Source organism: Myxococcus sp. SDU36 (assembly GCF_030168875.1).
Classification (GTDB): Bacteria; Myxococcota; Myxococcia; order Myxococcales; family Myxococcaceae; genus Myxococcus; species Myxococcus vastator.
In genome coordinates this window covers 2,403,282-2,460,952 of the sequence record NZ_CP077414.1, presented here as the reverse complement: position 1 = coordinate 2,460,952, position 57,671 = coordinate 2,403,282, and the positions used below count along the sequence as shown (strand labels likewise).

Sequence of the window (57,671 nt, the reverse complement as noted above, 5' to 3'; positions counted from 1 at the left end):
CCGCCCACCCGGTGCGCTCTGGCGGAGGGACACGGTGACTCGGGTGCCATTGAGGTGCAGGGCCTCGAGCTGGGTCGCGGTTCCCAGCGAGACAAGGTGCGCGTTGCCGAAGTCCGTGCCAGACAACTGAAGCGCGACGACACCGGACTCCTGGAGCAGGGCCGCGAGCAGCCCGGGTGCTGGGACGCCGACAGCGCCAAAGGACAATTCGGGCACGCGATGCTCGCGCAGCACGGCGGCGATTTCGCGAGCCTCCGCTTTGGTGCGCACGGGGCGCAATGGTTCTGCGTACCAAGTGCCCATGTCAGGCGGGGTGAAGCCTTCGGGCCCGGGTGGTAACTGCCCGAACTCAGCCCTCTTCCCATCCGGCTCCAGGCGGAACACCGCGAGGAGCGGCCTGGGATCCGTCAGCACGACGGGGCGCGAGGAAAGAGAGGGAATGACGGGCGCGGTATGGGTCGCGCAGGCCGCCATGGCGAGAAACAATCCAGCGAATCTCCGGGGTCCCAAGTTCATGGAGGCAGAACAAGCCCTCCATGTACTCAGGTCAAGGTGCAACCACAGGGGCATGAGCCTTGCGGCAGCGTGGGCCTCGGAAAGGTGCCCTTCGGCTCCCTCTACTGGGGAGTGCCGGTACCGGTCGCGACTCCATAGAGATACTCTCCAGAGGAATTATATCTCCAAAGAGTGACTTCTGAGCTGAAAGGGAACGGCTGGCTGACAGGGATTCTTTCGGAGTCCAATACTCCTCGGAACAGGTGTTGCCCACTCAGGTTCAGAGAGTACGGGGTATAGCCTGTAACGCTCATTCCCATCGTCATGAAGTTGTGGAAGTAGATGAGATCCGAGTCGTTTCGGGTCAACTGGAACCTGGCCGTGTCGCCGTTTAGAGATTTCGCAATGTTCCCATGCAGCAACGTGGAGTAGGGGCCTCCGAACTGGACGACGAGCTCGCCGGTCTCCACCGTGAGTCCATCAAAGTAATCGCGAGTGAGCACAGCGGATTCGAAGCTGATGGTAAACGGCACATCCTGTCCGACCAACTCGGCGTACTCATTGGACGGGTCCTGTGGCCAATACTCAGTGAAGCTCATGGTGCCCGTAATCCAGCCACCCTCGTCGACGGTGATGCCCACGTTCGCGTTGCCGTCAGCAGGGATCTTGAACAGGAATCGAACATCGAGCGTCTCCCGCTCCACGATGGAGAACGCCATCGGATTGGGGGAGATCAGCGTTGCAGGCACGATCTCTGACGGCGTGCCCACTCGTTCGACGTGCCACTCACCCTCGAGCCGGATGGAATAGGCTCCGGCCATCAGTGGCACTGCCAGCGTATCCGGCGATGTATCGGTGATCGTGAGCGACTCCGTCCCCGTGATGACGAAGGTCGCACCCACGAGCCGGTACTGGACGCCATTGGACGTGGTCGAAACCAATGGCAGCCGCATCACGCCGTCGGTGGCGCGAATGGGTGCATACGGCCCGGTTGATGAAGACTCCCCACACGCGGCAGGCCTGATGCGTTCTCGGGTGTCTGCGATTTCGTGAGGAGGCCGCGTGAGAGTGAGGCGCGGTGCGGCAAAGCTTCGCCGTTCGGCCGGGGCGCCGTGCGCATGGAGGAGAGTGGCGGCCAGAAGCGGAGGGAGGGCCGGCGAGCCCTCAGTCCGGTGTGGCCAATGCCGTCTGTCGTCGTCCATGGACGAGGCTGTCGCGCAGCAGCTCGCACGCGCGTGTCCACTCCACGAGGTGACGGCCTTGCGGAGGCAGACGCGTTCTGAAGCAGGCGAGCAGATTGAAGGCCATCGCCCGCAGCCAGGCCACCACCTCCAGGGCCGTGCGCGTTGGGCGGCAGGGCTGGCGCGCGTCCTCGCCCAGCACCACGTCCAGCGTCCAGTTGTGGCGATTCTCAATGCCCCAGTGCACCCGCACCAGCCGCAGCAGTTGGTGGAAGTTGAAGACGGTGGTGTCCAGCGAGGTGACGAAGTAGCGGTAGTCCTCCGCCCGGAGGTTGTCCTCGTCGTCCCAGTGCTGCTGACGCACCAGCAGCAACGTGCGCGCTCCAGGAAGTCCACCTCGTCGGGCGTCAGCGCGTGCGTCCACAACTCGCGCACCACTGTCTGCCCATGCGCCCGCTCCTCGGTGCGCGAGCGGGCTGGGCACTGCTTGGAGGCGATGGCCCGCATGGCGTACTCGTGAAGGGTGGGCTGGTTGGCCTTCAACCCGAAACAGTAGTGCTTGCCCAGCTCTCGCACCAAGGCTGCATTCTGCGCGGCCGTCAGCCCCGCGTCGGCCGTCACCACCCCAAAGTGCTCGCCAAAGGCTTCCACCACCCGCGGAAGCAACTGCCGGAAGGCCGGAGACTCACCCTCCTTGGCTCCGATGAATTCCAAGTCCAGGCAGGGCGCCGCCAGCGCACTGGTGAGCACGGCCCGCAGCGCGCCCAGTCGCCACAGTGCGCGGCCCTCCTCGTCGTTGGCGACGGCCTCCAGCCCCTCCACCTCGCCCTGGTGCGTCGTCCACAGGCTCTTGCCGTCCACGCTCACCACGCCCAAGGGAAATGGCAGGCGGGGGGCGCTCGAATCCTCCAGCACCTCGCACGCCTGGGCCCTCAACGTCTCCCGCAGGCCGTCCGTCTGCTGCTTGCGCAGCAGACGCCAGAGCGTCGAGCCCCTCACCGAATGCGGCAACTCCAGTCGCTTGCGCGTCCGCGCTCCCACATCCCCCGCCAGCTGCGCGGCCTGCTTCAACCCTTTCTTGCCCACCGCGAAGCCAGCCACCACCAGCCCCAACAGGCCCAGGTGCTCATGGCGGGTGCCACGCGCGTCTCGCGGGTCCCTCACCGCGTCATCCCACTGCAGGCGCGCCTGTCGCAGCACGCGCCGCTGTTGTCCTCGAAGTCCACCCATGCTCGACTCCTTCTCGCCCCGGTCCACGCGTCTCGCGGAGCGGGGCATAGGGGGGATGGGGCTCGCCGGCCCCGTCCCTCCGCCTCCGGCTGCCGCGCTCAGTTTCGAGCACAACCCACCCGCCAGGGGGCGATCATCCAGGGCACCCGTCAGGTGGTGCACGAATCCGCTCACCCCTCCCGCGCGCAACCCCGCGACCCGACGACCCTTCTTCAAATCCGACCCCGAGAAAACGCATCAGGCCTGCCACACGCGGCGATCAGCATGGCGATCGCACACACAGCCAGACTCAGCTTTTGCATGATTCCCCCTCGAGACGGACGCGACCCTACGGAGGCGGAGCAACACTGTCAAACAGGGTACAGATGGGTGGAGGCTGACTCCAAGCGCCTCAGCGCTGGTCGCGCCGGATGACGGCCGGAGTCAGTCCGGTGAGCCGGCGGAACACCGTGGTGAAGTGGCTCTGCGAGCTGAAGCCCACCGCGAGCGCGATGTCCCCCAACGGCAGCGACGAATTGCTCAACAAGTCGCGCGCCCGCTCCACGCGTCGTTGCTGCACCCAGGCGTGCGGTGTCAGGCCGGTGGACTGGCGGAAGGCGCGGGTGAAATGAAAGACGCTCAGCCCGGAGCGCTGGGCGAGCGCACCCACGCGGATGGGCTCAGCAAGGTGCGCCTCCGCGTAGAGCTGCACACGGTGAAGTGCGGCGGGGGAGAGCCCGCCTCGCTGGCGCGCCGCCCGTGAGGTCCCTGGCTCCTGGAGCAGTTTCGCCACCCGGGCCGCGTGCCGGTCCTGGATGGCCCTCGCCGCTTTCAGGAACCCCGCGATGATTCGCAGGTGCTCCTCCGGCAGCGCCGCCATGAGCTGGTGCCCATCCGCCTGCAGCGGCCCCCAGAGGGTGTCGATCCACTCCCGAGCATGCGCGGTGAGCACCAGCCGCTGGCCACCTCCGGCGGCTTCCCGCTGGACGTAGCCCGCAAGCTCCAGCCGCGCCACATCGGCTTCGCGGTCGACAGCGCCCAGGGGCGCCGGGCCACCGAAGTGAAGCTGCGCCAGGCACGCGAGGTCTGCGCGCCCGAGCGCCAGGACCTTCCCAACCGTGGCATCGAACTGCGCGGACGCATCCTGGAACTGCACGACGTCCGAGCCAATCTGTTCGAGCAGGGCGGGGCGGGGGCTCATCGGGAACTCCGCAGGAAGGCGAAAAACGACGCAAGGGCACGAAAGACGCTCGCATGCCCAGGACCGCATCCTGGCGACATGATCAACCTGAAGCCTTCCATCGCGGCAACCATCCTGTGGCTCTTCGTCATCGTCCTGGGCATCGCCTTCGGCGCGGGACTCTATGAGCACCGCGTCTCATTGCCCCGATGGCTCGACACCCTGGGAGGACACTGGTCCGCGGACGCCGCGCGGCAGGACAACGTGGGACTCCGCTTCTGGGCCTTCGTCACCACGGGGCCGCTGACGCTGCTCACCCTGGCGAGCCTCTATTTCGCATCCCAGGCCACCGGCCCGCTGCGCTTCTGGTGGCTCGGAGCCGCGTTGGCGGCGCTGGCCGACCGGCTCCTGACCTTCTCGTACTTCATCCCCACGATGGTGCGGTTGCTGCAGTCACCCGACAACGCCGCCTCCGTGGAGACCGCGATGACCTGGGCCCGGGTGAACCACCTGCGTCATGCGCTCGTGGCGGGAGCCTGGTTCTCCGCGCTCCAGTCGCTGTCATGGCTCCGGTGGAAGGGCGGTGCATAGGCTCATCGTCCGATTCCGGGTGGTGCCCCACGCCCGGACAAGCCACGACAGGACAGGGGACCCTGGACGGACGCATCCCAAGCCCGGACCCTGTTAGAACCGTGAGCCGCGCCATGGCCCGCGAACCCTCCCCATCCCCCGGAACGACTCCCCGTCTGATCCGCCGCCTGATCAGCACCTGCGCCGTGCTCCTGCCCGCGGCGGCCGGCGCGGCGGAGTACGTGGACGCGCCGTACGCGGAGCGCCGCGCCTTCTCGCTGATCCTCGGCCCCGGCGCCTCCTATACCGAGTCCATTGATCGCTCAGCGTCCGACGCCGAGAAGGGCGGGGACGCGCACCTGGACCTCGGGGGCAGCCGGACCGTGGGCTACGACGGGGACGAGGTCTTCGTGGTGATCCGCGGCAGCCTGCGCGGCCCGGATCTATCGGTGGCCGGAGGCTTCCGGAGCTTCTACGGCGATGGGTCCTGGCAGACCTTCTATGATCTGGGCCTGCTGATCAGGCCGTTTTCTGGGCCGTGGCTGGGGCCTCGCGTAGCGTTGGGCGTGCGACACACCTTCTCCGAGCGGCTCGCGGTGTTCGGGGGACTCGGGCTTGCGCTCGGGTTTGGCGCGGGCCTGCGCGGAGACGCCGAAGCCTTCACCGGGGTTCAGTGGATCTTCCCGGTCGGATCGAAGTGAATTTCTTGCGATCAGACCGACCTGTGAGAGTGTGTGTGTATCTGTAGGAGGTCGCGCACATGGACATGAATCCCCGCCTTACTTCAGTGGTCTTCCGGCTCAACCGCGAGAAGCTCGACGCCCTCAAGGATCTGTCGCGCACGACGCGCATCCGTCAGAGCGAGTACCTCCGCGAGGCGATCTCCGATCTGCTCGCGAAGTACGAAGAGCGGCTCGTCGACTGAAGACGGCCGTCCGGGCCCCACCGCGCGTCACCCGAGGTGGAAGGGTGGCTCCAGCGGAAGCCCCGGGGGATGGAGACGCTCCCCGGCGCTGAAGGGGTCCACGCCGGGAGGGTAGCGAACCTCCCAGAGGACCAGGCCGTGCGCGGGCGCCTTGAAGCCCTCCATGGCCCGCCCCGTCTCGAGCGCCGCGAGCCACGCCTCTTCCGGCAGCAGCCCCGCGGCCACCTTCAACGCGCTCCCCACCAAATAGCGGATCTGGTAGCGCGCGAAGCCGTCCCCGCGCAGCCGAGCCTCGTACAGCCCACCGCCCAGCGCATGCAGGGTGGCGGACTCCAGCGTGCGAGGCTTGCGTGGACTGGACTTCTCATGGAACGCGATGAAGTCCCGCGTCCCCTCCGCCGCACGCAGCAGCGCCCCCAGCCGCTCCGGCGTCACCGCCGCGGCCTGGAACAGCGGCTCCGCGGACACGTCCAGCGCATAGGGCGCCCACTCGGGCGTCACGGCCCCACCCAACTGGAACCGGTAGCGGTACTCCTTGCCGCAGGCGCTCCACTGCGCATGGAACGACGTGGGCCGGCGTACCCCACACAGGCCCAGGCCCGGTGGCAACCGGGGCGGGAGCCGCTTCTCCAGGGACTCCGCCGAGTCACCCGCTTCCAGCCGGACGCTCACCACCTGCATCCGGGCGTGGACGCCCCGATCCGTCCGCCCTGAAGGCATCAACGTCGCCGGCACCCCCACGGACCGCAGCGCCTCTTCCAGGGCCGACTGGACGGTGGGGCCCTCGGGTTGGCGCTGGAAGCCGCGGAAGATTCCGCCGCGGTACCAGATCCACAGTGCGACGGGAATTCGCTTTGAGGTGGAGGGGAGCACGCCGTTGCTTGGGTGTGGGGAACCACGGGATACTCGCGCGCGAAATGGCGGCTGGACAAGACCTTGCGGCGGACGTGGACGGACTCTGGCTCTTCAAACATGGGGACCTCGTCCTGGGGCCCGTCAGTGGGACCCAAATCGTGGAGAAGCTCACCTCGGGTGAGCTGACGTTGGACACCCTGGTGGCGCCCGCCGGAGAGCGGGACTTCCACCGCATGTCGGAGGTGGACGCCTTCCGCGTGCACGTGGCCCGGGCGGAGGCGCGCGCCCGCGTGGACGCCGCCGTCGTGGTGGAGCGCGCGAAGTCCGCGAAGCGCCTGAAGATTCTCGGCGGCGCCGCGGCGGCGGGCGTGGTGGTGCTGGGCGTCTTCGGCATCCAGGTGGCGCGCAACGCCGCCGTCCACGGCTGGTTCGGCGGCGGCGAGGTCCAGACGGACGACTTCGAGATGGGCGAAATCACCATCCGCGTGGCCCAGGCCCGGGTGGATGAGGAGGAGCTCTTCGAGTACCCCGCGAATGACGCGCGCCGTCCGGGCCCGGGCGGGCCGGGCGTGAAACCCGCCACGGGCAGCAGCAGCCCTGGCAAGGTGGCCATGGCCTCCACCACCCGGGCGCCGGTGGACCGGAAGCCCCGCCCCGGGGGAAGCGTGACCACCGACCCGGACGGCATGGAGATGACGCAGCAGTTCGACCAGTCCGCCATCAACCGGGTGGTGGCGAGCAACAAGTCCACGCTCTTCCGCTGCTTCAAGGAAGAGGCGGAGCGCACCCCGGGCCTCTACGCCAAGGTCCCCATGGAGTTCGTCATCGGGAACGATGGCCGGGTGAGCAGGCTGTGGGTGGACAACCACCAGTTCAAGAAGGGTCCACTCTACGAGTGCCTGCTGGCGGAGATGAAGAAGTGGCCGTTCCGCGCCTACGAGGGCGAGCAGGCCACGGTGGGGCTGTCGTTCACCATCGGCAAGCGGGGGTAGGGTCACTTTCTTGCCGGCACCCCGGGCATGCCCGATACCGTGGGCATGTCCGCCGCATCCGTTGCTGAGACCGAAATTGCGAAGAAGGCGCTGAGCGTCCCGCCGGGAACCTTCCGTCACACCGTGCTGACGGCCGCCAAGCGCTTCAAGTCCACCTGGGCCGAGCTGGGCAAGCTCCTGGTCCAGGTCCGGGACGAGGCCAAATTCGAGGAGTGGGGCTACCCCTCCTTCGAGGCCTATTGCCTCAAGGAACTGCACATCAAGAAGCAGACCGCCTTGAAGCTCACCCGCTCGTTCAGCTTCCTGACCAAGCACGAGCCCGAGGAGGAGCTGACCGCACAGGAGTTCCCCCAGCGCGCACCCGCGTTCGAGGTCATCGAGGTCCTCGCGGACGCGGAGGAGCGGGGCCAGCTGTCGCCCACTGAATACAAGTCCCTGCGCGACAGCATCTGGAGCCCGGAGAAGAACCCGGCCGAGCTGAAGAAGGAGTTCGCCGAGCGCTTCCCCCGCCCCCCGCCGGAGCCGCCGCCGGAGAGCGCCCAGGTGCGGAAACTGGCGCAGATGGCCCGCAAGCTCGCGAGCGAGCTGTCGGGGAGTCGTCGGATTCCGAACGCCGTCGCCGAGCGGGCAGCCGCCCTGGCCGAAGACCTCGAGGACATCGCCTCGGGCGTGACGGACGCCTGAGCCGCTGTTACTGAACGCTGACCCGTGGCCGGGGCTGTACGCTCGGCAACGGGCCTGTACCGCCGGGCTTCCTGCCCGAAGGGGAGGGCCCTATAGTGGTTCAGGGCCGCGTGAAGGTGGGCCTGACGGCTGTTCGAGACGTGGGCAGGCCGTGCGGGTAGGGGAGCGGTGGACGGCGAAGGAGGCTCCGGGTGTCCGGAGCCGGCGAACTCGGAGGCGGCAGTGAAGAAGGAGCACCACGTCAACCTGTCTTGTTCGTTCTGCGGCAAGTCGCAGCGCGAGGTCCGCAAGCTCATCGCGGGCCCGACGGTCTACATCTGCGACGAATGCATCAAGCTGTGTAACGACATCATCGCGGACGAGAACGAGCGCGAGGAGGGCAAGCCCCAGGTCAGCTTGCCGACGCCGGCGGAGATCAAGGCGTTTCTCGACGACTACGTCATCGGACAGGACCAGGCGAAGAAGGTCCTCGCGGTGGCGGTGTACAACCACTACAAGCGCATCTACCAAAAGAAGCCGACCTCTCGGCCGCGTCCGGGCGTCAAGGGCCCCACCGGCGAGGAAGTGGAGCTGAGCAAGAGCAACATCCTGCTCATCGGTCCCACGGGGAGTGGCAAGACGCTGCTGGCCCAGTCGCTGGCGCGCTTCCTCAACGTGCCCTTCACCATCGCCGACGCCACCAGCCTCACCGAGGCCGGCTACGTGGGCGAGGACGTGGAGAACATCATCCAGAACCTCCTCCACAACGCCGACTACGACGTGGAGAAGGCCTCGCGTGGCATCGTCTACATCGACGAGATCGACAAGATCGCCCGCAAGGGTGACATGCCCAGCGCCACCCGCGACGTGGGCGGCGAGGGTGTGCAGCAGGCCCTGCTGAAGATCATCGAAGGCACCCGGGCCAACGTCACGCCGCGCGGCGGGAAGAAGTACAACCAGCAGGAGTACGTACAGGTCGACACGACGAACATCCTGTTCATCTGCGGCGGCGCCTTCCACGGCATCGACGGCGTCATCAAGCGCCGCGTGGGCGAGAAGGGCCTCGGCTTCGGCGCGAAGATCACCCACCGCGAGGAGCGCAGCGTGGGTGAGCTGCTGGCGCTGACCGAGCCGGAAGACCTGATGCGCTTCGGCATGATTCCGGAGTTCATCGGCCGCCTGCCGATGATCGCCACGCTGAACGACCTGAAGGAAGAGGACCTGGTCATCATCCTCTCCCAGCCGAAGAACGCCCTGGTGAAGCAGTACCAGAAGCTCTTCGAGATGGAGAAGGTGAAGCTGACCTTCACGAAGGAGGCGCTGCGCGCCATCGCTCGCGAGGCGATGCGCCGTCACTCCGGAGCGCGCGGCCTTCGCGCCATCCTGGAGGATGCCATGCTGGAGATCATGTACGACGTGCCGTTCCGCGAGGGCGTCAAGGAGTGCAAGATCACCGAGCAGGTCATCACCAAGCACGAGGCGCCCCAGCTCGTCATGGAGAAGGAGAAGAAGACGGCCTAGCGGCGGTCTGCCTTCTCCAGGTGTCCCAAGGCCCTGCTTCCCTCACGGGAGGCGGGGCCTTCGCTTTCAGGGCGCGGGGAGGGTGATGATGAACTCGGCCCCGGCGCCGGGTGTGCTCTCCACGCGGATGTCGCCCTGGTGCTCCTGGACGATGTCGTGGCACAGCGAGAGCCCCAGCCCCGTGCCCACGCCCGCGGGCTTGGTGGTGAAGAAGGGGTGGAAGAGCTTCTCGCGGAGGTCCTCGGGGATGCCCGGCCCGTTGTCGCGGATGCGCAGCTCCACCTTGGCTCCGACGCGGTGGGTGCGCAGGTGCACCTGGGGCGTGAAGCCCGCGCCGGCCTGCGGCTGATGTTGCGCCGCGGCGTAGAACGCGTTGTCGAGGATGTTGGTGAGCATCCGGCTGATGTCGCTGGCCACCAGCTCCACGATGCCCACGGTGGGGTCCAACGTGGTCTCCATCTTCACGCTGGCGCCGCCCGGACGGCTGCGCAGGCCCTGCACGGCCAGATTCACACTGTCGCGCACCAGCAGGTTGAGGTCCGACTTGGAGCGGGTGCCCTCCGACTTGCGCGAGTGCCGGAGCATCGTCTTGATGATGTCCGAGGCGCGTGTGCCGTGGCTGTGGATGCGCTGGGCGTTCTGCTTCAAGTCTTGGAGCGTCTCCAGCACATCCTCGCGGGCGTCGCTGTCGAGCCGGTCCGCCATGCCCTGCAGCGTCTCCTCCAGCTCGCCGGCCAGCCGCGAGGACAGGTTCGAGAAGTTGTTCACGAAGTTGAGCGGATTCTGGAGCTCGTGGGCGATGCCCGCGGTGAGCGCGCCCAGGGACGCGAGCTTCTCCTGCGCCACCAACTGGCGCTGCATCTCCTGCAGCCGGGTGAGCGTCTCCGCCAGCTCGGCGTTCTTGTGCTGGATTTCGGCCGTGCGCTCCTCCACGCGGCGCTCCAGCGTCCGGCTGTACTCCTCCAGGCTGGCGTAGAGGTCGGCGTTCTCCAGGGAGATGGCCGCCTGGAACGACAGCAGGCGCAGGACCTCCAGCCGCTCCGGGGTGAAGGCGCCTCGCGTGGCGTCGTTCTCCAGGTAGAGCACGCCCGTGAGCGCGCCCTGCTTCAAGAGCGGGCTGCACAGCAGGGACTTGGGCTGGGCGCTGCGGACGTAGGGGTCCTCGGAGAAGGGCTCTTCCGCCGAGGCGTCGTGGAGGAGGACCGTCTCTCCGGTGCGCACCACGTAGTGGATGATGGAGGTCGGCAGCGACGCGGAGGCCTCCATGGGGATGGGCGCCTCGAGCACCACGCCATCGCCGTCCACCGAGCCCTCCGCCGCGATGACCAGTCCCTCGGCCCGCTTCAGCAGCAGCAGGCCCCGGCGCGCGCCCGCGTTCTCGATGACCAGCGTCATCAGCTTGCGCAGCAGCTTGCCCAGGACGATTTCGCCGGACAGCGCGCGCGCCGTCTTGATGACGGACGCCAGGTCCAGCGCGGCCAGTGACGTCTCCGTGAGGGCATCCGTGGGCGTGGGGGCGGACGGCAGGAGCCGGGGGTGCTCACGCTCCAGCCGAGCCGCGACGGCGCGGGCGCCCCAGCGCAGGAAGGCGGCGCGGGCTTCCTCCAGGTAGGTGCGGGCCACGCGCTCGCGGGCCTGCGTCAGGTGGAACCGTGCGGCGGCCTCGCAGGCCACGCCCTCGTCGAGCGACAGGCCGTATTGACGCGCCAGCCGGATGGCACGGTCATACGCATCCGCGGCCGAGTCCCCCTGGCCGTCCAGGCGGGCCCGCTCCGCGTCCAGCAGCTCCGCGCGGGCGCCGTAGTTCATGGGGGCGATGCGGGCCCAGCCGCGCATGGACTTGCGGATGGCGTCAATGGCCCGCGACGAGCGAAGCCGGTCCAGCGGCCCCAGCGTGGGGTGGACGGCCATGAGCGCCAGGCCCTGGAAGAACTTGTACCAGGGCAGGTAGATCTGCCCGGCGATGAGCTCTACCTGCGCGTCCACCGCCGCGGCGCTCTCCAGCGCGCCGCGCGCATCGCCCCACAGCCACCGGCGCAGGGTGCGCAGCACGTCACAGGTGGCGATGCCGTTGCCGTAGTCGAGCTGCCGGTACGGCGCGACCAGCTCCTCCTCGCGGGCCTCCACGTTGCCGGTGAACGCGCCCGTGAGCGAGTCGAGCGTGTGTCGCATGTACTCGGTGAAGAGCACGTTCTTGTGCCGGTGCGTGGCCAGCGTGTCCCGGAACCGGTCCATGCGCGGGCCGCCGTCGGCCAGGCCGTCCCGGGCGATGAGGGCGGTGGCGCAGCCCGCGCTGGACGCATAGCCGAAGTACTCGATGTCGCCCGTCTCCTGGCCCTTCTGCGCGGCGGCGAGGAAGTCGTCGACGCACGCGGACAGCGGCTCCTTCCAGTGCCGGATGAAGAGGTTGAAGACGAAGGTCACCATGGCCCGCAGGCTCTCCGCCTGGAAGCGGTCCAGCGTCTTCAGCGCCAGCCGGCCGTAGCGGAAGCCCTCCTCGGGGTTGCCCAGATGCACACTGAGCATCAGCCCGTAGCCCACGTAGCCGAACGCGGCCACGCCGGTGGCGCCGTGGCGGATGGTGAGCTGGAGCACGCGGAGCACCACCAGCGGGAAGAGCAGCGGGCGGGCCATGAAGGCCAGCGAGGACAGCTTCACCAGCAGCCGCAGGGTGGCGAGCAGGAGCGGGTCGGTGCACTCGGGGAGGGCGGCGAGGTCCTCGGGCTTGCGCAGGCCCAGGCGCAGCTTCGTCTTCGCCACCGCGGCCAGGACATGCGGCTGCTTTGGATTCGCGGGCAGGGGCTGGCCCAGCTTGCGCAACACCTCCAGACCCAGGTCCACGCCGCGCGAGTGCTCGCCCCGGTGTGCGAGGCATTGGAGGCGGACCTCCTGCACCCGGACCTCCTCCGCGCCATCCACCGTGTGGGCCAGCGCCGCCGCCGCCAGCCGCTCCATCAGGTCGAAGTCCGCGGCGAGGTACGCCGCTTCGGCCGCGTCGACGTGCAGGTCGAAGGTGAGCCGCCGGTCCTTCCGCCAGCCGTCCTCGCCGAGCAGGGACAGGCCCGTGCTCAGCAGGCGCAGGGCCGCGGACCAGGCGCCTCGGGACTTGGCGCTGCGGCCGGCGCGCAAGTCCAACTCCGCCACGCGGTGGCGCTCCTGCTCGTCGTGGAGCACGGGCAGCGCCAGGTGGAAGTGGCTGACGAGCTCGGGGAGCCCTTCGTCGAGCCGCTCCGGAGGGGTGTGCCGCAGGAGCAGCCGGCCGATGCGGGCATGGATCTCCGGATGCACGTCCGCCGGAATCAGCTCCAGCGCGGCCTGCTGCACGCGGTCATGGGTGAACTGATACGTGCCCCCACTGTCCATGTCGGCGTCGTCGATGGGCGCCACCAGCCCCGCCTGGAGCACTTCGACGAGCCCCTTCTCGGCCTCCTCATCCGTCCGCTCCAGGACGATGGCCAGACTGTGCAGGTCGAACGTATGGCCCAGCGCAGCCGCGATGGGCAGCAGCGCCTGCGCGGCGGAGCTCAGCTCGCGGATGCGGGAGGTGAGCAGGGCCACCACGCCGTCACTGAAGTCCTGTCCACGCAGCGCGCTGGCATCCCACCGGAAGCCGCCGCCGTCCGCGTCGAAGCGCACCAGCCCCCGCTCGTAGAAGGTGCGCAGCAGTTGCACCGCGTGGAACGGGTTGCCCTCCGTCAGCGACAGCACCAGGTCGTCGAGCTGCGCGTCGGGTTGGCCCTCGGCGGGAGGGAACACGTCCGCGACCAGCTTCGTCATGTCCTCGGGCGACAACGGTGCCAGGTCGATGCGATGGACTGGCGTGCCGTGGTCCTGCAGCGCGCGAGCAAGGGACTCCACGGGATGGTCGGGGCCCAGCGCTTCCGAGCGGCAACCCGCGACCACGAGCAGGTGCTCGATGTCCCGGTCCGTCAGGAGCAGTCGCAACAGTTGGAGGCTGGCGCTGTCCGCCCACTGGAGGTCGTCCAGGATGAGGACCAGGGGATGCTCCCGCGTGGAGAGCGCGGCCACCAGCTTGCGGAGGACGAGCTGGAAGCGCAGCTCCGACTCCGCGGGCCCCAATTCGGGCACGGGAGGCTGGTCCCCGAGCACCAGGGCCATGCGAGGCACCGCGTCCACCACGAGCCGGCCCATGCCGCCCACGGCTCCGAGGAGGCGGTGCTGCCAGGTCGCCAGCTCCTGCTCCTGTCCGCCCAGGAGTCCGCGGGCCACTTCGCGGAAGGATTCGAAGATGCCGCTGTAGGGCGTGTCCCGGATGAGCTGGTCGTACTTGCCGCGCGCGAAGTGGCCCTGGCGCTCCGCGACGGGGCGCTTGAGCATTCCCGTGAGGGCCGACTTGCCCATGCCCGCCGCGCCGGAGACGAGGACGAAGGCGGAGCGGCCCGAGGCGGCGCGCTCGAAGGCGTCGCGCAGGGCGGCCTGCTGGGGCTCGCGGCCGTAGAGCTTCTCGGGGACGGCGAAGCGCTCGGGGACGTCCTTGGCGCCCAGCATGAAGGCGGGGACGGGGCCCGGGCCCTCCAGGGCGCTCAGGCAGCGCTGGAGGTCCGCTACGAGCCCGTAGGCGCTCTGGTAGCGGTCCTCGGGGGACTTGGCGAGCAGCTTGAGCGCGATGTCGGACAGGGGCTGGGGGAGCTCGGGTTCGATGCTGACGGGCGGCGGCGGGGGCAGGGCGACGTGGGCGTGGATGAGGCCCAGCGCATCCGTGTCCGCGAAGGGGCGGCGCCCGGTGAGCAGCTCGTAGAGCACCACGCCCATGGAATAGAAGTCCGCCCGCGAGTCGACGCTGCGGTGGGTGCGTCCGGTGCCCTCGGGGGAGAGGTACTCGAGGGTGCCTTCGAGGCGCTCGGGGGCGAGCGGCGCGACCTCGGCGCGAGGCCTGCGCGTGGCGAGGGTGAAGCTGGTGAGCTTCACGGACTCGCCATCCGAGCTCACGAGGATGTTGCTGGGGTTCAGGTCCCGGTGGAGGATGCCCTGCTCGTGGATGGCGCCCAGGGCGCGCGCCAACGACAGCGCGATGCGACATGCGGCGCGTGGCTCCACGCGGCCATGGGACAGGCGTTGGGCCAGCGTCGCGTCACCGAAGCCCTCCAGGACGAGCACGGGGGCGCCGTCTCGCGCCTCGGCCCAGGCCAGGGGCTGGAGGACGCCGTCGAGGTTCAGCGCGTTCGTCAGCTCCCACTCATGGCGAAGCCGCGTGGTGGCGGAGGGGCTCCGCGCCGCGTCGGGGACCTTGAGGATGACCGAGGCGCCGTCTTCCTCGCGTGTCGCGCGCAAGAGCTGGAAGGCGCCCGCGGTGGTGACGTCTCTGCTGCTGATGCGGTAGCCGGGTACATCCGTCATTGCTTCACCCGTGCGCGCAGGAGCGCACTCCCCGTTGAAGCGAGGGAGGGTAGCCCTGGCACTGGGGGCTCGCAACCGAGCGCGGGTGACGTCAGCACGGATGTCTGGCAGCAGGCTGGAGTGGAGCGGGCCTCGCGGGTGTGCGATGGATCGCGTCACCGTGCTGAGATTCTCTGGGATGGCTGGCCTGGCTGCACGAAGCGGCGGACGACGCGCGCTCGTCATTGGGAGTGGCTTTGGTGGATTGGCCGCGGCCATTCGGCTGGCGGCGCGTGGGTGGCGCGTGACGGTGCTGGAGCGGATGAACGGACCGGGCGGGCGGGCGAACGCCTTCCAGCAGGACGGCTTCACGTTCGATGCGGGCCCCACGGTGATTACGTGTCCGCATCTGCTGGAGGAGCTGTGGGCGCTGGCGGGGCAACGCATGGCGGACCACGTGGAGTTGCGGCCCGTGGCGCCGCTGTACCGGATGCGGTTCCCGGACGGCTCCACGTTCGACTACCACACGGACCGCGAGGCGATGCGCGAGTCCGTGCGGCGGCTGTCGCCTCGGGATGAGGCCGGCTTCCTGTCGCTGTGCGCCCGCGTGGAGCGGATGTACGAGGCGGGCATTGGCACGCTGATGAGCACGCCGGTGCCGGACGTGCTGAGCCTGGCGCCGTTCACCCCCGCGCTGGTGCGAGACGAGGCGTTCCGATCGATGTTCGGGCTGGTGTCGAAGCACATCCGGGACGCGCGGCTCCAGCAGGCGTTGAGCTTCCATCCGCTGCTGATTGGCGGCAGTCCGTTCGCGACCGCGAGCGCGGTGTACACGTCGATTCAATTCGTGGAGCGGCGCTGGGGTGCGTTCTTCCCGGTGGGCGGCACCGGGGCGCTGGTCCGTGGATTGGTGGCCCTGCTGGAGTCCCTGGGCGGCGAGGTTCGTTATGGCAGTGAGGTGACGGAGATTGCGCTGGAAGGGCGGAAGGCCACGGGTGTGAGGCTTGGAGATGGCTCCGGCCTGGCGGCGGACGTGGTGGTGTCGAACGCGGACGCGGCGTGGACGTACCGGTACCTGCTGCCGGGGCATGTCCGGAAGCACTGGACGGACGAGCGCATCAACCGGGCGAGGTACTCGATGAGCGCGTTCCTCTGGTACTTCGGGACACGGCGCCAGTATCCGGAGGTCGCGCACCACACGCTGCTGTTCGGGAAGGACTTCCGGGGGATGTTTTCAGGGCTGGAGGGGCCTGGGGCGCCGTCGGCGGACCCGTTGCTGTATCTGCACAGGCCCACGGCGACGGATACGGCGCTGGCTCCGGCTGGGAATGATGCCTTCTATGTGTTGGCGCCGGTGCCACACTTGGGGGCGGGCTTGGAGTGGAAGCAACGGGCCGAGGCGTTCCGACGCGAGTTGGAGGAGCGCCTGTCGCGGACCGTGTTGCCGGGTCTGGGGGAGGCGTTGGTGACGTCGCGGATGGCAACGCCGGAGTATTTCCGTGACGAGCTGCGGTCATTCCGTGGGGCCGCGTTCAGCTTCGCGCCCACGTTGATGCAGACGACGTTCCTCAGGGCGCAGGCCCGGAGTGAGGACGTGGACCGTCTCTACATGGTTGGAGCGGGGACGCACCCTGGAGCGGGGCTTCCCGCCGTGCTGTGTTCCGCCAAGATCGTGGACACCGTGATTCCACTGGCGTAGCAGATTTTTCGCGCAGCACGGAACACTGTGATGCATGAGCCGGGAGCGATAGACCTATCCGGGGTTGAATCCTTCCACGCGACATCGAATTTGATGCTTGCGGCCGCTACCGACGCTGCTAGCCGGCGGAGTGCTGCTTTCCTGCTTTCAAGCGCCTTCACGTATTTGCCACTCGTTGCGACAACAGGGCGACCTGCTACTTTGTCGTCCTGTTGTCGCATTAATGCTTCTCAGTCTAGTTGATCGGCGACAGCCCTGGCCTGACCTCCTGAAGTCATGATAAAGCCCAGAGTTGATGCCTATTGGGCTTTCGGGCGATGCGCGGACTGTCCGCCGGCTCCTAGACCAGTAGGAGGCAGCAGAGCTCGGAGAGGTGAGCGTCCCTCCCAGCGAGTTTGCCGCTCGCCGAGCACTTCCCATTGCTTGACTTGGATAGAGCTGTCATTGCCCTTGTCAATAAACTCAATGACGCGCATCCTTCTGCCTGCAGGAGGTCTTAGTAAAGGTACGATGCGATTTGTCAGGTGATCATTGTGATTGGTGAGAATGAGTTGGCGGCGTCCATATTTGCCTGTGCCGGTTTCACCATAGGCCAACAGTCGGAGCATTGCTGCGTCTGCTGCGAGGTTGTCAAGATCAAATGCATCGGAGACGTCATCGAGGCATAGAAATTCGGTAGGAAGCTTGGGCTGGCCAAGGTTGGCCGCGATGGCAAGCCCGAAAGCAAGAGAGGTTAGTTGCGAACGGGAAAGGCTAGCGATGCCTGTCGATCTGCCCTCTTTAGGTCCAATCCGAATTTGGAGTGGTCCATGTCGATGGAATTCGATCCGGGCGTGCTCGATTACGTCGCGACGGTGCGCATACCAACGCAAAATCTGCTTCATTGATTTGTTGAGGTCGATTTCGTAGCGTTGTTCGACAATGTTGGTCCGAAAAACATCCCTAAAGCACCCGCGTTTGTTGCTTTCGATGTGCTCGATTATTTTCTGAGCTTGGTCCAAGCGTATGCGAGCGTCCTCAAGGTGCTGCTGTTTGGCTGTTTGCTGTGTGGCGTGATTCACCTTGGCGCGAATCTTTGCCCATTCGGAGAACGCATCCGCTATCGCCACCCACTGGTTTTCCTCCTGGGGTGGCGTCAAGACCTTTTCTGTGTGTGCTAGCGCGACGGCTATTTCTTTTCGGATCTCCGAGACATTAATGGCTCCGTCGCTGGTTCGAGGTGCGTGGTCTGCCGAACCAGTCTCGGCCCAACATTTGTCGACTCCTTGAATCAATTCTGCGATATTTTCAATGCTGGACAGTGTTGCTATGTTGTGGCTTATGTCGGCCAGTTCATTGCTTATTGAAGCATGCTCGGCTTGGAGCGTTTTGAGTCGGTTTGATTCCAAGAGAAGGAGTGAATTGAAGAGATCTTGATTTGGTTTCGGAAGTCCGGAGGTCTCCCAATAGGATGGGAGATCAGTATCGCCAGCTAGTTTTGCGAGCGATGCTAGGATAGGAATCGTCCCAGTTGCCATATGCCAAGAGCCATCGGGTAGGCGCAGTTCTTGGCCTGGCTGCCATATAGTTGAGATTCTGCGGGCTATAGAAGTTTGCTCTCTTTCCTTGCTGGAGAGACGCTCTCGTAAGTTTTCTGCTGTACCAATTTGTGTCTTTTTGACTTCAAGTGCCTTGAGTGAGAGGGCAAAGAAATCGTTTGATTGGCCAAGGCTTCTTTCAAGTGCCTGTAGGGCGCTTTGGACTCCAATCCACTTGGTCGCTTCCGGAGAAGCCGACGCAATTTGTGCAGGTGCTTCTGAGGGCTCGGAAATTCGTGCTACTGCTGCCGCATGGATACGGTTTAGGGTTTTTTGGTAGTCGTCGTCTATGGTTTGTTCGATGCCGAGGTGGGAGCAGACTTTTCTGAGTGCAATCTTTATGTTTCCGTGGTCCGCAAGTTCGCGATTGGCTTTTACGAATTTGACAATCTTGGGTGCGGCAAGAGGTTGCCAGGCCTTCTGTGCTGCCATTGCGCAATGCGATTCCTGCGAGTTTAGGATTTGAGTGTCTGGAAGGCTGGACTTAATGCGTGAGATGTGCCCTGAAATGGCCGCAGATAGCGTTGGTGCCTCGATTTCTGCAAGGGCATCGAGTTCAGGGAAGTTTGGAACGAAGAAGTCGATCACCTTTCGGCGAGAGTCGAGGTCGAGTCCGGCCAAGCTGCCGAGCGAATCAGAATAAAGGAATGTGCATGCGCGAACGAGATCAAGTTCCGACTGAGTTGCTAGCTCATTCGCGCGCAATGCGGCCCATGGTCCGAATGAAGCAATCGAACCGCGAGACGTTTGATTGATGACTATTTCGTCTGTCCCGCTGCCGTCCGACCAGGTTGCGCGGATCCTTGCTTCCCCTGTCGTAGTGCCAGATTTTCTATTGCAGTGAATGAAATCTCGAAGATCAAATTCCTCTTTGCCTCCGATTCGTCGCCCGATGGTTTCCGTGACAGCTAATTCCAGGGCCTCAATGGTGCTCGTCTTTCCTCTGCCGTTAGGACCGACGAGTAGAACAATTTCGGCGTCAAGGTTCAGATCAAGTCGTTCACTAAAGCCCTTGAAGTTCTCCACTTCAAGCCGCGATATCCGACGCCCAGTCATTGGTTTCCGCCTCGAGAAAATAGCGTTAATTCGATGGCTTCAATTGCCTTGGCTGTTTCTGGCCACGCCTTGGCATCCGGCCAACCACCGACCCGCAGGTAGGCTTGAAGGTCAGATTCAACTGAGGGCCGAAAGGGGTTGCTCTGATATGAGCCCGAGGAGAGAGCGCTCTCTACGTAGTTAGACAATTCAGAACTCTCGACGCGATGAAGAAATGACTTGTCTGGAAATGGAGTGAATAGGCCGAGCTTGTCTCTAAGGTCTGATTCGAATGAAGTGAAATCTTGGTTTAGGTGAGGCAGCAATATGATGCGGAACTGCCCAAGTGCGTACCGTTCGTCGGTGAGTTCTGTTGCGAGTTCTTCCCCTGCACCGATGTTGTTGGGAAGGGCCAGAATTAGCAGGAGTCGGTGCATTCCATAGTCAGAGGCTGCCCGCTGGAGAAGATTGCCCAATAGGCGAATGTCACGTGTCAGGGGGCCGTGTCTGTTGGTCTTTGAGTGTTCTTCTTCGGCCGAAACTGAGATGACTGCGAATAGAAGGTTGCCGTCGTCACCAATAAGCAGGGGAGGGCATCTTATTGTTCTCCCCGACGGCTCCAGGAATCCACCGGAGATGTCCGTGTCTGGTCTCCAGATGTCAATGCTGGGGATCTTTTCGGAGGCGGTAGCGAAAATTGTCTGGATGGCCGTGTCGATCGAGATTTTCATTAGAATGTTTGCCTGCAAATCTTCCGCCATCCCTCGTCCATGTCCAGAAAGAACTCTGGGGTTTTCGAGAGGGATTTGATGTTTGCTTGGGCTTGTACAAGATCCACTGATTGACCTAGTCCTCCGCGAACAGCTGCAAGATCTCCGACTACGTAGAATTCGCGTACGACTCGCGTCTCAGACACGGATGTTGCTGGGGAGGTAGCTTGTTGTGGGTGTGCGCTTCCCGGTAGGTTGCTGTGTGTTGATGGTGTCGGATTAGATCGTACTTTCACCCAAATTTGTTGCCGAAATGCGCCTGTCAGATTTCCGCGGCCTAGTCCGATGACTACAGAGTGGTCAGGGATCGCGCTAGTGTTGTTATTGTCGCCGTAAGAGAGCGCCTCTCTCTCATGGTCGATGAATTTGTCAATGTCTGAAGTTACGAGGACCCTGCGAACACCTTGCAGCCGGTCTTCCGTGATGAGCTGATACGCCGGCGGTACTTTCGTGGATGAACTCTCTCCATTGGCGAGTTCAGGACGACTGCGTCGTGCGAGGTCTACGCTGGATGGCAGTTGCAATATTCCTTTCGCGTCGCGGCTAGCGGACAAGGCAAGGAGGACGATGAACATCGGTTGTTTTATTGGGGAATCCAGGAACGGTCGATAGCCTGCCCGTCCGGGTGCTACATGGCGGAGCGCGAAACATGCTAATGCCCAAGGGCTCGAATCTTGTTCCGTACAAGTGGGGGACTGTAGACTTATCCATCTTGAGAAAAGCGGTGGATTGTCGAGGTTTCCAGTAAATAGTGTGTTGCATATTTCTGCAAGGATCGTACGGGGGTTGCGAAGTGCTCCTTGCAAGTATGAGTGGAGTGGGCTTTCCCGGCCAAACCATCGTTCAGTGGCAAGTCGACAGATGCATCGTGCTGCCAATGTCTCCAGGAATAGATCTGCCGTTAGCCCTTCGGGTGGCTGGGTGTTTTCTGGGATTAAGTGCCTGCTATCGTCGCCAAGGAAAGAGTTTTCGTAGATACTTGCAATGTGGTCTAGTTTCGCTTTGTGGGAGTCGGCGGGTGGTGTTGCATGGGCGTCGCGAAATGCTCTGAGAAGTTGATATTGATGGAAGGAGAGGTCTCGTTCGTAGGCTGCAATGAATGGTGCGTTATTGTGATCTTTCCAGTTGCGACTGCTGAGTTTGAAGTCTTGTTCTTGCGAATTTAGACCAGAACGAGCCGGTGCGTTTTCTTGAAATTCCCTGATTACTTGGACGGAGTGATGACGCACTATGGGATCTGCATTTCCAAAACCGATGAAAAGCAATGTCTGCGAACGAACTCGGTCGTTGAGAAGTTCTCTAGCCCAGTGCTTGTTGCCCCAGTTTTGCAGTTGTTCCTCAGTCAAAATGATCCTGCGCGCAGCCTCCTGATGGTCATTGGATGGCGAATTGGGGCTAAGCAAAGATCTGCTATATGCTGAGGCGCATCCGTTGAGTTTGACAACCTTGGCGAGTGATTCGTGTTCGCGGTCTTTTCGGGGGGTTGCGATGTGAGTCCTATAGCTACCCAGGTCGCTTATGACAGAGGTGGCCGTTGAAGCGATTTTTTCAGCGCCAAAAGTCTCAATGATTGATGCTTCGACGAACTCGTCGTAGTTGGTTTCAAGAATTTCTGTTACAAGTCCTTCTCTCACTAACGCGGCGAGGTAGTGGTGCGCTGCTGTTGGCAGTCTCTGGTTCCATTCTTCAAGACGCAGTACTTCGCAAGTGCCTATTGGCGTGAGGATCGACCAGCAAAGCTCCGCAACTTCGCCAAGCGATGGGGTTTTGGGTGGAAATTTTCCTTTCTTGTCTGGGTTTTTGTCGATGATTTGATTTCCGTTCTCATCCAGCTTTGAGCATTCCAGTCCGAGTCTTCTGAGGTTTTGTTGCCAAATTGATGTAGAAGCAGAGCTGGGAGGGAGTTTTTTGAATAGGGCTTGTGCGAGGTTGGTAGCGATTTCCGTTGCCTTGATCGTTGGCGCTGTAGATTTGTGATCTGACTTTGGTGGCGCATAAAGACTGATGCCCGCCCCTAGGAAGGGAACGCACAGTCCATCCATGATGCGCTGACTTAATCGTTCAAGTCGGTCTTCAAAACTATTGCGCGTGGACGATGCTGGCTGCGGTCCTTCATCCTCGGATTCAATCGAAAGGCCACTTGCTTCGGACATGGGGCGAAGATTACCTGGCTGGTGGGGTGGGCGCTATCCGCAGACTGACTTGGGCGTAGTCTTTATGTGGGGAAGTATGGCCAACCTTTGGCGGTGGCCCGTGTGGGTCAGGATTGCCTCAGCCATCGCACCTGCCTCCGATTGGATGGCCATCGGCCTACTGGATGACGCACTCCCTCTTTCGGACGGGGTCCGCAGGACTGATATGGTAGAACTGGATGCGTTGCGAGGGTATTTGTCCGACCAACGAGGCGCTGAGAGGTGTTGAGGCAACAGTCGCCGCCATGGATGCTGGCGAGGATGTCGAAGTAGGTAGGAGGCCGGCGTGGTTCCAGAACCCGGAGCCTTTCGAGGCCAGCAGACTGCCGCAGGTGTGGTTTTTGCGGCATCTGCTTCAAGCGTCCAGGCTCAACAGATTCTGTTGAACGCGAAAACCCCCTTGATGTGACTGGCGAAGTAGCTCCCTTTGGATGCCGCAGCGAGGAGGCTCGCATGGATAGCCGCCGGGACCTGGTCATACTGGTAGACACTGCGGTCGTGAAACTCGACCTCCAGTGTCTGCGTAGGTGCGTCATATCCAATCGAGGAAATGTTACTGGATTCGACAGGCTCTCTCTTCATTACCCTACCTCCGGAAGCGGACGGGCCGGTTGATGCCGCGTGACGCCGGAAGTCATGCCGTAGGGATGGGGGCGGCGGGAATACCTCTCCAGGGTGATTGCCTGCGGCGTTGGGGCGGCGGAATCCTTCTGGTTCCCCGCAAGGACGCAGGCTTTTCGTGGGGGATAGATGGATGCAAACGCTTTGTCGCGAGCGGGTTGGGTCCAACGCCGCTCGACCAACGGAGAGCACATGCCACTGCCATTCATTCCTGTGGTAATCGGTGTCGCCGCCCTGCTCGGGTATGGCGGAAAGAAGGGATATGACGGCGTCCAGGCCATGAAGGAGGCCAAGGCCATTGGTGAAGAGGCCGCGGAGCGCCATCAGGAGTGGGTTGCTCGTCTTGAAGAGGCGCGCGCCTCGCTCCAGGTGAGGTTGGATGTCTTGGAGGGACAGCGGAAGACGGTGACGGTGACTACTTTTCGGCGCCTCTTCGACTTCCTTGAGCGGCTCGAACAGAAGGCCCGGCTGTCGGCCCTGGAGAGCCTGGGCTCCCTGGGCGTGACGCGCGAGGAGGTCGGCCGGTTCGCAGCCCAGTATCGTGTCCCTTCGGCAAGCGTGCGTGAGCGTGCCGGCGGGGGCCAGTAGAATGGGGGCAGGCGCGGAGCGCTGCTGCGCCTGCGTTGAGGGTCACCCGGACGCGCGGATTTCTGGGCATGGGCGGCCCGGCGTTCGCGACAGGGGCTGGGTGAGTCAGGTCCCGGACGGCGGCGCATCCGCCGCGGCCAGTGCCTGCTGGTAGTTCCAGGGCATCCACTCGTCCGGGGCTTGCGCCAGCGCCTCCGGGTGGCGAAGCAGCGCCACCAGGTAGTTGAAGGGGTTGCCCTCGCACAACTCCACGGTGTGGATGAGACTCATGAAGACGTCTCCCACGTGAGCGCCATTCAGCGTCTGGTAGAAGAGGGCATTCTTGCGGTGAAGAATGACTTTCTTCAGGGCCCGCTCGCATACGTTGTTGTCCAGTGGGGCACCCTCCTCGCGCAGGAAGAGGGTCAGCTCCTCCCAGTGCTTGCGCAGGTAGGCAATGGCCTGGCCCAACCCGGAGTTGGGCTCCACCTTGCGCTGGGTGACTTGCTCCTCCAGCCACGCCTTGAGTGCGTCCAGGACGGGGCGGCTTTCTCGCTGGTGCCTCGCCAGCCGCTGCGCGGGCGTCAGGCCCTCTTTCCGAGCGACGGCGTCCACCCGGTACACCTCCCGGAGGGCCTCCAGCACGCGCGTGCATTCCTCCGTGTCCTTCCGGCAGACGTGCGTGAAGGGCCCTGGTGCCCCCCGGTACCGTCCACGGCCCATTGGAGCGGACCGGGAGAGACACGGTGGCGAGAGGCAGTATAGCAGCGGAAGAGTTGGAGGCGTTGCGCGGGCGGGTGCAGCAGTGGCGGCTGACGCGTAGCCAGCAGGGACGGATGCCAGAGGCGCTGTGGAGGGAGGCGGTTTCGGCGGCGCAGCGCTACGGGGTGTCCCATGTCGCGCGCGCGTTGGGGGTGGGCCACGCCGGGCTGAAGGCCCGGACGTCGGCGGCGCACCCGCCGAAGCGTCAGGCCGGCGCGGCGAGCGGGCCGGACGGCTTCCTGAGGTGAGCGCCGCGCAACTGCTGGGGCCGGCCCCGCCGCCAACCTCGTCATTGAGTACGTGGCTCGGGAGGGCAGCCGACTGACGCTCACCGTGCCCGCCTCGTGCCAGGGCTTCGACGTGCTGGCCCTGGTGGCCGCGCTGCGGGGCCCATGATTCAAATCACTCCTCAAATGAGAGTGCTGGTGGCCATTGAGCCGGTGGACTTCCGCCGGGGCGTTGATGGGCTGGCGCAACAGTGCCGTGCGGCCCTCGCGGAAAACCCTTTCAGCGGAACGGTATTCGTCTTCCGTAACCGGCAGCGGACGGCGGTGAAGTTGCTCGTCTACGACGGGCAGGGCTTCTGGCTGTGTCACAAGCGCCTCTCCCAGGGGCGGTTTCGCTGGTGGCCCACGGCGAGTGAGGCGGCGGCCCCGCTGCGCGCCCACGAGTTGCAGGTGCTGCTGTGCGCGGGCGACGCTTCGGCCACGCAGGCCGCCCCTGAGTGGCGCCAGGTGGGCACGTAGGCCGCGTCGCCCTCCATGGGAGCGAGCCCGGACTCCCACGCCCCAGGCAGGCTTGCGCGCCACAAACCGGTTGTAGCGGGCATGGGCAAGAAGCAGCGCCAGCGGCTGGAGGTGAATCCGGCGGAGTTGGCAGTCATTGTCGAGCGGACGCGCGGGGCACTCAGCCAGGACGACTACGTGAAGCTGAAGGCCGCCATGGACACGCTGGCCTTCGTCACGGCGGAGTTGCAGGCGAAGGGGACGAGTCTCGAGCGGCTGCGCAGGCTTCTCTTCGGCGCGCCCACCGAGAAGACGGACGCGGTGCTGCGCAAGGCGGGACAGCCGGCTGGGCGCGTCCAGCACCAGGAGGAAAAGAAGGCCCCCGCCCCGGGGCACGGACGCACCGCGGCGGCGGCCTACACGGGCGCCAGCCGGGAGAAGGTGGCGCACGCCTCGCTGCACGGTGGGGAGGTGTGCCAGGGCTGCTTGAAGGGCAAGGTGTACCCGCTGCAGGAGCCGTCCAAGCGGGTGCGGGTGAAGGGCATGGCCCCGCTGGTGGCCACCGTGTGGGAGTGCGAGAGGCTGCGCTGCAACCTGTGCGGAGAGGTGTACACCGCCCAGGCGCCCGAGGGCGTGGGCGAGGAGAAGTACGACGAGACGGCCGTGGCCATGACGGGGCTTCTCAAGTACGGCTGCGGGCTGCCCTTCCACCGCATTGAGAAACTCCAAGCAGGCCTGGGGATTCCCCTTCCGGCCGCCACCCAATGGGAGCTCGTCGAGGCCGCCGCCAGCAAGCTTCAGCCCGCCTTCGACGCGCTTGTCAACCAGGCGGCCCAGGCTCCGGTGCTCCACAATGACGACACCGTCATGAAGGTGCTGGCGCTGACGCGGGAGCAGGTGCAGGCGGCCGCCGCGGGGCCCCGCTGAAGCGCACCGGCGTGCACACCTCGGGCCTGCTCGCCGTGGGCCAGGAGCACCCCATTGCCCTCTTCTTCACCGGACGCCAGCACGCCGGAGAAAATCTCGCGGACGTCCTTCAGCAGCGCGCCGCTGAACTCTCAACGCCCATTCAGATGAGCGACGCGCAGACGGCGAATGTGCCCGGGGAGTTCGCCACGCTGTGGGCCAACTGCCTGACGCATGCGCGGCGGGGCTTCGTCGACGTGGCCGCCGACTTCCCGGAGGAATGCACGCGCGTGCTGGAGGCCCTCCGGGAGGTGTACCGGGTGGACGCCGTCGCTCGGAAAGAGGGCCTGACGCCCGCGCAGCGGCTGGCGAGGCACCAGCGAGAAAGCCGCCCCGTCCTGGACGCACTCAAGGCGTGGCTGGAGGAGCAAGTCACCCAGCGCAAGGTGGAGCCCAACTCCGGGTTGGGCCAGGCCATTGCCTACCTGCGCAAGCACTGGGAGGAGCTGACCCTCTTCCTGCGCGAGGAGGGTGCCCCACTGGACAACAACGTATGCGAGCGGGCCCTGAAGAAAGTCATTCTTCACCGCAAGAATGCCCTCTTCTACCAGACGCTGAATGGCGCTCACGTGGGAGACGTCTTCATGAGTCTCATCCACACCGTGGAGTTGTGCGAGGGCAACCCCTTCAACTACCTGGTGGCGCTGCTTCGCCACCCGGAGGCGCTGGCGCAAGCCCCGGACGAGTGGATGCCCTGGAACTACCAGCAGGCACTGGCCGCGGCGGATGCGCCGCCGTCCGGGACCTGACTCACCCAGCCCCTGTCGCGAACGCCGGGCCGCCCATGCCCAGAAATCCGCGCGTCCGGGTGACCCTCAACGCAGGCGCAGCAGCGCTCCGCGCCTGCCCCCATTCTACTGGCCCCCGCCGGCACGCTCACGCACGCTTGCCGAAGGGACACATTCCTCCGGGAAGTCGGCGGCCACGTCGACGAAGCCCCGCCGCGCATGCGTCAGGCAGTTGGCCCACAGCGTGGCGAACTCCCCGGGCACATTCGCCGTCTGCGCGTCGCTCATCTGAATGGGCGTTGAGAGTTCAGCGGCGCGCTGCTGAAGGACGTCCGCGAGATTTTCTCCGGCGTGCTGGCGTCCGGTGAAGAAGAGGGCAATGGGGTGCTCCTGGCCCACGGCGAGCAGGCCCGAGGTGTGCACGCCGGTGCGCTTCAGCGGGGCCCCCGCGGCGGCCGCCTGCACCTGCTCCCGCGTCAGCGCCAGCACCTTCATGACGGTGTCGTCATTGTGGAGCACCGGAGCCTGGGCCGCCTGGTTGACAAGCGCGTCGAAGGCGGGCTGAAGCTTGCTGGCGGCGGCCTCGACGAGCTCCCATTGGGTGGCGGCCGGAAGGGGAATCCCCAGGCCTGCTTGGAGTTTCTCAATGCGGTGGAAGGGCAGCCCGCAGCCGTACTTGAGAAGCCCCGTCATGGCCACGGCCGTCTCGTCGTACTTCTCCTCGCCCACGCCCTCGGGCGCCTGGGCGGTGTACACCTCTCCGCACAGGTTGCAGCGCAGCCTCTCGCACTCCCACACGGTGGCCACCAGCGGGGCCATGCCCTTCACCCGCACCCGCTTGGACGGCTCCTGCAGCGGGTACACCTTGCCCTTCAAGCAGCCCTGGCACACCTCCCCACCGTGCAGCGAGGCGTGCGCCACCTTCTCCCGGCTGGCGCCCGTGTAGGCCGCCGCCGCGGTGCGTCCGTGCCCCGGGGCGGGGGCCTTCTTTTCCTCCTGGTGCTGGACGCGCCCAGCCGGCTGTCCCGCCTTGCGCAGCACCGCGTCCGTCTTCTCGGTGGGCGCGCCGAAGAGAAGCCTGCGCAGCCGCTCGAGACTCGTCCCCTTCGCCTGCAACTCCGCCGTGACGAAGGCCAGCGTGTCCATGGCGGCCTTCAGCTTCACGTAGTCGTCCTGGCTGAGTGCCCCGCGCGTCCGCTCGACAATGACTGCCAACTCCGCCGGATTCACCTCCAGCCGCTGGCGCTGCTTCTTGCCCATGCCCGCTACAACCGGTTTGTGGCGCGCAAGCCTGCCTGGGGCGTGGGAGTCCGGGCTCGCTCCCATGGAGGGCGACGCGGCCTACGTGCCCACCTGGCGCCACTCAGGGGCGGCCTGCGTGGCCGAAGCGTCGCCCGCGCACAGCAGCACCTGCAACTCGTGGGCGCGCAGCGGGCCGCCGCCTCACTCGCCGTGGGCCACCAGCGAAACCGCCCCTGGGAGAGGCGCTTGTGACACAGCCAGAAGCCCTGCCCGTCGTAGACGAGCAACTTCACCGCCGTCCGCTGCCGGTTACGGAAGACGAATACCGTTCCGCTGAAAGGGTTTTCCGCGAGGGCCGCACGGCACTGTTGCGCCAGCCCATCAACGCCCCGGCGGAAGTCCACCGGCTCAATGGCCACCAGCACTCTCATTTGAGGAGTGATTTGAATCATGGGCCCCGCAGCGCGGCCACCAGGGCCAGCACGTCGAAGCCCTGGCACGAGGCGGGCACGGTGAGCGTCAGTCGGCTGCCCTCCCGAGCCACGTACTCAATGACGAGGTTGGCGGCGGGGCCGGCCCCAGCAGTTGCGCGGCGCTCACCTCAAGGAAGCCGTCCGGCCCGCTCGCCGCGCCGGCCTGACGCTTCGGCGGGTGCGCCGCCGACGTCCGGGCCTTCAGCCCGGCGTGGCCCACCCCCAACGCGCGCGCGACATGGGACACCCCGTAGCGCTGCGCCGCCGAAACCGCCTCCCTCCACAGCGCCTCTGGCATCCGTCCCTGCTGGCTACGCGTCAGCCGCCACTGCTGCACCCGCCCGCGCAACGCCTCCAACTCTTCCGCTGCTATACTGCCTCTCGCCACCGTGTCTCTCCCGGTCCGCTCCAATGGGCCGTGGACGGTACCGGGGGGCACCAGGGCCCTTCACGCACGTCTGCCGGAAGGACACCCAGTATCTGGAAGCCGGCGGGACGCTCTCCGGCGCGGTCACGGCAACCCTCACCGGCGCGGGGGCGAGCGCGGTGACCACGAGCCTGGTCACGACCTTCGCGACGGCGGGAACCGGAACCGCCATCTCCGGCCTCACGGGCGCCGCGGCGAAGAGCGCGCTGCTCGCGTGGCTCGGTGGCGGTTCCCTCGCCACCGGTGGCTTCGGTGTCGCGGGCGGCGCCGTCGTCCTGGGCGGCATCGCGGTCGCCCCAGCGGCGGTCGTCGCCGGATTCGTCATCGCCAGGGAAGGGGAGAAGGCGAAGACGAAGGCGGAGGAGGTCGCGGCCGAAGTGGACAAGATGGTGGCGCAACTCGAAGCGGCCATTGCGCTTCTCGGCCGGGCGGGCACCCGCGTCGACGAGCTTCGGCAAGTCACGACAGCGCTCGACGTGCGCGCCAACCGCGCCATTGACGCGCTCTGGGCGCTGGATGGCAGCTTCGACCCGGCAAACGACGAACACCTTCGGAAGTTCGCCTCGGCGATGCAGCTCGCCAAGGCGGAGAGCGAACTGCTCCGCGTGGCCATCTTCACGGCCGAGGGCAACATCAACGAACAGGCAGAGGCGCTGCTTGCCCAGCAGCGACAGTTGCTCCAGGAGTCCTTTGTATGACCGCCGACCGAATGGCCAGGCAGCAGGGCCCTGGCATCTCCGAGGTCCTTGAGGGACTCAAGACGGTGGCCGCGTGTATTCGAGACATCCAGAAGGAGAAGACCGAGCAGGTCCGCATCCAGATGGCCGCGTACGTCGACGTGGAGCGCATTCACGCCAGGCGTGACGTCCTGCTCGATTATCTCGACCGCTCCTTCGACGAGCGAAAAGAGAACTTCCGTCAGCTCTTCGAGCGGCTCGACACCGCCATCGCCACGAACAACCCTCAGCTCACGGGCGCGGTTCTCGAGTCGGTGCTGAAGCTCGCGGATTCATCTCCCTTCAAGGCGCTCGGGGATGTATCCGCGACCCGCGAGGTATTGAGCGAGAAGGGCAAGGAGTGGCAGTTCTGAAGTGAGCCCTCAGTACCAGCCTGACGCTCCGGTCCGGGGTGTGTACACGTTCGCGCTTACGGACCGGACGTCCACGTTGACGCCACCCAGGCTCTCAGCACGGCCCAGGACGAGGTGCCCCGGAGGAGGGTGGCGGCGCCGCAGCGGGCAGGTCCGGGACGCGAGTGGCGGGGCGGTGCTCGATGACCTCCCGCATCCGCAGGGGGACGGCGTGCGTTTCGACCCAGGCCTGGTGCAAACATGACGCAGCGCCCAATAAGTCGAAATCCGTGTTTTAAGCAGTGGGCCTGTTGCAACTCAAATTTAAGCGTGGTAGCAAGATAAAGCGGGAATGTATCTGAAGTCGCGCCTCGCGCTGTTTCGCCTGTATGGGGCTCGATTCGGTCCGGGTATCAAGGAGGTCGCGTGGCAACGGGCAAGGACATCCTCTTCAAGTCCCCTCTCGATCGAATTCCGCGCACTTCGGTCGGTGAATCATCCGCGAGCGCACCTCTCACGCCGGTCGTCGCGAAGCGGGACTGGAAGCCGTCGCGCTTCAATGTCCAGGCGCTCACGGACGATGGTTGGCTGCTGCTGTGGAACACGTATACGGGGTCGCTGAACGCGTTCCGCCCGGCGCAACGCGAGTCGGTGCTCGAGCTGATCAGCCAGAAGGGGCTCAGCTCCAACGGCGATGGTATCGTCGGCTATCTCTCCAAGAGAGGTTTCCTGATCGCGAAGGAGGCCGACGAGGTGCGTCGGGTCCAGTACGCGTTCGGCCAGGCGAATCACCGCAATGACATCCTCGAGCTGATCCTGCTGGCCTCCGAGGATTGTAACTTCCGATGCACGTACTGCTACGAGGACTTCAAGCGCGGCACGATGCGTCCCGATGTGCGCGCGAGCATCAAGAAGCTCGTGGAGAGCCGTGTCCGGACCCTGCGCGAGTTCAACGTCTCCTGGTTCGGGGGCGAGCCGCTGTACGGGATGGAAGCCATTGAAGACCTGGCGCCGTTCTTCGCTGAAACAGCGAAGCGCGAGGGGATTCGGTTCTCCAGCCACATGACCACGAATGGCTACCTGCTGACGGAGGACGTGGCCGGTCGCCTCCTCTCGTGGGGCATCACCGACTTCCAGATCACCCTGGATGGCCTGCCGGAGCACCACAACCAGCACAGGCCGGCGCGCGATGGCGGCGGCACGTACCAGACGATCTACGACAATCTGGTGAAGCTGAGCGAGCGCGCCGACGACTTCTCCGTCGTCATTCGAGTCAACTTCGCCAAGACGAATGTCGAGGGGCTGGAAGAGTTCCTGCAATCCCTCAAGGAGAGGTTCAGCGGCGACGACCGCTTCACTGTTTCCTTCCACGCGGTAGGGCGGTGGGGCGGGAGCAATGACGCCAATCTGGACGTCTGCGGCAAGGACGAATCTCACTCCGCGCACATGCGCCTGAAGGCCGCGGCCCGCTCGTTGGGCCTGCGCGTCACCAGCGGGTGGCGGCCCGGCGCGAGGGTGGGGACGGACGTGTGCTACGCGGTCAGGCCCTACAACTTCATCGTGGGCGCCCACGGCGACCTGATGAAGTGCACGATCGACCTCAACAAGAAGGATCGAAACATCGTCGGGAAGATCCAGCCCGACGGCTCGCTCGACTTGAACACGGACAAGATGGCGCTGTGGACCGAGCCGGCCTTCGAGCGGGATACCGGCTGCCAGAGCTGCCACAACCTGCCGGCTTGCCAGGGCGTGCACTGTCCGCAGATTCGCATGGACTACAACCAGCGTCCTTGTCCGACCATCCGCTTCACCGCCAAACGGGAGATGGTCGACTACTTCAAGGCGACCCAGAACGGCGCGAAGAGCGCCCCTGTCTCCGCGGAGGCCGTGCCTGCTGAGACACTCAACGGGGGCGAGGAGCGGGAGTCGCCGACGCCGTCCAACGCCACGCAGAGCACGCCATGACGCAGCCCCAGGGCGCGGCCCCCGAGAACGCCGCCACCTCCACATCGGCCGGGGTCGATCGGCTCAAGCACCTGCTCGCCCGGAGCGACGCGAGCAAGCAGGAGGTGTTCGACCTGGTCCAGTCGCTCAGCGACGACGAGCTCCTGCCGTTCGGGCTGCGCGCCTACCGTCTCAACCTCTTGTCGCTGTTCGGCCGGGAGTGGCCGCGGGAGCGGATTGCTCGAGCCGCGCGTGCCGCTGCGATCAGCAAGATTCTCGGTGGGTGGGAGTACCACCAACATTACCTGCCGAGGTTGACGCAAGAGCCCGGCAAGCCGGAAGTGAAGGGGGCGCATGTCGAGCAGGTGCGCGCGCTGCTGGAGCGCGGTCGTGGGGTGGTGGGCGTGTCCTTCCACTTCGGTCACATGCGCTTTCTCGCTTCCGATTTCGCGCATGCGGGGATCGCGACGCACCTGCCGCTCGCGAGCGATTCGTACAACGACTATTTCACCGCGCGGGCCAGCAATCCGGACGCGGCGCTCTGGAGGCGCCTCGGTTTTGTCGACGTCGAGGCGCGCGCTGGCGCGATTGGACTGGCCAAGGGGCTCGCCAGGGGCGAGCTGGTCTTCTCCACCATCGATGGAAACACGGGCAATGACGGTACGCGGGGCGACGCGCGGCGCTCGACGGTCGCGCTGCTCGGGCGCGAGTGCCGGGTCAAGAACGGGTTGGTCGCCATGGCGGCACGGTTCGGCTCACCGGTCATCCCGATGGTGGCCCACAATCTTGACGGCCAGCGGGCGTGCAGGATCGGGCCCGTCCACGATCCGGGCGGGCCGCTGCGCGGCGCGGACGCGGAGCGCTTCGTAGAGGAAGCCGTACAGAGCGCCTACACCTTCCTGGGCGAAGCGCTGAACGCGTATGCCGACGAGTGGTGCGGCGGAGACTTGTTCCACCAGTGGCGGCTCCCGCTTCCGTCCACCAAACATCCGGTCGAGGAGGTTGAACGGAGCCTGACCGAACACCTGCGGACGGGCGGCCGGGTGGCGATGGATACGCGGCGCATCGTCGAGCTGCCGGGTGATAACGACATCGTCTGGACCGACGCCATGACCGGGCGCTGCTACAAGTTTCCGTTCGCCAGTGTAGACTTGGCGACGCGCCTCGCGGACGAAAGCCAAGGCGTGGACCTGCAGTGGCTTGATGGGCACCCGAGCGACGAACGCTCGCGGATGTGGAGCTTGATATGCCAGCTCGCGTCGCGGGACGCCGTTCGGTGTCACGGGAGCGCGGAAGCAACGCGCTGAACACGATTTGAATCTGGCCGGAGCGCGGCTTGCCGTGCCTCACCGGCGAACAGGAGTTGCCACCCTCCGATGCACGGGGATTGGTAATGCAGTAACAATGACAGTGCATCACCCCCAGAGGAACATCAAATGAACAACGACAAGAACGCTGTGGCGGTGGAGAAGAACGAGAGCCTGCTGGTCGACGAGTTCGAGATCATCGAGCTTGAGGACCGTCTGGAGCTGGCCGGCCGCTGCAACGGCCGCTGCGACGCGCAGGTCGAGCGCTCGGTGGAGTAAGCAGTACGACTTTCGGCGCATGCCGATAGTCTCCTGGCCGGATCGGGCTTTGGCCCGATCCGGTCGCAGATCGCTCGAAGCGCCCGAAAGGTCTGCCTGGAAGGCGAGTTCAGGAAGCTCGGACCATGACGCAACCCGCCCGGCCGTTGGCCAATCCCCTCCTCGAGGTCTCCGATTTTGACTCGGATGCGTCGAAGCCGATGGTGATGTGCGCCGTCCCTGATGGCAACGACGCGGTGCGCTTCGCGCTGCCGACGGCCTACATGGACCTGGTGCGGGAGTTCGACGGCGTTCGTACCATCGACGAAGCCATTGACGCGTTCCTGCAGCGCGGGCAGGGGACGTTCGAGCGGGATTGGCTCCGACGCCTGGTCGAGAAGTCCCTGCTCCCCAAGGGCATTCTCATTCATCAGGACCAGGACGCTTCTCGTGCGGGCGTCAGCTCGCAGCCCAGGCGCGCGTTCCTGTTCATCAAGCTTCCCATCATCCCTCCGAGTGTCGTCGAACCGATAGCGCGGCGCCTGGGTTTCATGTTCAAGACCCCGGCGCTGGTGCTCGGCTTGATTCTGGCTGTGCTCTCGCACGCCTACGTGTACGGCGTGTTGCTCACGGCTCAGCGTGTCGACTTCAGCCAGCTCGATGCCACCGGCGTCCTGGCCGTGATGCTGCTCTCCACCCTGGGGACCCTCTGTCACGAGTTCGGGCATGCCAGCGCCGCCTCCTATTATGGCTGCCGGCGGATGACCATCGGGTGGGGCGTCTACATCATCTATACGGTCCTCTGGACGAATGTCTCAGACGCCTGGAAGCTCCCACGCCGGCAGCGCGCGGTCGTCGATATCGGCGGGGTCTACTTCGAGTCGCTCTTTCTGCTCTTGATTCTGGCGCTGTTCCTGCGGACCGGAGACATCGTCTTCCTCGTCGCCTTTGTCCTCATCGATCTCTCGATCGCGACGACCTTCAACCCGTTCCTCCGCATGGACGGCTATTGGCTGATGAGCGACTTCTTCGGCATCGTGAACCTGCGCAAGCAGCAGATGCTGTGGGTGCAACACCTGGGTGGAAAGCTCTTCGGAGTCAAGGATTCGGGGCCGAAGATCGACCTGACCCGCAAGGCGAAGTGGGCGCTTGGGATCTATACGGCCCTGGGCACGCTGTTCCTGGCCTACATCCTGAAGGTGATCTTCCAGTTCGTGATTCTGAGCATCGCCAAGGAGTATCCCGCGTTGTTGCGCGCCCTCGTCCAGGCTGTTGGTGACGGAGCGCCGTTGCTGGATCTGCTCAAGGCGTTCCTGGAGGTCTTCTGGCGTTCGTTGATGCTCGCGGGCGCGTGCGTCACGCTGTGGAGCCTGACGACACGCGCCTTCAGTCTGCTCGGCAAGCTCAGGGCGTTCCGGGCCCAGGTCCGGCACAGCGGGGCTTGAGCGGCCTGGGCGAGGGCGAGCATGCGCAACCCGGATTTCCCAGTCGACGCGTCTGTTTCATCCCCGGAGCGGGGCGAGCCGTCCGCGCTCCGGCTGGTGCTGTCTGACGATTGGATCCTGGAGGGCCAGGACGAAACCCACGTCACGGTCGCCAACATTGCCACGGCGGCGCGCATGAAGTTGTCCATCGCCGCCTACCAGTTCCTGAAGGCGTTCGCGAAGCCGCGCAGATTGGATGAGGTCGTTCCGCCCGGGGCCATGGCCGGTGCTCGCGCGCAGGTCGGGAAGCTGCTGGAGAAGCAGCTCCTCCTTGACGCCGACGCTCCGCGCGCGGACCGCGCGCTCCGCCTGCGCACGACGGTGCCCTACCGGTTCTGCAACGCGCCGGCCTTCACCGCGGCCAGCGACTTCGTGGTGCTGGGCGTGCCCTACGATCTGGCGGGCACCGTCGACTGCCGTGGGGCGCCGACGGCGATCCGGCAGAAGTCGCTCGATTATCTCTACCGGATGCGCATCACCGACGGCCGGCCAAACGGCTGGTTCGACGCGAACCGGGAGACCTGGATCCTGCGGGGCGCCACGCTGGCGGACGCCGGCGACGTCTACGTCGAATACGGAGAGGACCAGGCCGAGCTGTTTGGAAGGATCTCCTCGGCCCTCGAAGAGCTTGGCGAGGGAGCGGTGCCGGTCGTCCTCGGCGGGGACAGTTCGGTGACGTACGCCGTTGCCGCGGCGCTGCGTCGCCGCGGTCCGTTGACCGTCGTCCAGTTCTCCGCCGAGCCGGTGATGGGTCCTTCGTCGGCGTCCGAAGTCATCGGGACAGACGAAGTCGCGGCCCGTCTCCTGCAACTCGACGGGATCGAGCGTTTCGTGAGCCTGGGTGCGTCGAAGACGGCCTCCGCGAGCCTGGGCGACCGCGTGATGCTGTACGACGCGCCGACGCTTCGCCGAGCACCCTTGGACACTTTGGCGTGCGACTGGGGCGGGCGGTCCGCCGTCCATCTGTCAATCGACCTCGGGGTCACGAAGGCGGAGTACCTGCGGACGGACGAACACGGCGCCTCGGCCGGGCTGTCCCAGTCCGAGCTCAGGGACGTCATCACCGCGCTGGGCCGGAGGCATCAAATCGTCGGCATCGACCTCGTTGGCCTGGACACGTGGTCAGGGTTCGCGCACCTGTCCGCCGCGGTCGCCTGCGATCTCGCGCTGACCGCGATGGATGCCTCCCGAGGGCGTGATGGGGCCGAGCGATGAGCGGAGCTGGCCCGCGAGCGTCGCTCTTTGATTGGCCGGACCGGAACCTCGCGCAGACCGAGCCGGGGATGCTCTGCGTCGTGGGAGCGCCGACGAACCTCGGCAACCCGATTGTTCGCGGCGCGGCGAAGGGACCCGCGGCGATTCGCGAGGCGAGCCGGCTCCTGGCGCCCCCCCGTGTCGCGGGCTGCGATTGGGGTGACGTGGAGGGGCCGGCGAATCTCTCGCGCTACCTGGAGCGGTTGGCGGAGACGACGAAGGAGGTCCTGGAGCGGGGCCTGCGCCCCTTGTTCCTCGGCGGTGACCACTCCATCAGCTACGCGCCCGTCTCGGTGCTGCAGTCCGCCGGGGACTTGTGCCTGGTCTGGATCGACGCGCACACGGACTTCAGCCCGTGGCAGGGGACGGCGTTCCACGACCACAAGCAGGTGCTCCGCAGGCTGTCCAAGCTGCACGGCGTGCGCAGAATCGTGCAGATTGGCTACCGGGGAATCACGGTGGGGGATGAGCGTTCGCTGGGCGATGGCGCCGTCGTCGTCACGTCGTCGCGCGCGCGCGGCCTGTCCGACGCCGAACTGCTGGCGCTCGTGCCGGAGGACTTGCCCTGCTACGTCTCCATCGACATCGACGCCGTCGACCCGCTCCACGCGCCCGGTACCGGCGCCCCGGTGCCGGACGGCCTGCACCCGCTGCACCTGCGCCGGATACTGCGGACGCTGGTGCGCAGCCGCAGGCTCGCAGGTCTCGACATGGTCGAGGTCAACCCCGTCCTTGACGTCCAGGCGTCGACGAGCGCGGTCGCCGCGGAGCTCATTCGCGACGCCGCGGACCACTGGGGTTTTCAGCTCGCGAGCTAGCTTCACTTCTCATCATCCGCGTCAGGCACAAGGAACCGTCGAATGGAAGCCACACCAATTCCTGCCTATGACCTCGAAGGGTTCCGCCAACTGGTGGAGAAATCGCCGGACGTGCTCACCCGGCAGCCCTGCGTGGTGCGGGGCTTCACTGACAAGTGGCTCGCCAGCAAGCGCTGGGGTGACCTGGACGCGCTCAGCGAGACGTTCGGACACCTGCCGGTGACGGCCGGCGCACCGCAGTTCGTGACGCACAAGCAGGCGAAGATGTGTCAGGTCATGACCGACTTCGGCACCTACCTGGAGTACGTCAAGGCCCCGGAGCGCATCGACGCGCTCTTCGACGGGAAGTGGTCGAAGGGCAGCGCGGAGCTGCTGCGTGAGCTCGGCCTGCCCCTGTATTGCGGAAACCTCCGGCTGGTCCGCCACGCCAAGGAGGAGGTCTTCTCGCAGCTCCAGCCGATCCTCCCGGAGCCGCTGGAGCACTTCAACAACGAGATTCCGTACTACTACCAGTCGGGCAACCACGTCTGGCTGTACGTGAGCCTGAAGGGCGCGCTCACGCCGCTGCACCAGGACAACAACGCGGTCATCGCCTACCTGGCGCAGTTGCGGGGACAGAAGCGGGCGATCCTCTACAGCGCCGAGGACAAGCCCCACTTCTACAACCCGGACGTCGGCTATCTGGATCCCCTGAATCCCAGCGACGAGGAGTTCCCGACCTGGCGCGAAGCCCGCCCGTGGACCGCGTTGCTCAACCCAGGCGAGCTGCTCATCTGGGGACCGAACTGGGCGCATCACGTCGTGACGCTGTCGGACTCGACGACCGTCAGCTTCGACTTCATCAACGACCTCAACCTGCGCGCGTACGCGAAGTCGGTCGACTGGAGAGACGAGCTGGGCCGGTTCGCGAAGAAGAACGCGGAGCTGATTCGCACCCGAATCCCTGACCGCCGCATGCATGACGCGCTGACGGACGCCAGTCACCCGGAGCTCGGGCGCGAGCTGATGATATGTGTCCTGCGCAGCGCGCTGGCCGGTCCGCAGTCGGAGAAGTCGGCGCGGGTCCGGCGTGAGTTGCTGGCGGCGCTCGAGGAAGACGCGCCGTCAGCGCCCAAGATGGCAGCGCCTGGAGCGGTGTGATGGCGGACGCTCTGTCTCCGGCGGTTCCGGGGGAGGCGGCTGGCGTCGCGGACGACGAGCGGCTGGTCGTCTCGCCCGCGATGCAGGTCGAAGCGCTCGACGCCAGGTTCGCTACCATCTATCTGCAGTTGGATGGTACGCGGATCCGCATCCCCATCGCGTTGCACAGGCTCCTCCTCGAGTTCGAGACGCCCCGCAGCGTGAGCGTCGTCCTCGGCGATGGGCGGTACGGCGCCAAGGCGGGTGCCGCGCTCGAGAGCCTGCGCGCGAAGGGATTCCTGGTCCGCGAGGACGCGACCGCGACCGCGACACACCGCAGACTGCTCACGGACGCGCCCGTGCGGATCTTCGACGCGCCCGCGCAGAAGCTGGAGCCCTCGCGTTCGGACTTCGTCGTGCTCGGCGTTGCCTACGATCTCAGCGACCGCTCGGCGGCTGGCGCCCGCGAAGCGCCCGCCGCGCTCCGTGAGTCGTCGCTGCAGATCCTCTACGGCGTGGACCGCCATGACGGCAAGCCGCTGGGCTGGTACGACAGCGACCGTCGGCGCCCGATCCTGCGCGGAGCGACGATCTCCGATTGCGGCGACGTGTTCGTGGCGCGCGGGGAGGAGCAGGCGGCGTTGTTCGCCCGCGTCGAAGAAGTGTTGGGCAAGGTAACGGGCGCCGGCAGCCTGCCCGTGCTGCTCGGTGGCGACGCGTCCATCACCTATCCGGCCATTCGCTGTCTGCAGGGGCGGCAATCGATTGCGGTCATCCGGATCGCGGCCGACGCGCGGAGTCGTGGCGCCGTCCATCCCTCATTTGTCTCACCGGTCACGCTGCCGGCGCACGCGCTGAGCCTTCCCGGCGTGACGCGCTATGTGCATCTGGGCGCCCTCGGCTCGGCGGACCCCAACGTGGCGGGCCTCGCCGTCCTCTCCGCTCCGGAGCTGCGAGAAGCAGGGGGCGAGGAGGCGCTGGCCCGCTGTCTGGCGGACTGTCCTCGGGTGTACGTGAGCATGGACATTCGCGCGCTGGCGCCGCCGGGAGGGCGCGACGACGGCGTCGCGCCGAGCGCGCATTTCGAATACACCGAGCTGCACAGGCTGCTTTGCCAGATTGGCGCCCAATGCCAGATTGTCGGCATGGATCTGGTCGGCTGCACACCGATGGCGCGCTGCTGGGGCGTCACCTCGATGACGGCCCTGCATGTGCTCTTGACCGCCATGAGCGCGGCGAAAGATCGATAATGGAATGGCGGAATGAGGCGACGACGAGCTCCGGCGACGACACGTCCCAATCGCTGTTCGGCTGGCCGCGCGCGGAGGAAGGTTCGCCGCGCGCCCGCATCGAGGTGATCGGCGTCCCGAGCGACTGTGGGAACGGCGGCGCCTCCGGCGCGCGCTTCGGTCCGGAGGCGATCCGGCGCGCCAGTCAGAGCTTCCAACTGGAGGTGGCCGGCGTCGACCGAGGCGACCTGGAGGGAGTGCATGGCCACGACTGGGCCGAGGTCCTGGTCAGCGCGCAGCGTGAGATTGAGCGCATCGTCGAGGGCGACGCGATCCCGATCGTGCTCGGCGGCGACCACTCCATCTCGTACGCGGCGGTCGCCGCGCTGCGGCGTCATCCAACGCTCAATATCGTCTGGTTCGACGCGCATACCGACTTCTGCGCCTGGTCAGGCGGCCGTTGGCACGACCACAAGCAGGTCCTGCGGCGGATCGCGGGCTTGGGCCACGTCGGCCGGATTCTGCAGATCGGCCACCGCGGCATCACCTATTTCGATGAGAGCGCCCGCTCCAACAAGATGACCGTGATGTCGGCGAGCGCCGCACGAAGCGCGCCGCCGGAGAGCGTGCTGGAGCCGTTGCCCGAAGGCGAGCCGGTCTACATCTCGGTCGACGTCGATGCGATCGATCCGCGCCTGGCGCCGGGGACCGGCCATCCGGTGCCGGGTGGGGTGAGCGGCGAATTGATTGAGAAGATGGCCAGCCTCATCGCGTCCCGGCGTCGCGTCGTGGGCCTCGACCTCATGGAGGTCAATCCTCTTCTCGACCATCGGGACACCACCAGCGCGCTTGCCGCGAGGATGCTCGCCGCGGTCGCGCCTCACCTCGCCCCGTTTCCTCCTTCAGAATGAGCTGAGCCATGCAGACCCAGCAGATACCGGTGGTGTCCAGCGAGGAGTTCCGCCGCATGGCGGAGAGCAACCCGAGGTTGCTCCATGACAACCCGTGGATCGTCGAGGACTACATCCAGGCCTGGCCGGGCTACGAAGCCTGGCAGCGCCTGGACTATCTCGAATCCCGCTTCGGGCAGCTCAGCGCCTTCGCCAAAGCGCCGAACTTCATCACCAATCGCAAGTCGAGCCTGGTCAGCGTCGAGACTGAGTTCAGCCGCTACCTGGACTACATCCGCCACCCTGAGCGAGCGCGGGAAATCTACGACGGGCGCTGGATGGAGGGCGACTACGAGCAGTTTCTCGCCCAGAACCTGCCGTTGTATTGCGGCACGCTGAGGATCGTCCACAAGGCCGACGACCCGGTCTTCGCCGAGGTCAATCCGCTGGTCCCGGCGCCGCTGGTGCCCTGGAACCACGCGCTTCCCTACTACTACTCCCTGTTCAACCACTTCTGGCTGCTGGTCAGCCTGCCCGGGGCGCTGACGCCGCTGCACATCGACAACAACGGGACCATCGCGCTGATCGCGCAGCTCAAGGGCCGCAAGCGGGCGACGCTGTATTCGCCGGACGATCTCCGCCACGTCTACAATCCCGACGTCGGCTACATGGACCCCGTGCAGCCGGACGAGGCTGACTTCCCGACGTGGCGCGAGGCGGTCAAATGGAGCGGTGACCTGGAAGTGGGCCAGGTGCTCTTCGTCGGCACGCGCTGGGCCCACCATGTGCAGACGCTGGACACGTCCATCTCGGTCAGCTTCGACTTCATCGACCAGAGCAACCTGCCGGACTACGCCGTGTCGGCGGGGTGGGCGGAGGTGTTCGGCAAGCGAATCAAGTCCAGCCCGGAGGCCGTGCGGCAGAAGCTCTGCGGGGGCGTGCCGCTGGCCGAGTTCGACCGGCTCTCCTCGGTCGAGCTGGGGCGACGCAGCATGGCCGAGGTGCTGCGCGCGGCGGTGAAGGCGCACGACGACTCCGAGGTGGCGCGCATCCGGCGCCTCTACCTCGCCCACCTCGAGCCATGTCTGGAGCGCACCGATTGCGCCGCCGATGGCCCGATTTCCGGCGTCACTCAAGTGAGTGGCAGCGCCCCCCTTCGGCTACGATGACGGGCCTATGAACTCGATCGGCGTCATGCTCGAAGAGGCGCGTCAGTCCTGGCGCGGGTTGCTGCGCCGCCCCGGATATCTTGTCCTCGCGGTCGCGACGCTGGCGCTGGGCGTCGCCACGGTCACCATCGCGTTCTCGCTGTTGCATCAGGCGCTGCTGAAGCCGTTGCCGTTCCCGAATCCGGATCGGCTGGTCACGCTCGGGATCATCGTCGAGCAGAACCAGAACATCGCCGCGCCGCGGTACTACCCGCAGCTCAAGGCGATGCGGAGCGTGGAGTCGGCCGGAATCATGATGGGCTGGACGACCAATACGAACATCGCGTTTGGCGACCAGGCCGAAGTGGTAACCGCGCTGCGGGCAGATCGCGGCTTCGTCGAGACGTTGGGGCTGCCACCCGCGGTCGGGCGCAACTTCAACAGCGAAGAGGATCGGCCCAACGGGCCGGAGGCGGTGATCCTCGGCCACGAGTTCTGGCGCACGCGCTTCGGCGCGGATGCGTCGGTCGTGGGCCGGAGTCTTCAAATTGAAGGCCGGGCCGTCCAGGTCGTCGGCGTGCTCCCCGAAGCGTTCCGTTGGCCGGATCGCTTCGACCTCATCCAGTCACTCCAGCCGGACCCGGTCAGTCGCGACCTCTCCACGAACCAGATCGTGGTGGCGAGGCTCAAGCCGGACGCCACGGTCGCGGGCGCGGCCGCGGAGACGCGCGTCGTGCTGAGCGCCATGTTGCAAGACAGCGGGGGGGCGACGGAGCGTCAGCAGGAGTATCTGCGGAAGAATCCGCCGTCGGCGCTGCCGCTCTCGACGAGCGTGTTCTCGCGCCGCTCCGGAGACACGCTCTGGCTGTTCCTGGGGGCGGCCGCGTGCGTGCTGGTGATCGCGGCGATCAACCTCGCCAGTCTGATGCTGCTGCGCGCCCTGGCGCGGAGTCACGATGGAGCGGTGCGCTCCGCGCTGGGAGCCCCGCTGTGGCGCCTGGGCTTGCCGGCGCTGGCGGAGGGCGCGCTGGTGGGGCTGGTGGGCGCTCTCACAGGCCTGGGACTGGCGTGGGTGGGCCTGCGGCTGCTGGGCGGGCTGGTCCCTTCGGAGTGGCTGCGCGGCGAGGCCGTGTCGCTGGACGGCGCCAGCCTGGCGTTCGCGCTCGCGGCGGGGCTGGCGACGGCGGTGGTCGCGGCGACGCTGGGCATCCTCCGGAGCCGCCACATCGACCTGGCGCGCGAGCTGAGCGGAGGAGGCCGTGGCGGCTTGAGCCGCCAGAGTGGCCGGCTGGGGCGCGTGCTGGTGGTCGCGCAGATCGCGGTGGCCGTGGTGCTGCTGCTGGGCGCGGCGCTGTTCATGCGCAGCCTGCAGGAGCTCGAATCCGTACCGATGGGCTTTCAGAGTCGCGCGGTCACCACGTTCACCTTGGCGCCGGTCAAGGAGCGCTACGTCGTCGCGAACGATGCCATCGAGCAGACCCGCCGCATCCTCGAGCGGCTGCGGGCCTTCCCCGGGGTGGAGAACGTCGGCGCTTCGACGAACCTGCCGACGGGCTCCCAGCTCAACTACAGCATGGTGCTCCCCGACCAGCGCACCATCACTGGTCAATACCGGCTCATCAGCCCGGGCTTCCTGGAGACCTTCAGCATCCCCGTGATTGCCGGGCGCGGCTTCGACGACCGCGACGACGCGGGGAGCGAGCTGGTGTGCCTGGTCAGCGCCGGCTTCGCCCGCGCCTACCTGGACGGAGAGCCCATGGGGAAGACCGTCACGCTGCCCATGGACGAGGGGCCGAACATCTCGATGCGGGTGATTGGCGTGGTCGGTGACATGCGCCAGTTCGGTCCCGGCGAGCCGATGCCGCCGACGCTCTACGCGCCTCTGGCGCAGATTCCGCCGCCGATCTGGGCGCTGTTGCGCGAGTTCGGACCGCTCAGCTATGGGGTCAGGCTGCGCGCCACGACCCAGGGGATGAACGAGCGCGAGCTGCGGGGCGCGATCCAGGAGGTCGCGCCGCTGCAGCCGATCTCCAATCTCCAGCCCATGGAGACCATCGTCGCGACGACCACGAGCGAGCAACGGTTGAATCTGTTGCTCGTGGGACTGTTCGCCGGACTGGCGCTCTTGCTGGCCTCGGTCGGGTTGTACGCGGTGATGGCGGTGGCGGTCGCCTCGCGCCGGCACGAGTTTGGCGTGTGCGCCGCGCTGGGGGCGCCGCAGTCGCGAATCCTGCGGGACGTGCTTCGCGAGGCGGGCTGGCAGATCGGCCTGGGAATGGCGATCGGGCTCGCGCTCGCGATGGCCTTCTCACGGCTCGTGCAGAGCTTCCTCTTCGGCGTCAGCGTGGCCGATCCGCTGGCGATCGTCGCGGTGCTAGCGGTGCTCGCCCTGGCTGGATTCGTGGCCAGCCTGGTGCCGGCGCTCCGGGCGGCGCGCGTGGATCCGATACAGGCGCTGCGGAGCGAATAGGCCGCAGCCTGCCTGAAGGAGGGCTTGCCCGAGCCATCGCCGCCCTCCGGGCCAGCCCAGGTAGGAGCGGCGCTCGGGGGGGGGGCGGCCAGCGTGCGTCGTGCCAGAGTCCCTCCGCCCGAGCGCACCCGGCAGGCAACTTGAAGTCTGGGCGGAGAGCGTGTTGCGAGGGCCGCCAGAGGCTTGTCGTCAGTCGTTGGCGCCTTCGACCTTCGAACGGCTCGACACCGCCATCTCCACGAACAACCCTCAGCTCACGGGCGCGGTCCTCGACTCCGTGCTCAAGCTCGCGGATTCATCCCCGTTCAAGGCGCTCCAGGACGTAGCCGCGACCCGCGAGGCCCTGCGCGAGAAGGGCAAGGCGTGGCAACTCTGAAGTGAGCCCTCAGTCTCGGTCCGACGCACCGGTCCGTGGCATGTACACGTTCGCGCTCACGGAGCGGACGTCCACGTCCACGCCAGTCAGGCTCTCCGCGTGGCCCAGGAAGAGGTACCCCGTGGACGGGAGCCGGTGCAGCATCCCTTGAATCACACGGCCGCGGGCCTCCGCGCCGAAGTAGATGAGGACGTTCCGACAGAAAATCAGGTCGAACGGCCCCGCGGGCCATTCTCCCGGCGCGTTCAGGTTGACGCGGCCAATGCGCATGATGGCGCGCAGCTCCGGGCCCGCCTTCATCAATCCTTCCTGGGTCCGCACGCCCTTGAGCATGAACGCCCGCAGCAGGCGCTGCGGAATCGTGACGGCCCGCTCCAAGCTCCAGAGGCCCTCTTGCGTCCGCTCCACGGCCCACGTGGACAGGTCCGTGGCCAGCACCTCCAGACTCCAGCCCGAGCCCTTCGGAAACGCGTCCAGCAGGCTCATGGCGATGGAGTAGGGCTCCTCACCGGTGGAGCACGCCGCGCTCCAGACGCGGAGGTTCCTCGACCTGCGTCCCGCGTTGGCCTGGGCCACCCACTCCGGGAAGACGCGCTCGCGCAGCAGCTCGAAGTGCTGGGGCTCGCGGAAGAAGGACGTCTCGTGGGTGCAGAGGCTGTCCAGCATCCGCACCTTCTCCGCCTCATGCCCTCGCTCGGTGACGTACGCGTAGTACGCACCGAACGACGTGAGCCCCAGCTCCCGCAGCCGGCGCGAGAGCCGGTTGGCCACCAGCGCGTCCTTGGCCGGAGACAGGTGGATGCCCACCTCCCGCTCCACCAGCGCCTGGAACAGGGCCAACTCCCTGGCCGTCAACACCGGCGGCGCGGTTGGCAGGGGGCCCGTCATCATCCGTCAGCCGTTCCCCGTGGCTTCGTCCGGCGCACTCTCCGTGACGACTTCCACCGCGGCCGCCACGTCAGCCTCGGGCGCCGGAGTCTCTTCGGACGTGGCGGACATCAGGCTGAGCAGCTCGGACACGGACAGGAGCCGGTCCAGGTCCAGCAGCATGATGAACTTGTCCTCATGCCGTCCCATGCCGAGCAGGAAGTCCAGCCGCACGCGGGTGCCAAAGGCGGGCGGCATCTCGATGTCCCCCGGCCCCAGCTCCAGCACTTCGCTCACGGAGTCCGTCAGCAAGCCGATGGCGGTCTGCTGCCCGTCGAGCGTCACCTCGACGATGACGAAGCACGTCCAGCGGCTGATGGGCCGCGCTGGCAGGCCGAACTTCACCGCGAGGTCCACCACGGGCACCACGCTGCCCCGCAGGTTGATGACGCCTTGCACGGCCGCGGGCATGCCCGGCACGCGCGTGATGGGGCGGTGTTCGATGATCTCCCGCACCCGCAGGAGGCCTACCCCGTACTCCTCTCCCGCGAGCATGAAGCTCAGGTAGTTGGAGCGGGCGGCCTTGTCGATGGAGTCTCTCATGGGCATGGAACTCGCCGCCTAGAACCGCTGGAAGTCCTGGTTCGAGCCGGGCGCCGGCGGGACGGGCAGGTGCCCCTGCGCCGCCGCGTACAGCGACTTCGCCGGGGACACAGGCAGACGCGGCGCGGGAGGCATCGGCGTGCCGCGCGTCACGTAGCCATTGCCATCCGCCAGACGGAAGAAGGTCATCATCTGGAGCAGCGACTCGGCCTGCGTCGCCATCTCCTCCGCCGTGGAGGACAGCTCCTCCGCCGCGGACGCGTTGCGCTGGGTGACCTGGTCCACCTGGACCATGGCGCGGCTCATCTGCGACACGCCAATGGCCTGCTCCTTCGACACCGTCGTCACCTGCTGCACCAGCTCCGCCGTGCGGCGGATGGCCGGCACCAGCTCCGTCAGCAGCTGCCCGCTGCGCTCCGCCACGCGGACGCTGGACGTGGCCATCGCGCCAATCTCCTTCGCGGACTTCTGGCTCCGCTCGGCCAGCTTGCGCACCTCGGTGGCGACAACCGAGAAGCCCCGGCCATGCTCTCCGGCGCGGGCGGCCTCCACCGCGGCGTTCAGCGCCAGCAGGTTCGTCTGGTACGCGATCTCCTCGATGATGGAGATGCGCTCCGCGATGGCGTTCATCGCCTCCACGGTCTCCTTCACCGCGCGGCCACTCTCCTCGGCGTCGCGGGCGCCCTTGAGCGCCATCTGCTCCATCTGCCGGCTGTTCTCCGCGTTCTGGGTGATGGTGACGTTGAGCTGCTCCAGGCTCGCGGTGGTCTCCTCCACGGAGGCGGCCTGCGTGCTGGTGCCTTGAGACAGGCCCTGCGAAGCGGCGGCCACCTGCGTGGACGCGGAGGACAGCGAGCCCGCCGCGCCGCGCACCTCGCTGATGACCCCCGACAGGCGGTGAATCATCTCCCGCATGCCCGTCATCATCTGCCCCGTCTCATCCTTGCCGCGCACGGAGATGGTGGCAGTGAGGTCACCGCCCGTCACCTGGTCGGTGACCTGCACGGCCTCGGACAGCGGCCGGACGATGCTGCGTGTGAGGACGAAGGACAGCAGCCCCGCGAGCGCCACGCCCAGGGCCCCGCCAAAGACGAGCGTGTCGTACAGCAGTGCCACCAATCCCATGATCGCTTCCATGCGCTTGGCCTGGAGCGCGGTCTCCTCGGTGGCGATCTCCGTGAAGATCGCGCGCAGCCGATCGGCGCGCTCCTTGCCACCGGCCTCCTTCACCACGTCGAAGAGCGCATTCAGGTCACCCCGGCCCGCGTTGACGTCCCGGCGCTGGGTGATGGAGTTGTCGATGTGCTGGCTCAGCCACTGCTGGAACACGTCGCGGCCTTCCTGGATCCGCTCCTGCTGACGGGGGCTGTCCGCGGTCAACTCCCGGATGTGATTGAGGTTCTGCACGAAGCTGGTGCGGGCCGCCGTGTAGGGCTCCAGGAAGCGCTCGTCACCGGTGATGAGGAACCCACGCTGGCCTGTCTCGACGTCGGCCAGGTCGCCCTCCAGGGTCCGGAGGGTCATGAGCACCTCGGTGCTCCGCTTGTTCTCCAGGTCCGCGTCCGCGGTCCGGTTCAGCGTCGAGTACGTCGCCATCACGATGGTGATGAGGATGGCCACCATGGTGGTGAACGCCAGTAGCAGCTTTCGGGTGATGCTCAGGTTGTCGAACATGGTGACGACTCCGTGCTGCGGGATGACGGACCTCGGGGAGAACCTGCGGGGCTCGCCGCTTCGCTCCATGCGTCATGTCGGGGTTCGTTGGCCTGGCGGATGGCCCTGCGCACCAGCGTGGGGGGGTCGAGGATGAGACCGACGCGGCCATCTCCCAGAATCGTCGACCCGGAGATGCCCGGGGCGTCCTGGAACAGCCGGCCCAGCGGGCGGATGACGCGCTGTGCGTCCCCCTGGAGGTGGTCCACCGCCAGCCCCACGACTCCATCCGGATGGCGGAGCACCACCACGTTCTCTCGACTCGGAGGTTCACCTTCCAAGCCGAAGACGTTGCGAAGCCGCAGGTAGGGCAGGGGCTGCCCTCGCAGTGACAACATGCCGGCCTCCTCGCGGGTGCTCTTCGCCGCAGGCAGCTCCAGACACTCTTGCACCAGCTCGATGGGAACCACGTAGACCTGGTCGCCCACGCCCATGGCGAAGCCCTGGATGACGGCGAGCGTGAGGGGCAGGCGGAGTGTCATCGTCGCGCCATGGCCCTCCTGGCTCCGGACGGCCACCGTGCCTCGCATGGCCTCGATGTCACGGCGGACCACGTCCATGCCTACGCCGCGTCCCGACAGCTCCGTCACCGTCTTCGCGGTGGAGAACCCGGGCTCGAAGATGAGGCGGTCCACTTCCTCGTCCCTCAGCCGCTCCAGTGTGGACGTCAGCCCCCGCTCGCGTGCGCGTTCCTTCACCCGTTCGCGCTGGATGCCCCGCCCGTCGTCCGACAGCTCCACGACGACGCTGCCTGCGTCATGGAAGGCACGCAGGCGGATGCGCCCACAGGCATCCTTGCCCGCGGCCTGGCGTTCCGCTGGCGTCTCGATGCCGTGGTCCAGCGCGTTGCGCAGCAGATGGAGGAGGGGGTCGCGTAGCGCTTCCAGGACGGCAGTGTCCATCGTCACGTCCTCGCCCTCCAGCTCCAGCAGGGCCAGCTTGCCCTGCGCCCGCGCCAGGTCCCTCACCGTGCGAAGGTGCTGCCGGAACAGGGGCCCGACGGGCACCATGCGCACCCGCATCACCTCTTCCTGGAGCTCCTGGAAGAGCGGGTCCATCTCCCGTTGCTGGGTGAGCGCTTCGTCCCAGCTCGCGCCAGAAGCCTCCGCCTCCAGGAGGAACTGCGTCATCCGGCCTCGTGCGATGGACAGCTCCGCGGTGAGGGTGACGATCCGATCCAATCGTTCGACTTCCATCCGGAGGGAACGCCCTCGAGACGCCGCGCGCGTCTCCACCCGCTGGGACCCGTCTTCCAACGGAACGGCCACGGAGGGCGGTGCGCCCGCCCCCTGCGACCTTCCGGTGGCGCCGCCTTCACGCAGCCGCGTGAGCTGTGTCTGGTGCGCGGGACCCAACTGGTCCACACCCGCGAGCGCGGCCCGAGTCAGCTCGCGCAGGTGGTCCACCGCCCCCAGCAACAGGGAAATCCACGGCTCATCCACCGCGAGTCGTTGGTCGAGCAGCGCCTGGATGAGGTCCTCGACGCCGTGGACGTAGTCCGTCAGGGCCTCGAAGCCCAGCGAACTCCCACTGCCCTTGAGGTTGTGGGCCAGCCGGAACAGGGTGCGCAGGCGCTCGTCGTCGGGACGCGCCTCCAGGGCAATGAGCGTCTCCTCCATGGAGGAGAGCAGTTCCTCCGCCTCATCGGCGAAGACAGCCAACACCTGCTGCCACTCCGGCCCCATGCCGGGTGGCGGGCCCCCTGAGGTCGCGCTCATGGCACCGCCTCCTGGAGACGCATACACGGCTCCCAGAGGAAGTGCCCCGGGCCGGGGGCATCCATGAAACAGCACATCATGTCGGAGGTCATGCAGGTACGCGTCGAACGGCAGGAGGACGGGTTGTGCCCACGACGCTCCGGCCGCGCGGAGCCTGCTTCCGCACGGCCGGACCAACCCGCGCGTGGGGAGTGTCACGAACCGGACACGACCCTATCGCGGGTTGAGAAAAGTTTCAACGTGTCAACACAAATCCTGTCAAACCCGAGGAGTGTGTAATTGAGCAGGCATTGAGGGGTGCTTTGGACCTTGGCTGGGGTGTGTTGGACCCATCAATCCCAGACACCGTCACCTGCGCGGGAAGTGCGGAAACACATCCTCCTGGAGCACCTGACGCAGCTTCGGGAAGTTCAACGCCCACCTCACGCCCAGGCGCCACGGCGCGAACAGCACCGGGGGCACGCGGGGGAGCAGCGTCTGGGGCCACTCCAGGTACGCCTGTTCAATGGCGTCCATGTCCAGGTCCTGCCGCACGTCCACGCAGTAGGGGGCCACGTTGCCCGGAGGCTGGCCTTCCAGGAGGTCTGGCAGGCCCGGGGGCAGGAAGGTGGTGTGCAGCGTCATGCCCACGTCGAAGTTGCGGCTGCCCAGCCGGCAGATGGGGCCCTTGGCCAGGTCTTCGGAGTCGAAGACCCAGACCTCGTCGCCCGTGGAGTTCTCAGGCAGGTCCGGCGTCGGGTCCGACACGACGAGCGCCACCACGTAGCCCTTCCAGTGCGGCACCTGGGGGAACCGGGCGCTGGGGACGAACTGCGGCGCGAAGCCGAACCAGCCGGTGGGTAGCACGAAGCCCTCGAAGCGGCCGGAGTCGACGAAGAACTTGAAGAAGCTCGCCGCGCGCCCGTCGCGGATGGGCAGCGCGGACTTGTCCCCGACGACGGGCTTGTAGAGCTGGTAGAGGGCCTCCGGCACCATGTCCGCCGTGAAGCCGTCCGAGTTGAGGTAGAGCGCCAGCTCCTTCGACGGCACCTTGCCATTCATCACGTGGCCCAGCAGCCGCAGGTGGGCCTCCAGTTCGCCATTCACCAGCCCGGTGTTGGAGAAGACCGTCAGGCCCCAGGTGAAGTCGTCATGTGAATACAGATTGGACTGGATGCGCAGCCGCTTCATGTCGATGCGGTGCACCCCCATGGAGCTGCGCGTGACGGGCACCGCCGTAGGCATCCCGGCCTGCCAGTCCTGCACGCGGTTGCCATTGATGAGCAGCTCGCCCGGCTCCAAGGTATGCGACAGGTCCTCGGTGGGCGAGTGCCCCACCACCAGGGTGATGACGTCGTCGGGGTTCTCGTAGATGGCGGCGAAGTGCAGCCCGCCCCCCCCGGCCTGGAAGCGGTGCGCGGACACGAGCGGCGGATTCTCCGGGTCCAGCGTGCCAGGCGACGTCTGGAGGTCCGCGCGACGCACCACCCAGAACACCGCCTGCGGGGCGGCAGGGGACGCCGTCAGCCACTCCACCGCGCGCTGCACCCGCGGCAGGAAGGGCACCGCCGCCTGCGCGGCGATCTGCCAGAAGTTGATGGGGAAGTTGGCGTCCAGCAGCACCACGTAGTCCCGCGTGGCGGCGATCTGATGCAGCGACGACGCCACCACCGGCTCGCCCGTGGCCGCGTCCATCAGCTTCCAGTGGTTCAGCCGGTTCTCTTCCGTGTCCCAGCTCACCAGCTGCGTGAAGCCCGGGCCCAGGGGCCACTTGGGCGCGTGGTTGGTGAAGAAGAGGCGGGGCCGCTTGTCGTCGGTGCGCGGTCCCATGCGCTCGGCGGGGTCGAAGGCCGGGTGGGCCGTGCTCTGCAGCAGCGGGAAGGCCCACGGCGTGGGGAGGGCGCGGTTCCACTCGCGCAGGTAGCCCAGCGGCGTGTACGCCTTCAACGTCTTGGGGTGGATGGCCCACGGGCGGCCCGCGTCCGTCGTCACCAGCAGCATCCGCTCGCCTTCGACCAGGAAGGGCGCCGTGTTGGGCGTCTCCTGCGGGCCCAGCGTGAGTGACACGTCCGCCAGCGTCGTCTCGCGGAAGCGGTTGAGCAGCCGCGTCAGGGGGCCTCGCGCCGTCGCGCCCGCGTCCACCTGCTGGCGTGTGAAATACGACGGCGTGCGCAGGGTGGCGGAGGTGAACCGGGCGCCGCCCACCTGGAAGTCCAGGCGCATCACGAGCCCGTCCGAGGCCAGGGCCGGTGAGCCCGCGTGGACGCTGGGCCCCGCGACATAGACGTGACCCTGCAGGTCCGCTGGCAGCGCGCCGGCGAGCACCTGCAGCGGCTCGTTGACGTACTCCACCGGGCTGGTGGTCATCGCGTTGCGCGGCATGCCGGGCCTGAGCCCCGGTGGGACGTGCAGCCCGGGGAGGGCATGGCCGTCCGGCTCACGCGAGAGGGAAGGGGACGCCTCAGTCGCCGCGGGGGCGGGGGACTTCAGAACGGATTCAGTTTCGGGCATGACGCCTCCGGAGGTTGGGTGAGTGCACGCCGTATCGGGTTGGGGGCGGGGACCGTAGCACGCGCGTTGTGACAGGCCGGTCAAGGCCGCGCGGCTGGCCGCCGTGGGAGAGGGCAGCACGCAGTACCTTGCGAGGGGCCGGTGTGAGACACTTCCCACTTCCCATGGTTGAAGACTCCAACTCCGAGCGACAAGTCATTGGCGACCGTTACGTCCTGGAGCGGCGGCTGGCGGGCGGTGGCATGGGCACCATCTGGGTGGCGTTGGATCCCAAGCTCCAGCGCCGCGTGGCCCTCAAGCTGATGGCGGCCCACTGCGCGCCCGCGCCCCTGGCGCGGCAGCAGTTCGAATGGGAAGCGCAGGCGATTGCCCGCCTCCAGAATCCCCACGTCATCCAGGTCCACGACTGCGACCTCTCCGGCGAGACGCCCTACATCGTCATGGAGTGGCTGGTGGGCGAGGACCTGGAGGCCCTGCTGAACCGCCGCGGCCGGCTGTCCCTGGCCATGGTGGAGCGGCTGGTGACGCAGACGGCCCGCGCGCTCACCGCCGCGCATGCCGCGGGCGTCATCCACCGCGACCTCAAGCCGGCCAACCTCTTCCTCGCGCGCACCGAGCATGGCGAACAGGTGAAGGTGTTGGACTTCGGCCTGGCGCTCCTGATGTCCGGCGGCGCGGCCCGGCCGCACCCCGAGGAGGAGATGGCCGGCACGCCCCGGTACATGAGCCCCGAGCAGCTCCGGGGGCTGGCGCCACGGCTGGACCACCGCTGTGACCTCTGGGCGCTGGCCGTGGTGGCGTACCGCGCGCTGACGGGACAGCACCCGTTCCCCCTGGAGTCGCTGCGGCAGATGCGCCTGGGCAACGTGCCGCCGCCGCCCGCGACGCCGTCCAGCCTGGCGCCGGAGCTGGGCACGGAGGTGGACGCCTTCTTCGCGCGCGCCCTGGACGTGGACCCCGCGCGCCGCTTCCAGTCCGCGCACGAGCTGGCCTCCGCCCTCACCCACGCGGTGGACGCGGGTCGGCCGTCACGCCCGGCGAAGGTCCTGGTCGTGGATGACGAGCCGGACATCGTCGTGCTGATGGAGCAGAGCTTCCGCAAGCAGATCCGTCGCTCCGTCTACCAGTTCCTCTTCGCCGCGGACGGCGAGGAGGCGCTGGAGGAGCTGCGCCAGCACCCCGACATCGAAGTCGTCCTGTGCGACATCAACATGCCGCGCATGGACGGGCTGACGTTCCTGTCGCGCGTGGGGGAGATCAGCGCGCTGACCCGGGTGGTTATCGTCTCCGCGTATGGTGACATGAGCAACATCCGCACGGCGATGAACCGCGGCGCCTTCGACTTCATCACCAAGCCCATCGACTTCCCGGACCTGGAGGCGACGCTCGTCAAGACGCTGAAGCACGTGCGCGACCTGCGCCGCACCGTGCGCTACACGGAGGAGAACGGCCTGCTGCGCATGTTCGTCCCGGGCGCGGTGCTGGAGCGGCTGCCGCCGTTGCTCCAGGGCTCGGACGCCATGGCGGGTGAGTGGGTGGAAGGCACGGTGGTGTTCATCGACGTGGACGCCTTCACGCCGGTGCTGCACCAGGAAGCGCCACCCGAATCCCTGCGCCGCCTCAACGCCAACTTCGAGGCCATTGTCCCGGAGCTGCTCGCGCGCGGAGGCATCGTGGACAAGTTCATGGGCGACGCGGTGATGGCCGTCTTCCGGGGCCCCGGGCACGTGGACCTGGCGCTGGAGGCCTGCCACGCCATCCACCGGCAGCTGGGCACGCTGGCGTCGCGTGGAGGCGAGGGCGCGCCCTACGCGCATGGCGTCTGCATGGGCCTGGATTCGGGCGACCTGGTGGCCGGCAGCGTGGGCGCGAAGGCCTCCGGCCGGCTGGACTTCACGGTGCTGGGAGACGTGGTCAACACCGCGGCGCGGCTGGCGGTACGGGCCGGGCGCGGGCAGGTGCTGGTCAGCGGCCGGGCCCAGGCGCGCGCGGCGTCACGCATCCACCTGGTGCCCGTGGAGACGGGCCTCTTCGAGCTGGCCCGCGACCAGGTCCACGGCCCGCCAGGCACGGAGGACGCGACGGCCTTCCTGGCGCCGGAAGCGGCGGCGAAGGGCCGCGGAACCACCCGGGGCGGCTGAGGGGGCTCCGCTCCCGGCGCACGGGAGCGGGGCAGGGGAGGCGAATCAGGCCTGGGTGACGCGCACCGTGGTCTTCATCTCACGGCCGGACGCCGGGTCGCGCGCGCGCATGGTGAGGATGCCCTCCACGTTCACGTCGAAGGTGATCTCCACCTGCGCGGAGCCCGCGCGGCCGGGCTGGATGCCGGAGAAGGTGAACTCGCCCAGCATGTCGTTGCGGGCCACCAGCTCGTTGTCGCCCTGGAAGATGCGCACGGCCAGCTCGGTCTGGTTGTCCATGCTGGTGGTGGCCAGCAACTGCTTGGCGTTGGGGATGGCCGCGTTGCGCGGGAAGACGACGTGAAAGGCGCCGCCCGCCTTCTCCAGGCCAATGGCCATGGGAATCACGTCCAGCAGCTGGATGCGCAGGTTGGTGTCGTCCTGCAGCGAGTGCGCGTAGAGCGCGGCGCCAATGGCCACCGCCTCGTCCGGGTGCACGCCCTTGCTGGGCGGCTTGCCGAAGAACTTGGTGAGCCGGTCCTGGACGATGGGCATGCGCGTCTGGCCGCCCACGAGCATGACCTCGTCGACGTCCTTGGTGGACAGTCCCGAGTCCACCAGCACGCGCGCCACCATCTGCAGGGTGCGGTCCACGAGCTGGTTGGTGAGCTGCTCCAGCATCTTCCGGGTGAACTTCATCTCGATGTTCAGGGGCTGGCCCTGGGACGTCATCGTGATGAAGGGGATGTTGAAGGGGACCTCCTCGCGCGCGGACAGGTCGATCTTCGTGCGCTCGGCCAGGTCCTTGATGCGCTGCATGGCCACCGGATCCGTGGCGAGGTCGATGCCCGTCTTCGCCGCGAAGTCCTTGAGGACGTGGTGGATGATGGCGTTGTCGAAGTCGATGCCACCCAGGAACACGTCACCGCCGGTGGACTTCACCTCGAAGACGCGGTCGCGAATCTCGATGATGGAGACGTCGAAGGTGCCGCCGCCCAGGTCGTAGATGACGACCTTCTCCTTCAGCCCCTTGCCCACGCCGTAGGCCAGCGCCGCCGCGGTGGGCTCGTTGATGATGCGGACGACCTCCAGGTCGATGAGCTTGCCCGCGTCCTTCACCGACTGGCGCTGCCGGTCGTTGAAGTAGGCCGGCACCGTCACCACCGCCCGTTTGATGGGCATCTTCAGGTAGTTGGAGGCGACCTCGCGGATCTTCCCGAGAATCTTGGCGCTGATCTCCTGGAGGGTGAACTCCTTCTTCCCCACGTCCAGGGTGACGTCGCTCTGCTTGCCGGGGCGCATGTTGTACGCCACGACCTTCTTCATCGTGTCGACGACCTCGCTGCCGAAGCCCCGGCCCACCAGCCGCTTGGAGCCGTAGACGGTGTTGCGCGGGTTGAGCTGCCACTGGCGCTTGGCCTCGTAGCCGATGAGTTCGTTCCCCTTGTCGTCGATCGCGAAGATCGAGGGGATGGTGTACTCGCCGCCCTTGTAGGGGATGAGCTTGACGTTCCCGCTGTCCTCGACGATCGCCGCGCACGAGTTCGTCGTGCCGAGGTCGATGCCGATGATGGGCTCCTTGTGCATCTTGCTTGGACTCCGGGTGGGTAGGCCGCAGAGGAAGAAAAAGACCGTAGCGCACCCTCGCGTCGCGCGCGAGTTCACACACCGCGACGTTTGCCGCTCCCCGGGAATGCGGACCCGGGCTCCCTGCTTCCCCAGGAAGGGGCCGTGGCGCTCCCAGTGCCCGCCCGGTGGCCAGCAGCGCGTGCCCCAGCCGACAATGGCGGCCGGGGTGCTGGACATTGGTGGCCCGGGCGGAAAACGTGGTGTTGGTGGTGGATGACTGACCAGAGGAGAGTCAACTTGGACGCGAAGGGTTATCTGCAGGAAGTGGGCGCGCAGGTGAACGCCGACTTCGTCAAGAACCGGTCGATTCTCTCCTTCGAGGAGTATCTCTCCCTCTTCTTCAGCGACCCGAAGGGCCAGGCCCGCAACGCGGCGCAGTACCTGCGGGACGTGATGGACCACTTCGGCACCACCCCGGTGCCGCACCCCACCGGCAGCATCCGGCGCTTCCACGTCTTCGACGCGCCCGGCGGCGACCGGGACGACCGGGTGGCGGGCCAGGAGGAGGTGCAGAACGCCATCTACCGGTTGCTCGGCAACTTCGTGCGGGCTGGCCGCATCAACAAGCTCATCCTCCTGCACGGGCCCAATGGCAGCGCCAAGTCCACGCTCGTCAACGCCCTGAAGGAGGGCATGGAGGCGTACTCCCGGCAGCCCCAGGGGGCGCTCTACCGGCTGGCCTGGGTGTTCCCGTCGGAGAAGCTCATCAAGGGCTCCATTGGCTTCGGGGAGCGGGACACCGTCGGTGGGGAGATGACCACCTTCGCGCACCTGGAGGCGGAGTCCATTGACCTGCGCATGCCGTGCGAGCTGAGGGATCACCCGCTCTTCGCCGTCCCGCCCGGCGAGCGGCGCAAGCTGCTGGAGACCGCCCTCAAGAAGAAGGGCCTGGGCAACGGGGACGGGGAGAGCGGCGACTTCATCCTGTCCGACTACGTGCGGGACGGCGAGCTGTGCTCCAAGTGCCGCCGCATCTACACCGCGCTGCTCAGCTCCTATGGCGGGGACTGGCTGAAGGTGATGCGCCACGTCCAGGTGGAGCGCTTCTACGTGTCGCGCCGCTACCAGGTGGGCACCGTGACGGTGGAGCCGCAGATGAGCGTGGACGCCGTCGTCCAGCAGCTCACCGCGGACCGCACCCAGCTCAACGTGCCCGCGCCGCTGCACAGCACGGTGCTCTTCGAGCCGCACGGCCCCCTGGTCCACGCCAACCGAGGCCTCATCGAGTACGCGGACCTGCTCAAGCGGCCCCTGGAGGCCTTCAAGTACCTGCTGGGCTTCAGCGAGACGGGCGAGGTGCCGCTGGAGCCCTTCGTCCTCCAGCTGGACGAGGTGCTCATCGCGTCCGCCAACGAGAAGCACCTCAACGCCTTCAAGGAGCTGCCGGACTTCGCGTCGTTCAAGGGCCGCATCGAGCTGGTGCGCGTGCCCTACCTGCGCCGCTACCGCACCGAGCAGCAGATCTACGACGCGCAGATCACCTCCACCACCGTGGGCAAGCACGTGGCGCCCCACGCCACGGCGCTGGCGGCCATGTGGGCGGTGCTCACCCGGCTGAAGAAGCCCATCCCGGAGCGCTACCCACAGGACGTGAAGGACCTCATCGACCAGGTGACGCCGGTGGAGAAGCTGCACCTCTACGAGGAGGGCGCGCCGCCGGACCGGCTGAGCCTGGCCAACACCAAGGAGCTGCGCAAGCTGCGCGAGGAGCTGTTCACGGAGTCGGACGCGTACCCCAACTACGAGGGGCGCTCGGGCGCCAGCGCGCGCGAAATCAAGACGGCGCTCTTCAACGCCGCGCAGAACGCCGACTACAAGTGCCTCAACGCGCTGGCGGTGCTGGAAGAGCTGTCCGCCATCTGCAAGGACAAGAGCGTCTACGAGTTCCTCTTGCAGGAGGTGGTGGACGGCTACCACGACCATGACGCCTTCGTGCGGCTGGCGGAGGCGGAGTACCTGGACCGGGTGGACTCGGAGGTGCGCGAGTCCATGGGCCTGGTGTCGGAGGGGCAGTACCGCGAGCTGGTGGAGCGCTACATCCAGACCATCAGCCACTGGGTGCGCGGGGAGAAGATGCGCAACCGCGTCACCGGGGGGATGGAGGCGCCGGAGGAGCAGCGCATGGTGGAGGTGGAGGCCATCATCATGCCGCGCGGCGAGGACGCCACCGACTTCCGCCGGGGGCTCATCGCCTCCATCGGCGCGCACCGGCTGGACAACCCGGACGCGGACATGGACTACAGCCGCATCTTCCCGGACATGTTCAAGCGCCTGAGGGATCACTACTTCGAGGAGCGCAAGCGGGTGCTGCGCAAGAACAAGGAGAACGTCCTCAAGTACCTGTCCGAGGACCGCAACCAGCTCACCGCGCGCGAGCAGACGCAGGTGCAGAGCACGCTGAAGAGCATGGTGGAGCGCTACGGCTACTGCGAGGCGTGCGCGAAGGACGCCAT

46 protein-coding genes (1 of these 46 only partly in view) are annotated in these 57,671 nt (G+C 66.6%); 28 read left to right on the top strand and 18 right to left on the bottom strand.

Annotated features, from left to right (window positions below; translation table 11 throughout):
* Nucleotides 1–617: 617 nt before the first annotated feature.
* The 3 genes from KGD87_RS09525 to KGD87_RS09515 all read right to left on the bottom strand — a co-directional run bounded on the left by KGD87_RS09525 (nucleotide 618) and on the right by KGD87_RS09515 (nucleotide 4,086).
* Nucleotides 618–1,397: a hypothetical protein gene (locus KGD87_RS09525; protein WP_284667146.1), complete on the bottom strand. Its 780-nt coding sequence runs from the start codon at nucleotides 1,395–1,397 to the stop codon at nucleotides 618–620.
* Nucleotides 1,398–1,659: 262 nt separating this feature from the next.
* Nucleotides 1,660–2,049, bottom strand: coding sequence for a hypothetical protein (locus tag KGD87_RS09520; RefSeq protein ID WP_350101691.1), 390 nt, complete (start codon nucleotides 2,047–2,049; stop codon nucleotides 1,660–1,662).
* Nucleotides 2,050–3,297: 1,248 nt separating this feature from the next.
* Entirely contained in the window at nucleotides 3,298–4,086 is a 789-nt protein-coding gene (locus KGD87_RS09515) for a helix-turn-helix domain-containing protein (protein WP_284667145.1), read from the bottom strand.
* A gap of 78 nt (nucleotides 4,087–4,164) precedes the next feature.
* Here KGD87_RS09515 and KGD87_RS09510 point away from each other — a divergent pair, with 78 nt between their 5' ends.
* The 3 genes from KGD87_RS09510 (at nucleotide 4,165) to KGD87_RS09500 (ending at nucleotide 5,560) form a co-directional block, all read left to right on the top strand.
* Entirely contained in the window at nucleotides 4,165–4,656 is a 492-nt protein-coding gene (locus KGD87_RS09510; RefSeq protein WP_284667144.1) for a DUF1772 domain-containing protein, read from the top strand.
* 113 nt (nucleotides 4,657–4,769) lie between these two features.
* On the top strand, nucleotides 4,770–5,336 hold the full coding sequence (locus KGD87_RS09505; protein WP_284667143.1) for a hypothetical protein: 567 nt from the start codon (nucleotides 4,770–4,772) through the stop codon (nucleotides 5,334–5,336).
* A 59-nt stretch (nucleotides 5,337–5,395) separates the two neighbouring features.
* Nucleotides 5,396–5,560 (top strand): ribbon-helix-helix domain-containing protein, encoded by a 165-nt coding sequence (locus KGD87_RS09500; RefSeq protein ID WP_011554065.1) that lies wholly within the window; start codon nucleotides 5,396–5,398, stop codon nucleotides 5,558–5,560.
* Between the two features lie 27 nt (nucleotides 5,561–5,587).
* Here the strand turns inward: KGD87_RS09500 and KGD87_RS09495 are convergent, their stop codons facing one another.
* The gene (locus tag KGD87_RS09495) at nucleotides 5,588–6,433 is read right to left on the bottom strand and encodes a tRNA pseudouridine synthase A (RefSeq protein ID WP_284667142.1); all 846 of its coding nucleotides are present in this window, start codon (nucleotides 6,431–6,433) and stop codon (nucleotides 5,588–5,590) included.
* 44 nt (nucleotides 6,434–6,477) lie between these two features.
* Here KGD87_RS09495 and KGD87_RS09490 point away from each other — a divergent pair, with 44 nt between their 5' ends.
* The 3 genes from KGD87_RS09490 (at nucleotide 6,478) to clpX (ending at nucleotide 9,591) form a co-directional block, all read left to right on the top strand.
* Complete coding sequence (locus KGD87_RS09490; protein ID WP_284667141.1) at nucleotides 6,478–7,407, top strand: AgmX/PglI C-terminal domain-containing protein; 930 nt, start codon at nucleotides 6,478–6,480, stop codon at nucleotides 7,405–7,407.
* A gap of 27 nt (nucleotides 7,408–7,434) precedes the next feature.
* Nucleotides 7,435–8,091, top strand: a complete 657-nt coding sequence (locus tag KGD87_RS09485; protein ID WP_140792360.1) for a hypothetical protein — start codon at nucleotides 7,435–7,437, stop codon at nucleotides 8,089–8,091.
* Nucleotides 8,092–8,313: 222 nt separating this feature from the next.
* Nucleotides 8,314–9,591, top strand: a complete 1,278-nt coding sequence (gene clpX, locus KGD87_RS09480; RefSeq protein WP_163783380.1) for an ATP-dependent Clp protease ATP-binding subunit ClpX — start codon at nucleotides 8,314–8,316, stop codon at nucleotides 9,589–9,591.
* A 66-nt stretch (nucleotides 9,592–9,657) separates the two neighbouring features.
* Here clpX and KGD87_RS09475 read toward each other — a convergent pair whose 3' ends face one another.
* Nucleotides 9,658–14,949: a trifunctional serine/threonine-protein kinase/ATP-binding protein/sensor histidine kinase gene (locus KGD87_RS09475; protein ID WP_284667140.1), complete on the bottom strand. Its 5,292-nt coding sequence runs from the start codon at nucleotides 14,947–14,949 to the stop codon at nucleotides 9,658–9,660.
* Between the two features lie 100 nt (nucleotides 14,950–15,049).
* Here KGD87_RS09475 and crtI point away from each other — a divergent pair, with 100 nt between their 5' ends.
* Complete coding sequence (crtI, locus tag KGD87_RS09470; protein ID WP_350101885.1) at nucleotides 15,050–16,627, top strand: phytoene desaturase family protein; 1,578 nt, start codon at nucleotides 15,050–15,052, stop codon at nucleotides 16,625–16,627.
* A 299-nt stretch (nucleotides 16,628–16,926) separates the two neighbouring features.
* Here the strand turns inward: crtI and KGD87_RS09465 are convergent, their stop codons facing one another.
* From KGD87_RS09465 to KGD87_RS36880, 4 genes are all read right to left on the bottom strand, one after another.
* Nucleotides 16,927–19,260, bottom strand: coding sequence for an AAA family ATPase (locus tag KGD87_RS09465; RefSeq protein ID WP_284667138.1), 2,334 nt, complete (start codon nucleotides 19,258–19,260; stop codon nucleotides 16,927–16,929).
* Nucleotides 19,257–19,970, bottom strand: a complete 714-nt coding sequence (locus KGD87_RS09460; RefSeq protein ID WP_284667137.1) for a hypothetical protein — start codon at nucleotides 19,968–19,970, stop codon at nucleotides 19,257–19,259. Before KGD87_RS09460 ends, KGD87_RS09465 begins: the two co-directional genes overlap by 4 nt.
* Nucleotides 19,970–22,162, bottom strand: a complete 2,193-nt coding sequence (locus KGD87_RS09455) for an SIR2 family protein (RefSeq protein ID WP_284667136.1) — start codon at nucleotides 22,160–22,162, stop codon at nucleotides 19,970–19,972. Before KGD87_RS09455 ends, KGD87_RS09460 begins: the two co-directional genes overlap by 1 nt.
* A 408-nt stretch (nucleotides 22,163–22,570) precedes the next feature.
* Entirely contained in the window at nucleotides 22,571–22,783 is a 213-nt protein-coding gene (locus KGD87_RS36880; protein ID WP_350101882.1) for a KTSC domain-containing protein, read from the bottom strand.
* Between the two features lie 231 nt (nucleotides 22,784–23,014).
* Here KGD87_RS36880 and KGD87_RS09450 point away from each other — a divergent pair, with 231 nt between their 5' ends.
* Complete coding sequence (locus KGD87_RS09450; protein ID WP_284667135.1) at nucleotides 23,015–23,410, top strand: hypothetical protein; 396 nt, start codon at nucleotides 23,015–23,017, stop codon at nucleotides 23,408–23,410.
* Nucleotides 23,411–23,515: 105 nt separating this feature from the next.
* Here the strand turns inward: KGD87_RS09450 and KGD87_RS09445 are convergent, their stop codons facing one another.
* A complete protein-coding gene (locus KGD87_RS09445) occupies nucleotides 23,516–24,112 on the bottom strand; it encodes an IS66 family transposase (protein WP_284667134.1) in 597 nt (198 codons plus the stop codon).
* Nucleotides 24,113–24,225: 113 nt separating this feature from the next.
* Here KGD87_RS09445 and KGD87_RS09440 point away from each other — a divergent pair, with 113 nt between their 5' ends.
* From KGD87_RS09440 to KGD87_RS09425, 4 genes are all read left to right on the top strand, one after another.
* The gene (locus KGD87_RS09440) at nucleotides 24,226–24,399 is read left to right on the top strand and encodes a hypothetical protein (protein WP_284667133.1); all 174 of its coding nucleotides are present in this window, start codon (nucleotides 24,226–24,228) and stop codon (nucleotides 24,397–24,399) included.
* Between the two features lie 177 nt (nucleotides 24,400–24,576).
* A complete protein-coding gene (gene tnpB, locus KGD87_RS09435) occupies nucleotides 24,577–24,897 on the top strand; it encodes an IS66 family insertion sequence element accessory protein TnpB (RefSeq protein WP_284661462.1) in 321 nt (106 codons plus the stop codon).
* A gap of 81 nt (nucleotides 24,898–24,978) precedes the next feature.
* A complete protein-coding gene (locus KGD87_RS09430; RefSeq protein ID WP_284665547.1) occupies nucleotides 24,979–25,803 on the top strand; it encodes an IS66 family transposase in 825 nt (274 codons plus the stop codon).
* An 11-nt stretch (nucleotides 25,804–25,814) separates the two neighbouring features.
* The gene (locus KGD87_RS09425; protein WP_284664239.1) at nucleotides 25,815–26,591 is read left to right on the top strand and encodes an IS66 family transposase; all 777 of its coding nucleotides are present in this window, start codon (nucleotides 25,815–25,817) and stop codon (nucleotides 26,589–26,591) included.
* A 105-nt stretch (nucleotides 26,592–26,696) separates the two neighbouring features.
* On the opposite strand, the gene KGD87_RS09420 is transcribed toward KGD87_RS09425, so the two are convergent.
* A complete protein-coding gene (locus tag KGD87_RS09420; protein WP_284667132.1) occupies nucleotides 26,697–27,830 on the bottom strand; it encodes an IS66 family transposase in 1,134 nt (377 codons plus the stop codon).
* Nucleotides 27,831–27,835: 5 nt separating this feature from the next.
* Nucleotides 27,836–28,243: an IS66 family insertion sequence element accessory protein TnpB gene (gene tnpB / locus KGD87_RS36875; protein WP_350100792.1), complete on the bottom strand. Its 408-nt coding sequence runs from the start codon at nucleotides 28,241–28,243 to the stop codon at nucleotides 27,836–27,838.
* Between the two features lie 588 nt (nucleotides 28,244–28,831).
* Between tnpB (KGD87_RS36875) and KGD87_RS09415 the strand changes: the two genes are divergently transcribed.
* The 14 genes from KGD87_RS09415 (at nucleotide 28,832) to KGD87_RS09350 (ending at nucleotide 44,078) form a co-directional block, all read left to right on the top strand.
* A complete protein-coding gene (locus KGD87_RS09415) occupies nucleotides 28,832–29,410 on the top strand; it encodes a hypothetical protein (RefSeq protein WP_284667131.1) in 579 nt (192 codons plus the stop codon).
* Nucleotides 29,407–29,802, top strand: a complete 396-nt coding sequence (locus KGD87_RS09410; RefSeq protein ID WP_284667130.1) for a hypothetical protein — start codon at nucleotides 29,407–29,409, stop codon at nucleotides 29,800–29,802. The genes KGD87_RS09415 and KGD87_RS09410 overlap by 4 nt, the downstream gene beginning before the upstream one ends.
* A 405-nt stretch (nucleotides 29,803–30,207) precedes the next feature.
* Nucleotides 30,208–31,746: a radical SAM/SPASM domain-containing protein gene (locus KGD87_RS09405; RefSeq protein WP_284667129.1), complete on the top strand. Its 1,539-nt coding sequence runs from the start codon at nucleotides 30,208–30,210 to the stop codon at nucleotides 31,744–31,746.
* Complete coding sequence (locus KGD87_RS09400) at nucleotides 31,743–33,032, top strand: lysophospholipid acyltransferase family protein (protein WP_284667128.1); 1,290 nt, start codon at nucleotides 31,743–31,745, stop codon at nucleotides 33,030–33,032. The genes KGD87_RS09405 and KGD87_RS09400 overlap by 4 nt, the downstream gene beginning before the upstream one ends.
* A 129-nt stretch (nucleotides 33,033–33,161) precedes the next feature.
* On the top strand, nucleotides 33,162–33,311 hold the full coding sequence (locus KGD87_RS09395; protein ID WP_284667127.1) for a hypothetical protein: 150 nt from the start codon (nucleotides 33,162–33,164) through the stop codon (nucleotides 33,309–33,311).
* A gap of 125 nt (nucleotides 33,312–33,436) precedes the next feature.
* Nucleotides 33,437–34,735 (top strand): hypothetical protein, encoded by a 1,299-nt coding sequence (locus tag KGD87_RS09390; RefSeq protein WP_284667126.1) that lies wholly within the window; start codon nucleotides 33,437–33,439, stop codon nucleotides 34,733–34,735.
* A 21-nt stretch (nucleotides 34,736–34,756) separates the two neighbouring features.
* Nucleotides 34,757–35,989, top strand: coding sequence for an arginase family protein (locus KGD87_RS09385; protein WP_284667125.1), 1,233 nt, complete (start codon nucleotides 34,757–34,759; stop codon nucleotides 35,987–35,989).
* Complete coding sequence (locus KGD87_RS09380) at nucleotides 35,986–36,846, top strand: arginase family protein (RefSeq protein WP_284667123.1); 861 nt, start codon at nucleotides 35,986–35,988, stop codon at nucleotides 36,844–36,846. Before KGD87_RS09385 ends, KGD87_RS09380 begins: the two co-directional genes overlap by 4 nt.
* Before the next feature lie 42 nt (nucleotides 36,847–36,888).
* On the top strand, nucleotides 36,889–37,986 hold the full coding sequence (locus KGD87_RS09375; RefSeq protein ID WP_284667122.1) for a cupin-like domain-containing protein: 1,098 nt from the start codon (nucleotides 36,889–36,891) through the stop codon (nucleotides 37,984–37,986).
* Nucleotides 37,986–39,215 (top strand): arginase family protein, encoded by a 1,230-nt coding sequence (locus tag KGD87_RS09370; RefSeq protein ID WP_284667121.1) that lies wholly within the window; start codon nucleotides 37,986–37,988, stop codon nucleotides 39,213–39,215. The genes KGD87_RS09375 and KGD87_RS09370 overlap by 1 nt, the downstream gene beginning before the upstream one ends.
* On the top strand, nucleotides 39,215–40,105 hold the full coding sequence (locus tag KGD87_RS09365) for an arginase family protein (protein ID WP_284667120.1): 891 nt from the start codon (nucleotides 39,215–39,217) through the stop codon (nucleotides 40,103–40,105). Before KGD87_RS09370 ends, KGD87_RS09365 begins: the two co-directional genes overlap by 1 nt.
* Before the next feature lie 8 nt (nucleotides 40,106–40,113).
* Complete coding sequence (locus tag KGD87_RS09360; protein WP_284667119.1) at nucleotides 40,114–41,253, top strand: cupin-like domain-containing protein; 1,140 nt, start codon at nucleotides 40,114–40,116, stop codon at nucleotides 41,251–41,253.
* Nucleotides 41,254–41,260: 7 nt separating this feature from the next.
* Nucleotides 41,261–43,702, top strand: a complete 2,442-nt coding sequence (locus tag KGD87_RS09355; RefSeq protein ID WP_284667118.1) for an ADOP family duplicated permease — start codon at nucleotides 41,261–41,263, stop codon at nucleotides 43,700–43,702.
* 196 nt (nucleotides 43,703–43,898) lie between these two features.
* Entirely contained in the window at nucleotides 43,899–44,078 is a 180-nt protein-coding gene (locus KGD87_RS09350; protein WP_284667117.1) for a hypothetical protein, read from the top strand.
* A gap of 9 nt (nucleotides 44,079–44,087) precedes the next feature.
* Here KGD87_RS09350 and KGD87_RS09345 read toward each other — a convergent pair whose 3' ends face one another.
* The 5 genes from KGD87_RS09345 to KGD87_RS09325 form a co-directional block, all read right to left on the bottom strand.
* Complete coding sequence (locus KGD87_RS09345; protein WP_502888036.1) at nucleotides 44,088–44,966, bottom strand: CheR family methyltransferase; 879 nt, start codon at nucleotides 44,964–44,966, stop codon at nucleotides 44,088–44,090.
* 6 nt (nucleotides 44,967–44,972) lie between these two features.
* Nucleotides 44,973–45,548, bottom strand: a complete 576-nt coding sequence (locus KGD87_RS09340) for a chemotaxis protein CheW (protein WP_502888035.1) — start codon at nucleotides 45,546–45,548, stop codon at nucleotides 44,973–44,975.
* A gap of 18 nt (nucleotides 45,549–45,566) precedes the next feature.
* A complete protein-coding gene (locus tag KGD87_RS09335) occupies nucleotides 45,567–47,222 on the bottom strand; it encodes a methyl-accepting chemotaxis protein (RefSeq protein ID WP_284667114.1) in 1,656 nt (551 codons plus the stop codon).
* Nucleotides 47,207–48,979 carry a chemotaxis protein CheA gene (locus tag KGD87_RS09330; protein ID WP_284667113.1) on the bottom strand — a complete coding sequence of 591 codons (1,773 nt, stop codon included), beginning with the start codon at nucleotides 48,977–48,979 and terminating at the stop codon, nucleotides 47,207–47,209. The genes KGD87_RS09335 and KGD87_RS09330 overlap by 16 nt, the downstream gene beginning before the upstream one ends.
* A 348-nt stretch (nucleotides 48,980–49,327) precedes the next feature.
* Nucleotides 49,328–51,469, bottom strand: a complete 2,142-nt coding sequence (locus KGD87_RS09325) for a carotenoid oxygenase family protein (protein ID WP_284667112.1) — start codon at nucleotides 51,467–51,469, stop codon at nucleotides 49,328–49,330.
* 68 nt (nucleotides 51,470–51,537) lie between these two features.
* Here KGD87_RS09325 and KGD87_RS09320 point away from each other — a divergent pair, with 68 nt between their 5' ends.
* Nucleotides 51,538–53,610 carry a protein kinase domain-containing protein gene (locus KGD87_RS09320; RefSeq protein ID WP_284667111.1) on the top strand — a complete coding sequence of 691 codons (2,073 nt, stop codon included), beginning with the start codon at nucleotides 51,538–51,540 and terminating at the stop codon, nucleotides 53,608–53,610.
* A 45-nt stretch (nucleotides 53,611–53,655) separates the two neighbouring features.
* On the opposite strand, the gene KGD87_RS09315 is transcribed toward KGD87_RS09320, so the two are convergent.
* Nucleotides 53,656–55,176, bottom strand: a complete 1,521-nt coding sequence (locus KGD87_RS09315; protein WP_176411793.1) for an Hsp70 family protein — start codon at nucleotides 55,174–55,176, stop codon at nucleotides 53,656–53,658.
* A gap of 279 nt (nucleotides 55,177–55,455) precedes the next feature.
* Between KGD87_RS09315 and KGD87_RS09310 the strand changes: the two genes are divergently transcribed.
* Nucleotides 55,456–57,671: the 5' portion of a PrkA family serine protein kinase gene (locus tag KGD87_RS09310; protein ID WP_284667110.1), read on the top strand. 31 nt of this gene lie beyond the right edge of the window; the window shows 2,216 of its 2,247 coding nt (coding positions 1–2,216); its start codon is at nucleotides 55,456–55,458; its stop codon lies beyond the right edge, outside the window.

Bases quoted from the DNA above. Each gene is read 5' to 3' on its own strand.
- KGD87_RS09515 (WP_284667145.1), bottom strand. From the start codon at position 4,086: ATGAGCCCCCGCCCCGCCCTGCTCGAACAGATTGGCTCGGACGTCGTG.
- KGD87_RS09510 (WP_284667144.1), top strand. From the start codon at position 4,165: ATGATCAACCTGAAGCCTTCCATCGCGGCAACCATCCTGTGGCTCTTC.
- KGD87_RS09505 (WP_284667143.1), top strand. From the start codon at position 4,770: ATGGCCCGCGAACCCTCCCCATCCCCCGGAACGACTCCCCGTCTGATC.
- KGD87_RS09500 (WP_011554065.1), top strand. From the start codon at position 5,396: ATGGACATGAATCCCCGCCTTACTTCAGTGGTCTTCCGGCTCAACCGC.
- KGD87_RS09490 (WP_284667141.1), top strand. From the start codon at position 6,478: ATGGCGGCTGGACAAGACCTTGCGGCGGACGTGGACGGACTCTGGCTC.
- KGD87_RS09485 (WP_140792360.1), top strand. From the start codon at position 7,435: ATGCCCGATACCGTGGGCATGTCCGCCGCATCCGTTGCTGAGACCGAA.
- KGD87_RS09475 (WP_284667140.1), bottom strand. From the start codon at position 14,949: ATGACGGATGTACCCGGCTACCGCATCAGCAGCAGAGACGTCACCACC.
- crtI (WP_350101885.1), top strand. From the start codon at position 15,050: ATGTCTGGCAGCAGGCTGGAGTGGAGCGGGCCTCGCGGGTGTGCGATG.
- KGD87_RS09465 (WP_284667138.1), bottom strand. From the start codon at position 19,260: ATGACTGGGCGTCGGATATCGCGGCTTGAAGTGGAGAACTTCAAGGGC.
- KGD87_RS09460 (WP_284667137.1), bottom strand. From the start codon at position 19,970: ATGAAAATCTCGATCGACACGGCCATCCAGACAATTTTCGCTACCGCC.
- KGD87_RS09455 (WP_284667136.1), bottom strand. From the start codon at position 22,162: ATGTCCGAAGCAAGTGGCCTTTCGATTGAATCCGAGGATGAAGGACCG.
- KGD87_RS36880 (WP_350101882.1), bottom strand. From the start codon at position 22,783: ATGAAGAGAGAGCCTGTCGAATCCAGTAACATTTCCTCGATTGGATAT.
- KGD87_RS09450 (WP_284667135.1), top strand. From the start codon at position 23,015: ATGCCACTGCCATTCATTCCTGTGGTAATCGGTGTCGCCGCCCTGCTC.
- KGD87_RS09445 (WP_284667134.1), bottom strand. From the start codon at position 24,112: ATGGGCCGTGGACGGTACCGGGGGGCACCAGGGCCCTTCACGCACGTC.
- KGD87_RS09440 (WP_284667133.1), top strand. From the start codon at position 24,226: ATGCCAGAGGCGCTGTGGAGGGAGGCGGTTTCGGCGGCGCAGCGCTAC.
- KGD87_RS09430 (WP_284665547.1), top strand. From the start codon at position 24,979: ATGGGCAAGAAGCAGCGCCAGCGGCTGGAGGTGAATCCGGCGGAGTTG.
- KGD87_RS09420 (WP_284667132.1), bottom strand. From the start codon at position 27,830: ATGGGCAAGAAGCAGCGCCAGCGGCTGGAGGTGAATCCGGCGGAGTTG.
- tnpB (WP_350100792.1), bottom strand. From the start codon at position 28,243: ATGAGAGTGCTGGTGGCCATTGAGCCGGTGGACTTCCGCCGGGGCGTT.
- KGD87_RS09410 (WP_284667130.1), top strand. From the start codon at position 29,407: ATGACCGCCGACCGAATGGCCAGGCAGCAGGGCCCTGGCATCTCCGAG.
- KGD87_RS09400 (WP_284667128.1), top strand. From the start codon at position 31,743: ATGACGCAGCCCCAGGGCGCGGCCCCCGAGAACGCCGCCACCTCCACA.
- KGD87_RS09395 (WP_284667127.1), top strand. From the start codon at position 33,162: ATGAACAACGACAAGAACGCTGTGGCGGTGGAGAAGAACGAGAGCCTG.
- KGD87_RS09390 (WP_284667126.1), top strand. From the start codon at position 33,437: ATGACGCAACCCGCCCGGCCGTTGGCCAATCCCCTCCTCGAGGTCTCC.
- KGD87_RS09385 (WP_284667125.1), top strand. From the start codon at position 34,757: ATGCGCAACCCGGATTTCCCAGTCGACGCGTCTGTTTCATCCCCGGAG.
- KGD87_RS09380 (WP_284667123.1), top strand. From the start codon at position 35,986: ATGAGCGGAGCTGGCCCGCGAGCGTCGCTCTTTGATTGGCCGGACCGG.
- KGD87_RS09375 (WP_284667122.1), top strand. From the start codon at position 36,889: ATGGAAGCCACACCAATTCCTGCCTATGACCTCGAAGGGTTCCGCCAA.
- KGD87_RS09370 (WP_284667121.1), top strand. From the start codon at position 37,986: ATGGCGGACGCTCTGTCTCCGGCGGTTCCGGGGGAGGCGGCTGGCGTC.
- KGD87_RS09365 (WP_284667120.1), top strand. From the start codon at position 39,215: ATGGAATGGCGGAATGAGGCGACGACGAGCTCCGGCGACGACACGTCC.
- KGD87_RS09360 (WP_284667119.1), top strand. From the start codon at position 40,114: ATGCAGACCCAGCAGATACCGGTGGTGTCCAGCGAGGAGTTCCGCCGC.
- KGD87_RS09355 (WP_284667118.1), top strand. From the start codon at position 41,261: ATGAACTCGATCGGCGTCATGCTCGAAGAGGCGCGTCAGTCCTGGCGC.
- KGD87_RS09345 (WP_502888036.1), bottom strand. From the start codon at position 44,966: ATGACGGGCCCCCTGCCAACCGCGCCGCCGGTGTTGACGGCCAGGGAG.
- KGD87_RS09340 (WP_502888035.1), bottom strand. From the start codon at position 45,548: ATGAGAGACTCCATCGACAAGGCCGCCCGCTCCAACTACCTGAGCTTC.
- KGD87_RS09335 (WP_284667114.1), bottom strand. From the start codon at position 47,222: ATGTTCGACAACCTGAGCATCACCCGAAAGCTGCTACTGGCGTTCACC.
- KGD87_RS09330 (WP_284667113.1), bottom strand. From the start codon at position 48,979: ATGAGCGCGACCTCAGGGGGCCCGCCACCCGGCATGGGGCCGGAGTGG.
- KGD87_RS09325 (WP_284667112.1), bottom strand. From the start codon at position 51,469: ATGCCCGAAACTGAATCCGTTCTGAAGTCCCCCGCCCCCGCGGCGACT.
- KGD87_RS09315 (WP_176411793.1), bottom strand. From the start codon at position 55,176: ATGCACAAGGAGCCCATCATCGGCATCGACCTCGGCACGACGAACTCG.